Annotated in this window: 46 protein-coding genes and 3 pseudogenes (2 of these 49 only partly in view); 17 read left to right on the top strand and 32 right to left on the bottom strand. The window is 67.6% G+C overall.

Translation table 11 applies throughout. The features are described 5' to 3' along the window. The 5 genes from ACW173_RS14835 to ACW173_RS14815 all read right to left on the bottom strand — a co-directional run. A protein-coding gene (locus tag ACW173_RS14835) for an NADH:flavin oxidoreductase (protein ID WP_492080764.1) crosses the window boundary here: on the bottom strand, positions 1-455 show its 5' portion. 637 nt of this gene lie to the left of the window's left edge; the window shows 455 of its 1,092 coding nt (coding positions 1-455); it begins with the start codon at positions 453-455; its stop codon lies off the left edge, out of view. 79 nt (positions 456-534) lie between these two features. After that, positions 535-1,746: an acyl-CoA dehydrogenase family protein gene (locus tag ACW173_RS14830; RefSeq protein ID WP_492080763.1), complete on the bottom strand. Its 1,212-nt coding sequence runs from the start codon at positions 1,744-1,746 to the stop codon at positions 535-537. Positions 1,747-1,752: 6 nt separating this feature from the next. Continuing rightward, complete coding sequence (locus ACW173_RS14825) at positions 1,753-2,043, bottom strand: putative quinol monooxygenase (RefSeq protein WP_492080762.1); 291 nt, start codon at positions 2,041-2,043, stop codon at positions 1,753-1,755. A gap of 111 nt (positions 2,044-2,154) precedes the next feature. Beyond that, positions 2,155-2,427 carry a hypothetical protein gene (locus ACW173_RS14820; protein WP_492080761.1) on the bottom strand — a complete coding sequence of 91 codons (273 nt, stop codon included), beginning with the start codon at positions 2,425-2,427 and terminating at the stop codon, positions 2,155-2,157. A 138-nt stretch (positions 2,428-2,565) separates the two neighbouring features. Further along, positions 2,566-3,261 (bottom strand): TerB family tellurite resistance protein, encoded by a 696-nt coding sequence (locus ACW173_RS14815; RefSeq protein ID WP_492080760.1) that lies wholly within the window; start codon positions 3,259-3,261, stop codon positions 2,566-2,568. A gap of 268 nt (positions 3,262-3,529) precedes the next feature. Between ACW173_RS14815 and ACW173_RS14810 the strand changes: the two genes are divergently transcribed. Beyond that, positions 3,530-4,366, top strand: coding sequence for a hypothetical protein (locus ACW173_RS14810; protein WP_492080759.1), 837 nt, complete (start codon positions 3,530-3,532; stop codon positions 4,364-4,366). Between the two features lie 3 nt (positions 4,367-4,369). On the opposite strand, the gene ACW173_RS14805 is transcribed toward ACW173_RS14810, so the two are convergent. The 11 genes from ACW173_RS14805 to ACW173_RS14755 form a co-directional block, all read right to left on the bottom strand. Next, positions 4,370-5,827 carry a GH1 family beta-glucosidase gene (locus ACW173_RS14805; protein WP_492080758.1) on the bottom strand — a complete coding sequence of 486 codons (1,458 nt, stop codon included), beginning with the start codon at positions 5,825-5,827 and terminating at the stop codon, positions 4,370-4,372. A 101-nt stretch (positions 5,828-5,928) separates the two neighbouring features. Further along, on the bottom strand, positions 5,929-8,088 hold the full coding sequence (locus ACW173_RS14800) for a putative bifunctional diguanylate cyclase/phosphodiesterase (protein ID WP_492080757.1): 2,160 nt from the start codon (positions 8,086-8,088) through the stop codon (positions 5,929-5,931). A 76-nt stretch (positions 8,089-8,164) separates the two neighbouring features. Beyond that, positions 8,165-9,265, bottom strand: a complete 1,101-nt coding sequence (locus ACW173_RS14795) for a M48 family metallopeptidase (protein WP_492080756.1) — start codon at positions 9,263-9,265, stop codon at positions 8,165-8,167. Positions 9,266-9,272: 7 nt separating this feature from the next. Next, entirely contained in the window at positions 9,273-10,361 is a 1,089-nt protein-coding gene (locus ACW173_RS14790; protein ID WP_492080755.1) for a YjgN family protein, read from the bottom strand. Between the two features lie 96 nt (positions 10,362-10,457). Beyond that, the gene (gene metH / locus ACW173_RS14785) at positions 10,458-13,127 is read right to left on the bottom strand and encodes a methionine synthase (protein ID WP_492080754.1); all 2,670 of its coding nucleotides are present in this window, start codon (positions 13,125-13,127) and stop codon (positions 10,458-10,460) included. A gap of 159 nt (positions 13,128-13,286) precedes the next feature. Continuing rightward, positions 13,287-14,363, bottom strand: coding sequence for a homocysteine S-methyltransferase family protein (locus tag ACW173_RS14780; RefSeq protein WP_492080753.1), 1,077 nt, complete (start codon positions 14,361-14,363; stop codon positions 13,287-13,289). Continuing rightward, positions 14,360-15,238, bottom strand: a complete 879-nt coding sequence (blaCAU, locus tag ACW173_RS14775; RefSeq protein WP_492080751.1) for a CAU/MBL1b family subclass B3 metallo-beta-lactamase — start codon at positions 15,236-15,238, stop codon at positions 14,360-14,362. Before blaCAU ends, ACW173_RS14780 begins: the two co-directional genes overlap by 4 nt. After that, positions 15,235-16,179, bottom strand: a complete 945-nt coding sequence (gene metF / locus ACW173_RS14770; protein WP_492080750.1) for a methylenetetrahydrofolate reductase [NAD(P)H] — start codon at positions 16,177-16,179, stop codon at positions 15,235-15,237. The genes blaCAU and metF overlap by 4 nt, the downstream gene beginning before the upstream one ends. Continuing rightward, positions 16,176-17,153, bottom strand: coding sequence for an ArsR/SmtB family transcription factor (locus tag ACW173_RS14765; RefSeq protein WP_492080749.1), 978 nt, complete (start codon positions 17,151-17,153; stop codon positions 16,176-16,178). The genes metF and ACW173_RS14765 overlap by 4 nt, the downstream gene beginning before the upstream one ends. Before the next feature lie 96 nt (positions 17,154-17,249). Next, on the bottom strand, positions 17,250-17,624 hold the full coding sequence (locus tag ACW173_RS14760) for a VOC family protein (RefSeq protein ID WP_492080748.1): 375 nt from the start codon (positions 17,622-17,624) through the stop codon (positions 17,250-17,252). Positions 17,625-17,656: 32 nt separating this feature from the next. Then, on the bottom strand, positions 17,657-18,529 hold the full coding sequence (locus ACW173_RS14755; RefSeq protein WP_492080747.1) for a LysR family transcriptional regulator: 873 nt from the start codon (positions 18,527-18,529) through the stop codon (positions 17,657-17,659). 72 nt (positions 18,530-18,601) lie between these two features. On the opposite strand from ACW173_RS14755, the gene ACW173_RS14750 reads away from it, so the two are divergent. Then, a complete protein-coding gene (locus tag ACW173_RS14750; protein WP_492080746.1) occupies positions 18,602-19,036 on the top strand; it encodes a nuclear transport factor 2 family protein in 435 nt (144 codons plus the stop codon). Here ACW173_RS14750 and ACW173_RS14745 read toward each other — a convergent pair. Then, on the bottom strand, positions 19,018-19,287 hold the full coding sequence (locus ACW173_RS14745; RefSeq protein WP_492080745.1) for a winged helix-turn-helix transcriptional regulator: 270 nt from the start codon (positions 19,285-19,287) through the stop codon (positions 19,018-19,020). The genes ACW173_RS14750 and ACW173_RS14745 overlap by 19 nt on opposite strands. Before the next feature lie 115 nt (positions 19,288-19,402). On the opposite strand from ACW173_RS14745, the pseudogene ACW173_RS14740 reads away from it, so the two are divergent. Continuing rightward, a pseudogene (locus ACW173_RS14740) lies at positions 19,403-19,690 on the top strand (carboxymuconolactone decarboxylase family protein); the annotation flags it as partial. Next, a pseudogene (locus tag ACW173_RS14735) lies at positions 19,686-19,945 on the top strand (carboxymuconolactone decarboxylase family protein); the annotation flags it as partial. The pseudogenes ACW173_RS14740 and ACW173_RS14735, both read left to right, overlap by 5 nt. Before the next feature lie 3 nt (positions 19,946-19,948). On the opposite strand, the gene ACW173_RS14730 reads toward ACW173_RS14735, so the two are convergent. After that, positions 19,949-20,908, bottom strand: coding sequence for a 2-hydroxyacid dehydrogenase (locus ACW173_RS14730; RefSeq protein WP_492080744.1), 960 nt, complete (start codon positions 20,906-20,908; stop codon positions 19,949-19,951). A gap of 243 nt (positions 20,909-21,151) precedes the next feature. Between ACW173_RS14730 and ACW173_RS14725 the strand changes: the two genes are divergently transcribed. Further along, on the top strand, positions 21,152-21,571 hold the full coding sequence (locus ACW173_RS14725; RefSeq protein WP_492080743.1) for a hypothetical protein: 420 nt from the start codon (positions 21,152-21,154) through the stop codon (positions 21,569-21,571). Between the two features lie 37 nt (positions 21,572-21,608). On the opposite strand, the gene ACW173_RS14720 is transcribed toward ACW173_RS14725, so the two are convergent. Both ACW173_RS14720 and ettA read right to left on the bottom strand, forming a co-directional pair. Next, on the bottom strand, positions 21,609-25,223 hold the full coding sequence (locus ACW173_RS14720; RefSeq protein WP_492080741.1) for a hypothetical protein: 3,615 nt from the start codon (positions 25,221-25,223) through the stop codon (positions 21,609-21,611). A 152-nt stretch (positions 25,224-25,375) separates the two neighbouring features. Continuing rightward, positions 25,376-27,043, bottom strand: a complete 1,668-nt coding sequence (gene ettA, locus ACW173_RS14715; protein WP_492080740.1) for an energy-dependent translational throttle protein EttA — start codon at positions 27,041-27,043, stop codon at positions 25,376-25,378. A gap of 241 nt (positions 27,044-27,284) precedes the next feature. Here ettA and ACW173_RS14710 point away from each other — a divergent pair, with 241 nt between their 5' ends. After that, positions 27,285-29,591 (top strand): TonB-dependent receptor, encoded by a 2,307-nt coding sequence (locus ACW173_RS14710; RefSeq protein ID WP_492080739.1) that lies wholly within the window; start codon positions 27,285-27,287, stop codon positions 29,589-29,591. Between the two features lie 66 nt (positions 29,592-29,657). Here ACW173_RS14710 and ACW173_RS14705 read toward each other — a convergent pair whose 3' ends face one another. The 3 genes from ACW173_RS14705 to ACW173_RS14695 are packed head-to-tail and all read right to left on the bottom strand — an operon-like array spanning position 29,658 to position 33,114. Next, the gene (locus tag ACW173_RS14705) at positions 29,658-29,810 is read right to left on the bottom strand and encodes a hypothetical protein (protein ID WP_492080738.1); all 153 of its coding nucleotides are present in this window, start codon (positions 29,808-29,810) and stop codon (positions 29,658-29,660) included. A gap of 53 nt (positions 29,811-29,863) precedes the next feature. Continuing rightward, positions 29,864-30,973 carry a PepSY-associated TM helix domain-containing protein gene (locus ACW173_RS14700; RefSeq protein WP_492080736.1) on the bottom strand — a complete coding sequence of 370 codons (1,110 nt, stop codon included), beginning with the start codon at positions 30,971-30,973 and terminating at the stop codon, positions 29,864-29,866. Continuing rightward, the gene (locus ACW173_RS14695) at positions 30,973-33,114 is read right to left on the bottom strand and encodes a TonB-dependent receptor (protein WP_492080735.1); all 2,142 of its coding nucleotides are present in this window, start codon (positions 33,112-33,114) and stop codon (positions 30,973-30,975) included. The genes ACW173_RS14700 and ACW173_RS14695 overlap by 1 nt, the downstream gene beginning before the upstream one ends. 353 nt (positions 33,115-33,467) lie before the next feature. Here ACW173_RS14695 and ACW173_RS14690 point away from each other — a divergent pair, with 353 nt between their 5' ends. From ACW173_RS14690 to ACW173_RS14660, 7 genes are all read left to right on the top strand, one after another. Continuing rightward, complete coding sequence (locus ACW173_RS14690; RefSeq protein ID WP_492080734.1) at positions 33,468-34,694, top strand: SGNH/GDSL hydrolase family protein; 1,227 nt, start codon at positions 33,468-33,470, stop codon at positions 34,692-34,694. Between the two features lie 3 nt (positions 34,695-34,697). Continuing rightward, on the top strand, positions 34,698-35,600 hold the full coding sequence (locus tag ACW173_RS14685) for a polysaccharide deacetylase family protein (protein ID WP_492080733.1): 903 nt from the start codon (positions 34,698-34,700) through the stop codon (positions 35,598-35,600). Positions 35,601-35,667: 67 nt separating this feature from the next. Beyond that, on the top strand, positions 35,668-37,887 hold the full coding sequence (locus ACW173_RS14680; RefSeq protein WP_492080732.1) for a S9 family peptidase: 2,220 nt from the start codon (positions 35,668-35,670) through the stop codon (positions 37,885-37,887). Positions 37,888-38,021: 134 nt separating this feature from the next. Further along, on the top strand, positions 38,022-38,231 hold the full coding sequence (locus ACW173_RS14675) for a hypothetical protein (protein WP_492080731.1): 210 nt from the start codon (positions 38,022-38,024) through the stop codon (positions 38,229-38,231). Between the two features lie 53 nt (positions 38,232-38,284). Beyond that, complete coding sequence (locus ACW173_RS14670) at positions 38,285-39,073, top strand: thioesterase family protein (protein WP_492080730.1); 789 nt, start codon at positions 38,285-38,287, stop codon at positions 39,071-39,073. Between the two features lie 12 nt (positions 39,074-39,085). Continuing rightward, complete coding sequence (locus tag ACW173_RS14665) at positions 39,086-40,675, top strand: amidase (RefSeq protein ID WP_492085999.1); 1,590 nt, start codon at positions 39,086-39,088, stop codon at positions 40,673-40,675. Positions 40,676-40,775: 100 nt separating this feature from the next. Beyond that, the gene (locus ACW173_RS14660; protein ID WP_492080729.1) at positions 40,776-42,584 is read left to right on the top strand and encodes a vWA domain-containing protein; all 1,809 of its coding nucleotides are present in this window, start codon (positions 40,776-40,778) and stop codon (positions 42,582-42,584) included. A 13-nt stretch (positions 42,585-42,597) separates the two neighbouring features. On the opposite strand, the gene ACW173_RS14655 is transcribed toward ACW173_RS14660, so the two are convergent. From ACW173_RS14655 to ACW173_RS14630, 6 genes and pseudogenes are all read right to left on the bottom strand, one after another. Beyond that, positions 42,598-42,774 (bottom strand): hypothetical protein, encoded by a 177-nt coding sequence (locus tag ACW173_RS14655; protein WP_492080728.1) that lies wholly within the window; start codon positions 42,772-42,774, stop codon positions 42,598-42,600. Beyond that, positions 42,768-43,274: a hypothetical protein gene (locus ACW173_RS14650; RefSeq protein ID WP_492080727.1), complete on the bottom strand. Its 507-nt coding sequence runs from the start codon at positions 43,272-43,274 to the stop codon at positions 42,768-42,770. Before ACW173_RS14650 ends, ACW173_RS14655 begins: the two co-directional genes overlap by 7 nt. Next, positions 43,271-44,782: a hypothetical protein gene (locus tag ACW173_RS14645; protein ID WP_492080726.1), complete on the bottom strand. Its 1,512-nt coding sequence runs from the start codon at positions 44,780-44,782 to the stop codon at positions 43,271-43,273. The genes ACW173_RS14650 and ACW173_RS14645 overlap by 4 nt, the downstream gene beginning before the upstream one ends. Further along, positions 44,724-46,284: pseudogene (locus ACW173_RS14640) on the bottom strand (tetratricopeptide repeat protein); the annotation flags it as partial. The pseudogene ACW173_RS14640 and the gene ACW173_RS14645, both read right to left, overlap by 59 nt. Before the next feature lie 263 nt (positions 46,285-46,547). Beyond that, positions 46,548-47,771 carry an acyl-CoA dehydrogenase family protein gene (locus ACW173_RS14635; RefSeq protein ID WP_492080725.1) on the bottom strand — a complete coding sequence of 408 codons (1,224 nt, stop codon included), beginning with the start codon at positions 47,769-47,771 and terminating at the stop codon, positions 46,548-46,550. A gap of 15 nt (positions 47,772-47,786) precedes the next feature. Then, positions 47,787-48,902 (bottom strand): acyl-CoA dehydrogenase family protein, encoded by a 1,116-nt coding sequence (locus ACW173_RS14630; protein WP_492080724.1) that lies wholly within the window; start codon positions 48,900-48,902, stop codon positions 47,787-47,789. Between the two features lie 144 nt (positions 48,903-49,046). Between ACW173_RS14630 and ACW173_RS14625 the strand changes: the two genes are divergently transcribed. Beyond that, the gene (locus tag ACW173_RS14625) at positions 49,047-49,601 is read left to right on the top strand and encodes a hypothetical protein (RefSeq protein WP_492080723.1); all 555 of its coding nucleotides are present in this window, start codon (positions 49,047-49,049) and stop codon (positions 49,599-49,601) included. Here ACW173_RS14625 and ACW173_RS14620 read toward each other — a convergent pair whose 3' ends face one another. Both ACW173_RS14620 and ACW173_RS14615 read right to left on the bottom strand, forming a co-directional pair. After that, a complete protein-coding gene (locus ACW173_RS14620; protein WP_492080722.1) occupies positions 49,602-50,252 on the bottom strand; it encodes an OmpW/AlkL family protein in 651 nt (216 codons plus the stop codon). It abuts the gene before it with no gap. A 104-nt stretch (positions 50,253-50,356) separates the two neighbouring features. Further along, the gene (locus tag ACW173_RS14615) at positions 50,357-51,229 is read right to left on the bottom strand and encodes a CPBP family intramembrane glutamic endopeptidase (RefSeq protein WP_492080721.1); all 873 of its coding nucleotides are present in this window, start codon (positions 51,227-51,229) and stop codon (positions 50,357-50,359) included. A gap of 104 nt (positions 51,230-51,333) precedes the next feature. Here ACW173_RS14615 and pepN point away from each other — a divergent pair, with 104 nt between their 5' ends. The 3 genes from pepN (at position 51,334) to ACW173_RS14600 (ending at position 57,436) form a co-directional block, all read left to right on the top strand. Beyond that, positions 51,334-53,925, top strand: coding sequence for an aminopeptidase N (pepN, locus tag ACW173_RS14610; RefSeq protein WP_492080720.1), 2,592 nt, complete (start codon positions 51,334-51,336; stop codon positions 53,923-53,925). Positions 53,926-54,150: 225 nt separating this feature from the next. Continuing rightward, positions 54,151-56,682: a cell cycle histidine kinase PleC gene (gene pleC / locus ACW173_RS14605; protein ID WP_492080719.1), complete on the top strand. Its 2,532-nt coding sequence runs from the start codon at positions 54,151-54,153 to the stop codon at positions 56,680-56,682. A gap of 406 nt (positions 56,683-57,088) precedes the next feature. Continuing rightward, positions 57,089-57,436: a UrcA family protein gene (locus tag ACW173_RS14600; RefSeq protein ID WP_492080718.1), complete on the top strand. Its 348-nt coding sequence runs from the start codon at positions 57,089-57,091 to the stop codon at positions 57,434-57,436. 5 nt (positions 57,437-57,441) lie between these two features. Here ACW173_RS14600 and ACW173_RS14595 read toward each other — a convergent pair whose 3' ends face one another. Continuing rightward, on the bottom strand, positions 57,442-57,671 hold the 3' portion of the coding sequence (locus ACW173_RS14595) for an NUDIX domain-containing protein (RefSeq protein WP_492080717.1). 217 nt of this gene lie beyond the right edge of the window; only the last 230 of its 447 coding nucleotides appear in the window; its start codon lies beyond the right edge, outside the window — the gene reads right to left on this strand; it ends in the stop codon at positions 57,442-57,444.

Here is a 57,671-nt window from a genome sequence, read left to right as displayed (position 1 = left end):
GCGGCCGTGCCGAAGGCGGCGATGGTGTCGGCGACCTCGGCGTCGGTCATCGGCTCGGTGAACGGGTTGCCGCCCGCCTTGGACAGGCCCGACGGGCTGTCGACCTTGCCTAGCTGGGCCGGCCCCTTGGCGGCGCCCACGTGCCACAGCTGCGGGGCGATCAGGCCGCCGGCCGCATGGACCTCGTCGACCACCTTCTTCCAAGCGGCCAGTTCGGCCTCGCCATGGAAGCGCGGCACGTTGGCGTCGTTCAGCGAGGCGGGACGGGCCACGCCCGTGCCCTCGGTGACGATCAGGCCCACCTGCCCCTCCGCGCGCCGGCGGTAGTAGGCGGCGACGTCGTCGGTGGCCACGCCGCCCGGTGAGAACGACCGCGTCATCGGCGCCATCACCGTCCGGTTGGGCAGCTTCAGCGACTTGAATTCGAACGGCTTGAACAGGGCGTCGAGCGACATGGGATGTTCCGGAACAGGATGTGTTGCGCGCGATCCAAACATTTGTTCGAAGGCGGCGCCACTCAGAAAAACTGGGGCGCTAAAGCCCCAGCACCATCTTGGCCATGATGTTGCGCTGGATCTCGTTGGAGCCCGCGTAGATCGAGGCCTTGCGGTAGTTGAAATAGGCTGGAGCCGCCGGAGCCGCGTAGTCCGGTCCCGCCCGGCCCTCGTTGCTCTGGCTCCAGGGATCTTCGACGAACGGCGCGGCGTAGGTCCCGACCGCCTCCAGGGTCAACTCGGTGATGGCCTGCTGGTGCTCCGAGCCGACGCATTTCAGCATCGACGAGGCCGGCCCGATCGCCTTGCCGGCGGCGCGACCGGAGAAGATCCGCAGCTCGGTGGCGTTCAGGGCCGCGACCTGGATCTCCAGATTGGCGATCTTCTCGCGGAAGTCCCGGTCGTCGATCAGCCGCCCGCCATCGTCGGCCCGTTCCAAGGCGGCGATGCGCTTGACCTTCTTCAGCGCGTTCATCAGGCCCGGCGCATAAGCGTTGCCGCGCTCGAATTCGAGCAGGTACTTGGCGTAGGTCCAGCCCTTGTTCTCCTCGCCGATGCGGTTGGCGACGGGCACGCGGACATTGTCGAAGAAGACCTGGTTGATCTCCTGCTCGCCGTCGGGCGGGCCATCGAGCGTGGGCAGCGACTTGATCTGAATGCCCGGCGTATCCATCCGCAGCAGCAGGAACGAGATGCCCTCCTGCGGCTTGCCCTCGGAAGAGGTGCGGACCAGGCAGAACATCCAGTCGGCCCACTGGGCGTGGGTGGTCCAGATCTTCGAGCCGTTCAGGACGTAGTCGTCGCCGTCACGCTCGGCCTTCATCTGCAGCGAGGCAAGGTCCGAGCCCGACCCTGGCTCCGAATAACCCTGGCACCACCAGATGTCGGACTTCAGGATCGGCGGCAGGTGCTGGGCCTTCTGAGCGTCGGAGCCGAACGCCATGATCACCGGCGCGACCATCTTCAGCCCCATCGGCGAAGAGGTCGGCACGCCGGCCAGGCTCATCTCCATGTTGAAGATGTAGCGCTGCGAGGTGGTGAAACCCGCCCCGCCCAGCTCGACCGGCCAGTCGGGCGCGGCCCAGCCCCGGTCGGCCAGCTTCTTCTGCCAGGCCACCTGGCCGGCCTTGTTCAGATAACCGTTCTTGGACCGGGCCAGCATGGCCTTGGTTTCGTCGTCGTAGGCGGTCGCGATCCAGTCGCGGACCTCCCGCTGGAACGCCAGGTCCTCGGGCGAAAAGGCCAGATCCATCGGCCCCTACTCCACCGCGTCGAGATACTCGATGTCCGGACGACCGGCCATGAACGGCCCCATCGCGGCGCCGGCGGCCTTGAAATAGTCCGTGCCGCCGTGGAGCTTCAGGGCGTCCTCGGACGCGTAGAGTTCCAGCACCTTGTAGATGCCCGCCTCGGTCTTGGACTTGGTCAGCTGATAGACGAGGCAGCCCGGCTCGTTGGCCTTGACCTTGTTCTGCAGGTCCAGGAACACCGTCTCGAAATCCGCCGACTTGTCCGGCTGGACCTTCAAGGTCGCGACGACACCGATCATGCTTGCCTCCCAACGTTTGTTTGAAAGCAGGATGGGGTGGTTGGAGGCGCGGGGCAAGCCCTCAACGCCCGTCGTTCGCGCCCATGCGGCGGGAATCACGGAGGGTGGTTGTTAAGGCCGCTCGTTCCAGCCGTACGCCACCCACGAGTGGCCGCCGACGTTGCGGGCTTCGATCAGGCCGTCCTCGGCCTTGGGCTTGGCCTTGCGGCCGCGCAGGGCGAAGGCGGCCAGGCCGAACAGGGCGCTGCCGATGAAACCCACGACCACCACGGTCGCCGCGAAGATCACCGCCAGGACCGCCCCGGCCACCACCGCGACCGACGTCGCCAGGGCGCCGGCGATCCAGGCCAGGTTCCTCAGGGGCGAAGCAGCGGCGGTGCTCATCGGTATCCTTTCGTACGCACGCTCATGGTCAACGAAGTTGGTTCACAAGCGCTGAATATCAACTGAACACCCGCCGAGGCCGGATGAAAAGCCTTTTCCCGTCCTTAGGGAGGCTAAGCCCCGAGACAGATCGTCTCGTCAACCCGCGGCGACCAGCCCCAGTTCCCGGCGCTCACGCATCACGGTCGAGAAGGCGGCGTTGATCGCGGCCGCCTTGGTCTCGGCCAGCGCGATGAAGTCGGCCGGCAGGCCCCGGGCGCGGGCCCGATCGGGGTGAGCGTTGGAGAGCGCGATCTTCCACGCCTTGCGCACGGTGGCGTCGTCGGCGTCGGGTAGCACTTCCAGGATCGCGTAAGGATCATCGGCGCCGACGCCCAGGTGAGTCGCGCGCAGGCGGCGGAACGACAGCGGCGACATACCGAACAGGTTCGAGACCCGCTCCAGATAGTCGAGCTCATCCTGGGTCACCACGCCATCGGACTTGGCGATGTGGAACAGGCCGTCGACCACGTCTTCCAGCAGCTGCGGGCAACTGGAATAACGCTTGGCCAGCCGCTTGGCGTAGCTCTCGAAGCCGTGGGTGGTCTGGCGAGCCAGGTCGTACAGCCGGTGGATGTTCGGTTCCGACGCCGGGTCGGGCTGGAACACCTCGGTGAAGGCCTGGAATTCCGTGCCGTCGGCGCGACCGTCGACCTTGGCCAGCTTGGCCCCCAGCGCGGTCACCGCGGTCGAGAACGCCGGGTCCTCGCCCGGCAGGCCGCCCGGACATTCCGTGCAGTCGGCCAGGTCCAGACGACGGGCGGCGATGCTCGCGATATTGCGCCAGAAGCTCATGAGCGCCTCAAATCCAGCGACAGACGAAAGAAAATACGCGCGACGGAGCGATGCGGATCACACCGTCACCGCGCTTCTAGCACAATGAGAATGATCGTTCACATGACTTTCCCGCAATGCGGCGAAACGCCTGAGCCCTTAAGGTGGAGCTATTCGCGGACTCGACCGTTATGGCCCCGCTTGATCCCGATTGGCCACGCTACGGTCCCAATCGGGTCAGAAATGCTCTAGTGACTCGCTAAGTTATCCTGAAAGGACCTCCGCCCGCATGGCGAACGCCCTCTTCCTCGCTCTCGCGCTCCTTGCCCAGGACGGCCCAATGGGTGGTCAAGGGCCGGCCACCCAAGGTCCCAATTCTCCGCCGGCCGACGAGTACGGCTATGTCGCCTGGTGCTACGGCGCCCTTGGCGGTTACGCCAATCTATACGACCGCGTGATGCCCGAGGTGACGCGGATCGAGAAGGCGTTCCCAGGTCCCGACGGCGTGGCCGCTTCGCTGAAGACCTATCCGGAACTGCGCGCCCAGGCCCAGAAGGACCTCAAGACCTTCTCCTCGGCGATCACAGCGGCCGAGAAGGCCAGCCCGCGTCCGATCTCGGAATATGGCGGCTCGCAGGTGAAGCGCGGCGCGGCCATCTGGCAGGGCGCCGACACCGTAGACAAGGCGCGCCTGGCCCAGATGTGGATGAGCTGGAGCCCGCCCGGCGACTGCGAGAAGCGCGCCAAGACCCTGGAGATGAAGTCCAGCATCCTGGGCAAGGCCCTGAACTACAACGCGGCCACGGCGCGGACGCCAACGCCCGCGCCGGAAACTCCCGCGACTCAGCCGGTCGCCGAGGCCGCCCCGCCGCCGCCCGCGCCGGAACCGGTCGCCCAGGCGCCGGTCGCCAAGGCCAAGCCGTCTCCGGCCCCCGCCAAGGCTGCTCCGGTGAAGACGGCGAAGACCGAGACCAAGCCCGCTCCCGCCAAGCCGGCGGCCAAGGCGTTGCCGCCGATCGGCGGCAACGAGGTTATCGTCGACCCGGTCAACCCCGTCCCCTGCGCCGGCAGCCTGGTCCCCGCCAAGCGCGGCGGCCGCGACGTGCTGATCTGCAAGGCGGACTAAGGCCTAGGCGGCCGGTAGCGCTCCGCTGCTGGCCAGCGCCTTGAACCACGCATACGACGCCTTCGGCGTGCGGACCCCGGTCACGCGGTCCATCGCCACCAGGCCGAACTTCGAGGTGTAGCCCAGGTCCCACTCGAAATTGTCGATCAGGGTCCACTCGAAATAGCCGCGCACGTCGCAGCCGGCCTCGCGCGCGGCCAGCACCGCCTCGAGGTGGCGGCGCAGATAGGCGATGCGGAAGTCGTCCTTTAGGATCCCCGGCCCGTTCCCGAATGGGTCCGAGCAGCCGTTCTCCGTCACCATCATCCTGGGCGCGCCATACTCGCGGCGAACGCGGTCCAGCACCTCAAGCAGGCCCGACGGGTCGATGTGGCGGCCGAAGGCGTCCAGCTCCGCGCCCTTGGGCGGATTGGCCGGCGCGATCTTGCTGGGCGAATTGAGGTCCAGCCGCACATAGGCCGGCGCGTAGTAATTCACCCCCAGGAAATCGAGCGGCTGCTGGATGGTCTTCAGGTCGCCCTCCTGCACGACGCCCTTCAGGAAGTCGTCCATCTCCTTGGGGTAGGTCCCGCGAAACAGGGGATCCAGCCAGGCCTTGTTCCACAGCGCATCCAGGCCGTCCGAGGCAAGGCGGTTCCAGACCGCCAGCGGTCCACCCGCTGGCCGACAAGGCTGCAGCGCCATGGTCGTGCCGACGTTCAGGCCACTCGCCCCCGCCCGCAGCGCCTGGATGGCCAGGCCCTGGCCGAGGTTCATGTGGTGGACGACCTTACCCAGCAGGTTGATGTCCTTCAGCCCCGGCGCGTGCTCGCCCAGCACGTGGCCGAAGACGGCGTGCACGGCCGCCTCGTTGAGGATGATGTAGTGCTTCAGCCGGTCGCCCAGCGTGTCGACCACCGCATGGGCGTAGTCGGCGAAGCGTAGCGCCGTATCGCGCGCCGCCCAGCCGCCCTTGGCCTGCAAGCCCTGTGGCAGGTCCCAATGAAACAGGGTCGCATAGGGCGTGATCCCCTTGGCCAGCAGGGCGTCGACCAGCTTCGAATAGTGATCCAGCCCGGCCGGGTTCACCACCCCTTCGCCGCTGGGCAGGATCCGCGACCAGCTGATCGAGAAGCGATAGGCCCCGAGCCCGGCTCCGGCGATCAGGTCGACATCGTCCTGGAAGCGGCGATAGCTGTCGGTGGCCACGGTCGCGTCCGAGCCGTCCTTCACATGGCCCGGGATCTTCTCGAACACGTCCCAGACGCTGGGGCCGCGCCCGTCGGCTGCCTGCGAGCCCTCGGTCTGGAAGGCGGCGGTGGCCACGCCCCACACGAAGTCCTTGGGAAACCGCCGGCTCCTGGGCTTCAGGTCGGTCTCGACCGCCCCTTCGCAACCCGAAAGCCCAATGGCCGCTCCGCCCAAAGCCCCTCCAAGTGCGAGCGCACCCAAAGCCCGGCGGCTGACGCCTGACCGTTCCATCGTCCCCTCCCGTCTTATCGTTGGGAGGAGGATGCTTCATTCAAAGAACATCGTCATCCCGCGACTTGTTCGCGGGACATAAAGCGTGGGATGACGACTGATTAACGCACCATCTCCCGGGCGCCGGCGATGGCGTCGGCCGGCATGGGGCGACCCAGCAAGAAGCCTTGGAACTCGGTGACGCCCAGCTTGATCAAGGCCTCGAACTGTCCCTCGGTCTCGACGCCCTCGGCCGTGGTCTTCAGGCCCAGCGACTTGGCCAGGCTGACGATCGCCGAGGCCACGGCCAGGCTCTCGCTGTTGCCCGGCAGGCTGGAGACGAACGAGCGGTCGATCTTCAGCTTGTCGATCGGATGGCGGCGCAGATAGGCCAACGAGGCATAGCCGGTGCCGAAGTCGTCCAGGGCCAGACGGAAGCCCAGTCGCTTCATGCGGCGCAAGGCCTCGTGGACGCCGTCGCTGTCCTTCAACAGAGCCGTCTCGGTGATCTCCAGCATGAAGACGTCGGCGCGGGCGCCGGTCTCGGCCAGGGTGGCGACCATCTCGTCGACGAAACCAGGGCTCGACAGTTGGATGGCGGAGACGTTGACCGACACCTCCAGGCCCGACCAACGCAGGCTGTCGTAGCAGGCGCGGCGGAACACGGCGGCGCCGATCTGGCCGATCAGGCCACAGGCCTCGGCCAGCGGAATGAAGATGGCGGGTGAGATGTCGCCGCGCTCGGAGTGGTTCCAGCGGGCCAGGGCCTCGACCCCGACCATGACGCCGCGCGCGTCGGTCAGGGGCTGATAGGCCACGGTCAGGGCTTCGCTCTCGATCGCCGCGCGCAAGTCGCGCTCCAGGCCCTTCCGCAGGCGTAGGGCCGAGTCCATCTCGGGCTCGAAGAAGCAGAAGCGGCCGCGGCCGGCTTCCTTGGCGCGGTACAGGGCGACGTCGGCCTGGCGCAACAATTCGGCCTGGCCCTGATCGCCATCCGAAACCACCGCCACGCCCACCGAGCACGACAACTCGGCGCGGCCGATCGACAGGTCGATCTCGCCCGACAGGCCCTCGACCACGCGCTGAGCCAGGGTGGCCACGCCGGAGGGATTGGTGTCGGGCTGGATGATCGCGAACTCGTCGCCGCCCAGGCGGCATATGGTGTCGGTCTCGCGGCAGATCTGCTTCAGACGGCGGGCGACCTCGCGGATCAACTGGTCGCCAGCGTCGTGGCCGTAGTTATCGTTGACCTCCTTGAACCGGTCCAGGTCGATACACAGTACGCCCAGGTAGCCGGGCTTGCGGCGGAGCAGGGCGTGGGCATGGACCAGGCGGTCGGTGAACAGGGTGCGGTTGGCGAGGCCCGTCAGCGGATCGTGCAGCGACAGGTGCTTGGCCTCGGCCTCGCTCAGCAGCAGCTTCTTGGCCGCGCGGCGGGTGATGCGAAACAGCAGGATCGAACCGATCACCGCGGCCAGGATGGCGGTGGCCAGCATGGGCGTCGCCGACTTCAAGAGTTCCGCGCCCGGCTGGCGGGGGGTCCAACGCAGGACGATGCGGCGTCCGTCAGCCGACTTGCCCAGCATCGCCTGGCCATCGATGGTGTGGACCTGGTCCGGCTTGATGATCTCGATATGGGCGTCGTGCAGCAAGAAGCGGTCCGAAAAGGTCTTGATCACACTGGCCGCCACCGGGATGCCGGTCACCACCAGCGGCGCTTCGGGGCCACGCGTCTTGGCCTTCAGGTCCGGGCGGACCAGCGAGACGGTGATCAGCACCGGCTCCTCTCCGATCAGCTCCACGCGGCTTCTGTGCACGGCGCGCAACTCGGCGACCTTCTTGGGATCGGTCTCGATCTTGCGGATCGCGGCGACCAGCGGCGCGGTGGCCTCGGCATAGCGGGCATAGGTCTCGGGCGCGACGTCCTTGCCGTTGACGTGGCCGTAGAGCGGCCGATCCTGCGCGTCCAGCACGTAGACGACCTTGTAACCCAGGGCCCCGCCCAGTGACGCGCCGATGTTCTGGCTGGCCCAGGCCTGGTCGAACTGATTGTCCAGCTTGATGACCGCCTCGTCCCAGATGACGTAGGGATTGAGGGCGGTCTGCACTTCCTTGCCGCGCTGGCGCAGGCCATTGCCCACCAGGGTTTGCTCGTACTGGCGCTCGCGGACATCGGCGTGGCGAGTGGCGACCGTCAGGGCCACACCGGCGAGCAGGATCATGCCCACCGCCATGCCGGCGATCAGGCCAAAGATCTTCAGCTCGATGTTCCTACGGTCCATCCCACTCCCCTCGGGAAGCGGCATCGTCTCTTCGAACGGTTGCGGAAATCCTTATCCGACCAGTCCCGTGGGCAATTTATCGCACGACGTTACGCGATTTGGGTTTTGGCGCGTCAGCGACTCGGCACACGCGATCCAGGACGGCCCAATCGCGGTCCGACATCGCCGGTTGACCGGGCTGGATCGCCCGCCTGGCCTTCTCGGCGCGACCGGCGGTCTCGGGGTGGGTCTGGAACCACTCGGCGGCCCGGCGGAGGCGCGGGTCGTCCCCGCGATTGGCCAGGCGGCCAAAGAAATCGGCCATTCCGCGCGTCGAAATTCTCCGCGCGTGGAGGATCTCGATGGCCCGGTCGTCGGCCTCGGCCTCCAGCGTGCGGCTGAAGCGGTGGTCCGCGAAGCCGCCTGCCAGGACGACCAGCTGCTGCCCCGCCCCGCTGCCGCCGCCGACCACGGCGTCCAGCAGCAGACCCGCGCCCATCGAGCGCCAGGCGGCCTGCATGACATGACGGCGCTCGACGTGGGCGATCTCGTGCGCGAGCACGGCGGCGAGCTCGTCGGGTCCCCTCGCCTGCTCGATCAGCGGGCCGGTGACCAGGATCGTGCCGCCCGGCAGCGCGAAGGCGTTGACGAACGGCGCCCGCACGGCCCGCACGCGGATCGGGAACGGTGAATTGGCCGCCTTGCCCAGTCGCTCGCCCAGATCGCTCAGCAGCCTGGCCGACTCCGTGTCCGCCTTGCAGGGCCGGAACGGCACCGTCAGTTGCTTTTCCATGTTCGCGCCGAAGCGGGCTTCAAGTTCCGGCGGGGTGTGTTGAGCCAGGGGCCGCGCGGCCAGCGGGATGCCGACGAACACCGCCGCCGCCACAGTCAGACCCGCGCCGGCCAGGCCGCCGACCAGAATCCACTCCCGGCCCCGCCCGCGTCGGCGAATGTCGGCATGGGAGCGGCCGGCCAGAGCACGCCAGGCCCGCGCCTCGACGATCAGCCGGGCGTCGTCGTCGCCGTGCGAGAGGCTGTAGCGACCATCCGACCGCAAGGTCTCGCGCACCGCGTCCAGAGGCCAGTTCAGGCCGACCGACGCATCCTCGACCGCCCGCGCGACGACGCGGCTGTCGTCCAGCACGATCGTGACCCGCCAGGGCCGCGCCGTGCGGCCGTCGTGCAGCTGCCCCTCCACGTCCGCCTCAGAAGGGCGAGACGTCGAAGGCGTCGGCCAGGCCCTCGCCCGTCTTGGGTCCGCGCGGCGCCTGGTGGGCGTCCGACAGCGGGGCCAGGCCGGCGCTGGACAGGCGCTGGATCAGGAACCTGGCCGACCGCGCCATGGCGACCGGCTGCAGGAAACCCAGGCTGAACAGGACGATCAGCAGATTGGTCAGGGTCAGGCCCAGCAGCGCCCCGGCCTTGATGTCCAAGGCCAGGCACGCGCCGCCGACGTGGATCGAGGCCGCGATCTCGCGCAGCACGGCGGCGTGATAGGCGGCCGAGGCGATTACCAGAACCAGGGCGTAGACGAAGGCCATGCCGTAGATCTGCAGGATGAAGGTGACGCTGGGCGCGCCTCCGGCCGCCTGAATCCGCGTCGAGAACATCGCGATGGCCGCGCCGATCATGGCGAAATAGCCGACCATGCCGACGACCCAGGCGATGGCGAAGGGACCATAAAGGTTCTGGCTGTTGGCGCGCTTCCAGGTGAAGCGCTGGTCGCCATAGGACATCTGGCCCCAGATGCGCTCGGACAGCCGCATGGTCATGGCCGGGCTGAACCAGCCCAGGGTGACGCCGCTCAGCAGGGCGTAGCCCAGATAGGTCCAGCCGTACTGGCCGGCCTTGCCCCTCAGGTGAAAGCGCACGCCGCGCCAGGTCGTGCGGCTGGCCATGTAGCGATAGGTCATGAAGATCGCCATGCCGATCAGCACGATGGCGGCGATGTAGACCGGGATCAGCAGCAGGGTGAACAGCGGGCTGACGAACTGGATGGCCAGGATCAGCGCCAGGTAAGGCACGCCCAGGAACAGCGTCGCCAGCAGGAAGCCCAGGAACAGCTCCTTGCCCCTGCCGGTATATTCGAACGGCTCGCCAATGAGGGTGACGTGCGACCACACCCGGCGGCGCACCTCGGTCTTGCCCCAGAAGCGGTAGAGCGTCAGCGTGACGATGTTGAGCAGGCCGTTCTTCAGGCTGAGGCCGATGAAGGCCTTGGGCTCGATCGTCTGGCCGAAGGTCAGTGTCTCGCCCGAAACCGGCGTCGACACGGGCGTGGCTGCACCGTCCATGAAACTCCTCGAAAAGCGCCCCGTCCGCGCGGGATGCGGACGGAGGCGAGCCTCGTGGGATTTCGTGACAAGGTCAACCTTAGATGGCGACCAGCCTCACGCCGCCGCGTCGCGCGCCTTGGCCGTTGGATCGTAGTTGAGGATCGGCGACAGCCAACGCTCTGCCTTGGCCAAGTCCCAACCCTTGCGGCGGGCATAGTCCTCGACCTGGTCGGCGTCGATCTTGCCGACGCCGAAATAGTGCGCGCGCGGGTGGCTGAAATAGAGGCCCGAGACCGCCGCGCCAGGTGTCATGGCGTAGCTCTCGGTCAGCTTCAGGCCGGTGGCGGCTTCCGCGTCCAGCAACTGGAACAGCGTGCCCTTTTCGGTGTGGTCGGGCTGGGCCGGATAGCCGGGCGCCGGGCGGATGCCCTGGTATTTCTCGGCGATCATCACGTCGGTGTCGGCCGCCTCTTCGGGCGCGTAGCCCCACAGCTCGACCCGGGCCTTGTAGTGCAGCCACTCGGCGAAGGCCTCGGCCAGGCGGTCGGCCAGGGCCGAGGCCATGATGGCGCTGTAGTCGTCGCCGGCGTCCTTGAATGTCTTGACGATCTCGTCCTCGCCGTGACCGGCGGTGACGGCGAAGCCGCCGACATAGTCGCCGCCCTGGCCGACCGGCGCGACGAAGTCCGACAGCGCGACGTTCTGCTTGCCCTCGCCCTTGTCCATCTGCTGGCGCAGGGTGAACAGGCGCGACAGCTCGGTCGTGCGGGTTTCATCCGCGTACAGAACGATGTCGTCGCCGTCGGCCTGGGCCGGCCAGAAGCCGATCACGCCCTTGGCCCCGAACCATTTCTCGGCCACGACCTTGTCGAGCATCTCGCGAGCTTCGCGATAGAGATCTGTCGCGGCCTGGCCGACCACGTCGTCCTCCAGGATCTGCGGGAAGCGGCCGATCAGCTCCCAACTGGCGAAGAACGGCGACCAGTCGATGAACGGGACCAGCTCGTCCAGGCTGGGCTCGAAGGTGCGCGCGCCGATGAAGGCCGGCTTGGGCGGGACATAGCCGTCCCAGTCGATGGCGAACTTCTTCTTGCGGGCGTCATTGATGCTGGTGCGCGCCTTGGCCGTCTGGCCGCGCGCGTACTGTTCGCGGATCCGGACATATTCGGCTCGCGTCTCGGCTTGGAGACGATCGCGCTCGGTCGGTGACAGGAGCCCCGAGACCACGCCCACCGCCCGGCTGGCGTCCAGCACATAGGTGGTCGAGCCCTTGTGATAGGCCGGCTCGATCTTGACCGCCGTGTGAGTGCGGCTGGTGGTGGCGCCGCCGATCAGCAGCGGGATGGTGAAGCCCTGGCGCTCCATCTCGGCGGCCACGAACACCATCTCGTCCAGAGACGGAGTGATCAGGCCCGACAGGCCGATCATGTCGACGTTGTGCTTCCTGGCCTCGTCGAGGATGCGATCGGCCGGGACCATGACGCCCAGGTCGATGACCTCGTAGTTGTTACACTGCAGCACGACGCCGACGATGTTCTTGCCGATGTCGTGGACGTCGCCCTTGACCGTGGCCATCAGGATGCGGCCGGCCTGTTCTCGAGGCTTGCCGGCCTTCTCGGCCTCCATGAACGGCTCCAGCCAGGCCACGGCCTGCTTCATCACGCGGGCCGATTTCACGACCTGCGGCAGGAACATCTTGCCCGAGCCGAACAGGTCGCCGACCACGTTCATGCCGTCCATCAGGTGGCCTTCGATGACATGCAGCGGCCGCTCGACCGACAGGCGCGCCTCTTCGGTGTCCTCGTTGATATATTCGGTGATGCCGTGGACCAGGGCGTGGGTGATGCGTTCGTTCACCGTGCCCTTGCGCCATTCCAGGTTAGCGGTCTGGACTTGGCCCTTCTCGCCCTTGTAGCGCGGCGCCATGTCGACCAGGCGCTCGGTATTGGAGACATTGGTGCGCTGCGGGCGGTTGAGGATCACGTCCTCGACCGCCTCGCGCAGCTCCGGGTCCAGGGCGTCATAGACCGGCAGGTCACCGGCGTTGACGATGCCCATGTCCATGCCGGCGTTGATGGCGTGGTACAAGAACACCGAGTGGATCGCCCGGCGCACCGGCTCGTTGCCGCGGAAGCTGAACGACACGTTCGACACCCCGCCCGAGATCCGGGCGTAGGGGCAGCGCTTCTTGATCTCCCGCGTGCCCTCGATGAAGTCGACGGCGTAGTTGTCGTGCTCCTCGATCCCGGTCGCCACGGCGAAGATGTTGGGGTCGAAGATGATGTCTTCCGGCGGGAAGCCCACCTTGTCGACCAGGATGCGATAGGCCTTCTCGCAGATCTCGATCTTGCGGGCGGCGGTGTCGGCCTGGCCGACCTCGTCGAAGGCCATCACCACCACGGCGGCGCCGTAGCGCAGGCACAGCCTGGCCTGCTCGATGAACTTCTCCTCGCCTTCCTTCATCGAGATCGAATTGACGATCGCCTTGCCCTGGACGCACTTGAGGCCCGCCTCGATCACTTCCCACTTGGAGCTGTCGATCATCACCGGCACGCGGGCGATGTCCGGCTCGGCGGCCATCAGGTTCAGGTAGGTGGTCATCGCCTGCTTGGAGTCGAGCAGGCCCTCGTCCATGTTGACGTCGATGACCTGGGCCCCGGCTTCGACCTGCTGGCGCGCGACCGACAGGGCGGCCGGATAGTCGCCCTCGACGATCAGCTTCTTGAACTTGGCCGAGCCGGTGACGTTGGTGCGCTCACCGATGTTGACGAAGACGGGTCTCATAATCAGGTCTCGCGCCCCTCCCCTTGATGGGGAGGGGTTGGGGTGGGGTGACGCGGCGGTCGATCCCGACTGCGGCGCTCAATTCTGAAACGCTGTCACCCCCATCCCTGCCCTTCCCCCATCAAAGGGGGAAGGAAAAGAACGGAGGCCGCGAAGGTCTTACGCCAACTCGAACGGCTCGAGGCCCGCCAGGCGCATGGCCTTGGGACGCTCGGGGATCTGACGAGGAGTGACGCCGCGCACTTCATCGGCGACGTGGCGGATGTGGTCCGGCGTGGTGCCGCAGCAGCCGCCCAGGATGTTGACGAGGCCGTCCTTGGCCCATTCGTGCAGGGCGTGGCCGGTCTCGTGCGGCTCCTCGTCGTACTGGCCCATGGCGTTGGGCAGGCCGGCGTTGGGATAGGCCGCGACCAGGGTGTCGGCGATGCGGGCCATCTCGGCGATGTGCGGGCGCATCAGATCCGCGCCCAGGGCGCAGTTGAAGCCCACCGCGAACGGCTTGCAGTGCTTGACGCTGTTCCAGAACGCCTCGGCCGTCTGGCCCGACAGGGTGCGGCCCGAGCGGTCGGTGATGGTGCCGCTGATCCAGATCGGCAGCTCCTCGTGGCCCTCGTCGCGCAGGTCGAGGATGGCCTTGATGGCGGCCTTGCAGTTGAGGGTGTCGGTGATCGTCTCGATCAGGAAGAGGTCGACGCCGCCCTTGTACAGCGCGTCCACCTGCTGGCGGTACGCCGCGTACACCTGGTCGAAGGTCACCTTGCGCGCGCCCGGATCGTTCACGTCCGACGACATCGACAGCATGACGTTCAGCGGCCCGATCGAGCCGGCGATGAACTTCGGCGCTGCGGGGTTCTCGGCGTTCCAGCGGTCGGCCACAGAGCGGCCAATCCTGGCGCCCTCGAAATTGATGTCCCAGACGTCCTGCTCGCCCAGGTGATAGTCGGCCTGGGCGATGGTGGTGCCCGAGAAGGTGTTGGTCTCGGAGATGTCGGCGCCGGCGGCGAAATAGGCGTCGTGCAGCTCGGCGACGAGATCCGGCCGGGTCAGGCACAGGATGTCGTTGTTGCCCTTCATCTGGCCGTTGTAGTCGGCGAAACGATCGGCGCGGTAGTCGGCCTCGGACAGGCCCTTCTTCTGGAACATCACGCCCCAGGAGCCGTCGAGGATCAGGATCTTCTGCTTGGCGGCGGCCTTGAGGGCGGCCACCCGATTGGCGCGGATGGAAAGGTCGGTCATCGCTTGGCTCCCGGATTGGCGGCCTGCTGGCGCGCCAGTTCCTGGTTGAACCGGGTCTCGTAGCCATCGACGAAACGGCCAAGTTCGGTGGGATCGACAAAGGCGTTCGGGTCGCCGCGCAACAGCTTCTGACGCTTGGCCAGCAGGTCGCCCTGCTCCTCGTGGCTGGGCAGCATGACGTCGGTCGGTATGGCCCGCATGGCCGCGAAGCTGGCGCGATAGTCGGCGACGATCGAACGGTGGGTCTTGTTGCCGACCAGGTGATTGCCGGCCACCGACAGCGAGCACGGGAAGGTCACGTTCAGCGGCCGGCCCTTCTCGGTCACCTGGGTGGTCCAGGTGGTGCAGCCGATCGTGTGGCCCGGCGTGAGGTGGGCGACCAGGGTGGTCTCGCCGACCTTCAGCCTCGTCCCGTCGCCGAAGCGCTTGTCGACCTTGACCGCCGGGAAGGGCGTCAGGCCATTGTCATTGTCGCCGAAGTGCTGGCCCTTCTCCAGGGCCGGCTCGTCCGGGCGCGAAGCCCAGACCTTGGCGGTCGGGATGTCGGCCTTCAGTTGGGCCAGGCCGCCAGCGTGGTCGAAGTGGGCGTGACTGTTGATCAGCACCTTCACGTCGGCCAGCTGGAAGCCCAGCTGCTGGATGCCGCGCTCGATCAGCTTGCCGCCTTCGGCCGACGGACCGCCGTCCAGCAGGATGTGGCCCTCCGACGAGGTGATCAGCCAGGCCGACAGGCCTTCGGAGCCGACGTAGTAGATGTTGCCGACCACGCGATATGGCTTGATCGGCTTGACCCAGTTGCTGTTGTCGTCGGCCTGCGCGGCCGGGGCCGTCATCGCCGCCAGGGCGAAGGCCAGGGAGATCAGAACACGCTTCATGCCGCGGCCTCCGCTGGAGCCGGGACCGTCTCGCGCACGCCCAGCACACGGCAGATGGCGTAGACCAGATCGGCCCGGTTCAGGGTGTAGAAGTGAAAGTCCTCGAAGCCCTGTTCCTGCAACTTGGCGCACATCTCGGTGGCGACCGAGCAGGCGATCAGGCGGCGGGTCTCGGCGTCGTCGTCCAGGCCTTCGAACAGGTTGGCCAGCCAGCCCGGGATCGCCGTGCCGCAGGCGGCCGACATCTTCTTCAGGCCGTTGAAGTTGGTGACCGGCATGATGCCTGGCACGATCGGGATGGTGATCCCAGCGGCGCGGACCTTGTCCACGTAGCGCAGGAAGGCGTCCAGGTCGAAGAAGAACTGGCTGATGCCCAGCGTCGCGCCGGCGTCGACCTTCTGCTTCAGAACGTCGATGTCGTGCTCTAGCGACGGGCTCTCCGGATGCTTCTCCGGATAGACGCCGACCAGCACCTCGAACGGCGCCACGCCCCGGATAGCCTTGGTCAGCTCGGTGGCGTTGGCGTAGCCGTCGGCGCGCGGCGCATAGACCCCGCCGATGCCGCCCTCGCCCGGAGGCGGATCACCGCGCAGCGAGACGATGTGGCGAACCCCCGTCTCCCAGTACTCGCGGATCACCTCGTCCACCTCCTCGCGGCTGGCGCCGACGCAGGTCAGGTGGGCGGCGGGCTTGAGGCTGGTCTCGTCCAGGATGCGCTTGACCGTCCGGTGCGTGCGTTCACGCGTCGAGCCACCGGCCCCATAGGTCACCGAGACGAAGGCCGGATCCAGCGGCGCCAGGCGGGTGATCGCCTGCCACAGGCTCTCCTCCATCGCCGGGGTCTTGGGCGGGAAGAACTCGAACGAGACGCGCGGACGATAGGTGCGCTCGCCGGCGCGGGCGACGGGACCGATCACGCGGCGGGTGGGCGGAAGGGTCATGCGGCATTCCTTGCGGCAGCGGCCAGACCTGGACGGCGAGCCGTCCAGATCTTCACGGTCAGGCCCTCGGCCGTGGCCGGCGGCAGGGCGATATTGCTTTCCAGCTGCAGGCCGGCGGCCTGCAGCCAGGTGACGATCTCGACGTCATCGAAACCCAGGCGGCGGTGCTGGTGGACCTCGCGCAGGAATTCGTGGTCGTGCGGGGCGAAGTCGGCGATCAGCAACAAGCCGCCGGGCGTCACTAGCCGCGCGGCCTCGGCCACGGCGTTGGCGGGATCCGACAGGTAGTGCAGCACCTGATGCACGGTCACCAGGTCGGCGCAGCCGCCCGGCAGGCCGGTGCGGAAGATGTCGCCGTGGCGCAGCTCGCACTGGACCAGCCCCGCCTTGGTCACCTCGTCGCGGGCGATGTTCAGCATCTGCTGGGACAGGTCCAGGCCCAGGGCGTTGCTGGCGCGCTTGCCCAGCAGGGTCAGCATGCGGCCCGCGCCCGCGCCCAGGTCGACCAGCTCGTCGAACGGCCCCTCCCCGGTCGCGCGCAGGATCGCGGCCTCGACCTCGGCCTCGTCGACATACAGCGAGCGGATCTCGTTCCAACGGGCGGCGTTGCGGGCGAAGTAGGCCTGGGCGTCGGTCGAGCGCTCGGCGCGGACGGCGGCCAGCTTGTCGGCGTCCAGGCGCACGACGGTATCGGTGTCGTCGATCAGGTCCAGAGCCTGTTCGACCAGGAAGCGCCCCGCCGACTTGGCGGCCAGGCGGTAGAACACCCAGGCGCCATCCGGGAACCGCTCGACCAGGCCCGCCTCGGCCAGCAGCTTCAGATGCCGCGACACGCGCGGCTGGCTCTGGTCGAGGATGCGGCACAGCTCCAGCACCGACAGCTCCTCGGCCGCCAGCAGGGCCAGAAGTCGCAGTCGCGTGGACTCGCCGGCGGCGCGCAGCACCTCGACGACCTGTTCGGCGGATAGCTTCATAGGGACATAAAGATATCTTTATGTCCGATTTGGCAAGAGGATTTGCAGGCGCGCCCGCGAAAGTGTGAGCGGTTTCGCGACGAGGCGCGCGAAAGATTATGCCCCAGCTTCGGCTTTCGCGGGCTGCCAGAGCTCAATCTTGACCCCCGCGGGATCCAGAAGCCAGGCGAAACGGCCCATGCCGCCCTCGTCCTGCTGGCCTAGCGGCTCGACGCCCTCGGCGGCGGCCTTGGCCAGCATGCCATCAATATCATCGACGATGAAATTGATCATGAACGGCGCGACCGACGGCGCGAAGTACTGGGTGTCCGCGGCGAACGGCGACCAGTTTGCCGTGCTCTTAGGCTGCTTGAAGATCGCCCCGCCCCACGAATGGATGTCGAAGCCCAGCACTCGCGCGTACCAGTCGCGCACGGCCCGCGGATCCTCGGCCTTGAAGAAGATTCCACCCAGACCCAATACCTTGGCCATCGCCTGCTCCCTTGTTCCCGCCGCACTCTACCTCAGCGAACAACGGCTTCCACCTGTTCCCGCAGCCAGGCGGAGGCGGCGTCCGCGTCGAGCTGTGGCGGGTGCATGATCCACTGCTGGTCGTGTTCCTGCGGCGCCGGCAGGTCGACGCCGCGCACGCCCAGCGGCGCGCCCAGGGCCGCGACCATCCGCGATGGCAGCACCGCCACGTGACCGCCGCGCGCCACCAGTTGCAAGGCCAACAGGTAGTGCGGCACGACGACGGCGATGCGACGCACGCGCCCCTCTCCGGCCAGCCACCGGTCCACCGGATCCTGCGCCGCCCCCGCCGCGATCACCGCCACATGATTTAGGGCCAGCAGGTCGCCGGACGGCGGCTCGCCCGCGAAGGCCAGGATGTCGTGATCCTGATAGAGCGGCCGCATCCGATAGTCCGGAAAGGCGTCGATCTCGGTGGTGACCACCAGGTCCAGGTCGCGCGGCTGCTCGGCCTGGCGCCGCCACGGCAGCAGGTCCAGTCGGCAGCCCGGCGCGTCTCTGGCCAGGCGCGCCAGCAGCTCGGGCAGGATCACCGCCGCCACGACGTCCGGGATCACCACCCGGAACACCCGGTCGGCCGTCGCCGGATCGAAACCGGCAGGGGCGTAGAGGTCCTCGGCCATTCGCAGCAGAGCCGCCAGCGGCGCGCGCAAGGCCTCGGCGCGCGGCGTTGGCCGCATGCGGGCGCCCACCCGCACCAGCAGCGGATCGTCGAACGCCTCGCGCAGCCGGCCCAGTGTCCGGCTCACCGCCGGCTGCGACAGGCCCAGCCGCTCACCGGCCACGGTCAGGTTCTCGGTGTCGAGGATGGCGTCGGCGGCGACCAGCAGGTCGAGCTTGCCGCGCAAATCATGCGCATCACGCATCATATATATCCAAACTATGCAGTTCACGCATAGCGTAGCTGACCTCATCCTGGGGCTCAAAGGAGATCCGCCATGAGCGCTCAAGAGAACAAGGAAACCATTCGCCGCATCTACGCCGCCCTTGAGGCGGGCGACAGGAGCGTGTTCGGCGACAGCGTCCACCCGGACTACGTCTGGCGCTTCCCGGGCCATTCGGATTGGTCGCGCCACTTCGAGGGCCAGGAGACGATCCGTCGCGACCTGCTGGCGCCGCTGTTCAACCTGTTCGCCGACACCTACACCGCTCGCGCCATCAACCTGATCGCCGAGGGCGACCAGATCGTCGCCGAGGTGCGCGGTAGCGTGCTGACCAAGGCCGGTCAGCGCTACGACAACGAGTACTGCTTCATCTTCCGCTTCCGCGACGGGAAGATCGCCGAGGTCGTCGAATACTGCGACACCGACCTGGAAGTGCGGGTGCTCGGGTCGTACGACGACGCCCTGGCGGCCTATCGCGCCAGGGCCTGAGCCCAGGCCTCGGACCAGGCCATCAGCGGCCAGAGGGCCGCGATCAGCTCGGCTCCGCGCGGGCTCAAACGATAGCCGCCCTCCGCCTCTACGATGTCGGCGGCGCGCAGTTCGGACAGGCGGGTGTTCAGCGTGCCGGGCGGCAGCTCGGCCGCGGCCTGCAAGGCGCGGAAGGTCAGCACCCGCCCCTCGCGCAGTTCCCAGACGATCCGCAGCGCCCCGCGCCGGCCCAGCAAGTCCAGCGCCGCCATGATCGGCTTGCCAGTCTCCGAGCCCCGCACGACGCGCCCGGGAAGTGGCGCTTCATTTTTTGTAGCGTCGTCGGAATTTTCCATGTTACAAATTTTGTAGCATGGAGGACCGCTGATGTCGCCGAGGATCGCCCCCGCTCACGCGCCCTATCCACCAGGCGTCGCCCGGACGCTGGAGCAGTTGAAGACGCCCGGCGACCAGCCGCTGTCGCTGTTCCGCACCCTGGCCCGCGACGAGCGGCTGTTCGCGCGCTTCACCGGCGGCGGCCTGCTCGATCCGGGACACCTGCCCCTGCGCGAGCGGGAGATCGTCATCCATCGGACCTGCGCCCTCAACGGCTGCGGCTACGAGTGGGGCGTGCACGCGGCGATCTTCGCGGGCCCCGCCGGCCTCGACACCGAACAGCTGGCCGCCACCGTCGCGCCAGGGATCGCGCCCTGCTGGACCCCGCGCGAGGCCCTGTTGATCGCCTTCTGCGACGCGGTCCACACAAGCACCGACATCGACGACGCCTTGTGGGCGCGGTTGGCGCGGGCCTTCAGCGAAGAAGCCCGGATCGAGCTGATGATGCTGGCCGGCTTCTATCGAACGGTCAGCCTGTTGGCGAACGGCCTGCGACTGGAGCCGGAAGGCTTCGCGACGGCGTTTCCGAGATAGCCCTCAGGCCGCGACGGGCGTGGCCAGGGGCTCGCCGTGGAAGTAGCGGCGCAGGTTCTCCAGGGTCAGACTGACCATGGCCGGGATGCTGTCCAGCGTCGCGCCGGCCGTGTGCGGCGTCAGCACCGTGTGCGGCACGCCCACCCAGCGCGCGGGCGAGGTCGGCTCCTGCGCGTAGACGTCAAGGGCCGCCATACCGAGCGTTCCGGCCTTCAGCGCCTCGATCAGGGCGTCCTCGTCGACCAACGCGCCGCGCGCGACATTGACAATCAGGCCCTGCGGACCGACCGCCTCGATAACGGCCTTGTTGATCAGGTGGTGGTTCGACGCGTCCGAGCGCGAACAGACCACCAGTATGTCGCTGTCGCGGGCCAGGGCCAGCAGGCTGTCGGCGCGCGGAAGGTCCGTGTCCTTGGGACGCGGCCCCCACCAGGCCACCTTCATCTCGAAGGCCCGAAGGCGCGTGGCCACAGCCTCGCCGATATAGCCCAGGCCGACGATGCCGACCTTTCGGCCGCGCAGACCGTGGCGCGGCGCCATGCGTTCGGCGTGGGTCCAATGGCCCGAGCGCAGGCGATGGTCGCCCTCGACAATGCCGCGCCAGGCGGCCAGGACGAGGCCCACCGCATGGTCGGCGACGTCCGCGGCGTTCAGGCCGGTCGAGTGGGTCACGGCGACGCCATGCGCCTTGCACCACGGCACGTCGACGCCGTCATAGCCGACACTGACACAGGCGATCAGGCCCAGCTGGTTCATCTCCGACAGCATGTCGCGCGACAGCGCGAACTCGCCAGCGTGGACGATGGCCCGCACCCGCCGCCCGGGTCCCTCGAGGAAGGCCATGGGATCCGGATAGTCCCACAGCCGGTGCACCTGATAGGCGCTCTCCAGCAGCGGCTGCAGCGGCATCAGCATTTCGTGCGACAGCAGGATGTGGGGCTTGTCGGCGGGCGTTTGCGGCATGCGTGTCTCCTTGGCGGGACAATCGTCTTTGTGGACCAGGCTACTCCTCCGGGAGCGCTTATCCAGAGCTAAGCAGGAGATGGGTGGATCGCCAGCCCCTGCCCGACGATTGGAAACATCCCGCCAAGAACCCGGCCAAAGCGTGACGGTTCCCGCCAGGCACGGTCTAGCTGTGAACAACCTTGGCTCCAGCGGGTTTTGCTAGCGGCGCCAAAATGGCGCTTCCAGGCCTGGAGAAACCCTATGTTGACCAAGACGCTTGCCGCCGCCGCGGCGCTTTCGCTGCTGGTCGCCGGCGGCGAGGCCTTCGCCGCCCAGAAAAAGGCGTCGGCCGCCATGGCCGGCCCCAAGCAGCCGATCCCCTACTCGCAGCTCGACGCCTATGCGAAAGCGTCGCCGAAGATGCGCGCGAGCAAGGATTGGTGGGCCGGCTCGGCTTCGACGGGTATGTCGACCGACACCGCCGCGACCGCCCCGGCGACAGCCAGCGATCCGGCGACGACCGCAGCGCCGGACACCGCGGTGAACCCCGCGCCCGACGCGGCGCCGCCCAGCATGCCCGTGACGCCGCCGTTCAACGCCACGCCGCAGACCGGCGACCCGACCCTGCCGAACCAGCCGGTTCCGGGCGGCCCGGTCGCGCCGCCGGTGACGCCAAAGTAGGTTTGTCGATCCGGGACGGCCTGGCCGTCCCGGTTTCTCAGGCGCCGCCGAAGATGAAGTCGGCCTTGTAATAGCCCTTGGCCGGATCGAGGATGTCGATGGCGAACGGCGCCGAGCCGTCCGCCAGGTCGGTCAGCCAGGCGTCGTTGGAGCGCACCATGACGCCCAGGTCGGCCTTCTGCGCCTCGGCCAGCAGCCAGCCGACCATGGCGGCCTTCGTCCCGATGCCGTTAGCGCCGTCGCCGCCATAGGTCGCGAAGTAATCGGCACGGGTATCGATCATGGCGTGGATCTTCGCGTCGGTAGGCGCGGCGCCGAAGATGGTCTTGTAGGCCTCGCGCGTGGCGTCGACGAACGACAGCGCGCCGTACTTGGCCAGGAATGCGTCCTTGCCCTCGCCCAGCTTGCCCAGATTGACCGCGAAGTTGATGTAGCGGTTCTCAAGATTGAACGACTGGTAGTAGGCGCTGTTGAGGTTGTTGGCGTTGGGGCCGGTCGGCGAGACGAGGTAATCGACGCCGGCCTGTCCCGGAATTTTACCCGTGAAGAACTCGTAGGCCAGGGTCGCGACCGAGGTCGTGGCGCCAGCCTTCGTCACCAGTTCTGATACCGCCTCGGTCGCGGTCAGAGCGCCACTGCTCAGCCGATTGGAGAGATCCGTCGCCGTCGCCGACGTTCCTTCCTGGCGCAGGATGTTGCCGACCACGAACGTCATGCCGTCGCCCAGGGCCACGGTCTTGTCGTAGTACTGGATGAATTCGACGTTTTTCACCAAGTCGACGCCGTCGTAGATCGAGCCCGACCCCAGTTGACTGGGCGCCACATAGGGTCGCTTGTCCGCCATCTGCCAGCCGTTCGGAGTCCAGGTCACCGCGTAGTCGGAGCTGAAGCCCCGCATGATCACCGTATCGACGCCCCCGCCGCCGTCGATGACGTCGTCGCCGTTCCAGCCGGTGAACTTGTTGTCATCAACATTGCCGGTCAGTTTGTCGGCGAACTGCCAACCGTCCAGATTCTCGACGTTCTTGATAGTCAGAGTGAAGCCCGCGCCGATCTGCTGCTCGGTGGTGACGCTCAGGTTGATGCTGACGCCGAAACCAACGTAGGTCACCCAAACCGTGTCGAGGCCCTCGCCGCCGTCGATATAGTCGTTGCCCATTTCGCGGTCCGTTGTCTCGGACTGGTGGCTGATCCTGTCGTCGCCGGCCTCGCCGTAGATGAAATCGTCGCCGGAGCCGCCGACCATGTTGTCGTTACCGGCGCCGCCGTAGAGGATGTCATTGCCAGCGTCCCCGCCGATGCCGTCATCTCCGCCGCGCCCGTACAGCGTGTCATTGCCGTCGTAGCCGCTGAGGCTGTTCGAGCCGCCGTCGCCATACAGTATGTCGTCGTACGCGCTCCCCAGCAGCGACTCGATCGACACGAATGTGTCCCTGCCCTCGCCGATGTTCTGCGGGCTGGAGACCGCCAGGTCGATGCGCACCCCCTGGGACGACTGGAGGAATTGGGCCCAGTCACGGCCGTCGCCGCCGTCGAAAGTGTCGTTGCCCCCACTGCTCCAGAGGAAGTCGTCGCCACCGGCGCCGCGAAGGATGTCGTTGCCCGACGTGCCGTACAAATTGTCGTCGGCGGCGGTGCCCAGGACTACGTTCGGCGCAGGCTCGACGATCACGACCAGCTTGTCGGTGAACTTCAGCTGCTCGACGTCCTTGAGGGTGTCCGTTCCTTCGGGCGAGCCCGTGCGCAGGTCCTTGACCGTCCAGGAACTGTCGGCGCCCTGGGTCCAGCTGAAATCGGTCGACGCGCCATTGAACTGGACCGTGTCGGTTCCCGCGCCACCGTCGATGATGTCGTTGGCGCTGGTTGCGAACAGGGTGTCGTTACCGTTGGACCCGTTGATGATATTCGTCACCGGCGGGACGGGGAGCTGGATCACCGTGTCGCTGAACTTCAGCCGTTCGATGTTCTTCAGAATGTCGACGCCGTCGACGCCCCCGCTCACGTCGCGGACGGTCCAGGACCCGTCGGACCCTTGCGCCCAGGTGTAGTCGGAGGAAACGCCCAGATACTCCGCCGTGTCGGCTCCAGCGCCGCCGTCGAGGGTGTCATTTCCGCCTCCGCCGCGCAGGGTGTTGGCGTTTGTGTCACCCGTCAGAGTGTCGCCGAAAGTCGAGCCGATGACGGCTTCGACATTCAGCAATTGGTCGCCGCCCGCGCCGGTCTGGCTGACGAGGGACACCGTGACGGCCGAGCCGTATCCGGAATAATCCACCGTGTCGAACCCGGCGCCGCCGTCGAAGATATCCCCGGCCCGGCCGCTGACGAAACGGTCGTCGCCCAGGCCGCCGTTCACGGAAACCGAGCTCTCGAACGAGGTGATGACATCCGCGCCAGCGCCGGCGTCAACGGTCAGCAGCTCGGCCTGCGTCGCCAGCGAAAGGGTGTCGGCGAATTCGCTGCCACGCAGATAGACCAGTTTCTCAATGCTATTGATCGTGCCACCGGCGTAGGTGGACGTCTGGCCGCTCGCGATACCGGCGGTGCTGAATACCTGTCCAACCGTCGCGCCGCCCAGCGACAGGCGCAGGGCATCGACGCCCGAGCCGCCATCGACGTCGTCGCCATAGCCGGCGTACAGCATGTCGTTGCCGCCAAAGCCCGCCAGCACGTCGTGTTCACGACCCATGTCGTCCTGGATGGTGGTGCTATTGGGATCGCGGTTTGCCGAAAACAGGTTATCGACGCCCGCATCGCCGCTGATCTTGTCGGCGCCGTCGCCGCCCGCGATCGACGAGCCGGACGCCGAGGCGGTGATGTCGTCGTCGCCCGCCTCGCCATAGACCCAGCCGCCATAGTAGCTGCCTTGGATGACGATCAAATCGTTGCCGGCGCCGCCGAACGTCAGGCCATGGGAATAGATCTTGTCGTTGCCGTCGCCGCCATAGGCTTCGCCGAACGTATTCGTGTTCGTATAGAGCGTGTCGTCGCCGGCCCCGCCGTCGACCCGCTGCAAGTATTGGCTGTTGCGACCGTCGACGATGTCATTGCCGTCGCCGCCGTACAGAACGCCCGTGTAGTAGCCGGCGACCAGCTTATCGTTTCCGCCCATGCCGAACACGGCGGTGAAATCGCTATAGCCGTTGCTGCTGCCGCCGACGTTGATGTCGTCGTCGTAGTTGCTGCCCTCGACCCAGCTGACGTTCTCGATATCCGTGATCGTGCCGCCACCGATCACCTGTGTCTTCAGCCGGAAGTCGGCGACGACGCCCGACGTCGCCCCCATGAAGCTAATGTACAGGTAGTCGCCGTAAGAACCGTTGTCCCCGCCATCCACGTTGTCGCCATAGCCGGCGAAGAGGCGATCACTGCCAAGACCGCCGTTCAGCGTGTCGCGCTCCGTTCCGGTGTCCAGCACCGGCGGGGTCCAGGGGTTGTTGTAGTACGGTATGTTGAACGGCGGAGATTCCTCGCCGCTGTACAGCCTGTCCTCGCCATCGCCCCCATTTAGCGTGTCCATGCCGGCGCCGCCGACCAGGAGGTCGCTGCCGCCGCCGCCGCTCAAAGCGTCGTTGCCGCCATTACCGACCAGGGTGTCGGTTTCACTCCCTCCGGTGAACAGATCATCGCCGGAAGTCCCGTTGAAGTTCGGCATCGCTAGCCCCATCACCAAGGGCTACACGCGCACGCCCCTTTTTCGGGGCTAGCATCCCATCCTGGGGGAGCGCAACTCTAGATTAAGCGTGAAAACGCCCGCAAACCTGAGGTTCACGGGCGCTTGGCCGCAACGGGTTCGATCGCCCGCCCTTACCGCGCGAACTTCTGGAACTTGATGCGCTTGGGGATGAGGCTGTCGGCGCCCAGGCGGCGCTTCTTGTCTTCCTCGTACATCTCGAAGTTGCCCTCGAACCATTCGACGTGGCTGTCGCCCTCGAAGGCCAGGATGTGGGTCGCCAGGCGGTCCAGGAACCAGCGATCGTGGCTGATCACCACGGCGCAGCCGGCGAACTCTTCCAGCGCCTCTTCCAGGGCCTGCAGGGTTTCGATGTCCAGGTCGTTGGTCGGTTCGTCGAGCAGCAGCAGGTTGCCGCCGGTGGCCAGGGTCTTGGCCAGGTGGACGCGGTTGCGTTCACCGCCTGACAGCAGGCCGACCTTCTTCTGCTGGTCGCCGCCCTTGAAGTTGAAGCTGCCAACGTAGGCGCGAGAGTTGATCTCGCGCTTGCCGACGATCATCACGTCGGTGCCGCCGCTGATCTCTTCCCAGATGGTCTTGTTCGGGTCGAGGGCGTCACGCGACTGGTCGACGAACGACAGCTTGACGGTCTCGCCGACCTTGACCGTGCCCTGGTCGGGCTGCTCGCGGCCGGTGATCAGCTTGAACAGGGTCGACTTGCCGGCGCCGTTCGGGCCGATGACGCCGACGATGCCGTTCGGCGGCAGGCGGAACGTCAGGTCCTTGAACAGGACCTTGTCGCCGTATTCCTTTTCCAGGCCGGTGACTTCCAGCACCAGGTTGCCCAGGCGCGGGCCGGGCGGGATCTGGATGTGGGCTTGGGTCTGCGCGGCGCGAGCGTTCTCCTGCGCGGCGACCATCTCGTCGTACGACGCCAGGCGGGCCTTGGACTTGGACTGACGGGCCTTGGGCGAGCTGCGGACCCACTCCAGTTCGCGGGTGAGCGCGCGCTGGCGGGCTTCCGATTCCGACTGCTCCTGGACGACGCGCTTCTGCTTCTGCTCCAGCCAGCCAGAGTAGTTGCCCTCGTAGGGCACGCCCTTGCCGCGGTCGAGTTCCAGGGTCCATTTGGTGACCTGATCCAGGAAGTAACGATCGTGGGTCACCAGGATGACGCAGCCCGGGAACTCTTCCAGGTGATGCTGCAGCCAGGCCACGGACTCGGCGTCCAGGTGGTTGGTCGGTTCGTCGAGCAGCAGCATGTCCGGCTTGCTGAGCAGCAGGCGGGCCAGGGCGATGCGGCGCTTTTCACCGCCCGACAGGCTTTCGATATTGGCGTCGTTGGGCGGGCAGCGCAGGGCGTCGATGGCCATCTCGACCTTGGAGTCGATGTCCCACAGGTCGCGGGCGTCGATGATCTCCTGGAGCTTGGTCATCTCCTCCATCAGCTCGTCGGTGTATTCCTCACCGAGCTGGGCCGCGAGGGCGTTGTACCTGTCGAAGATCTGCTTGTCTTCGCAGTCGGCGATGACATTGCCCCAGACGTCCAGGGTCGGGTCCAGCACCGGCTCCTGCGGAAGGTAGCCGCGCTTGACGCCGTCGGCGGCCTTGGCCTCGCCCGAGAATTCCTTGTCCAGGCCGGCCATGACCTTCAGCAGGGTCGACTTACCCGAGCCGTTGACGCCGACCACGCCGATCTTGGCGTCGGAATAGAAAGACAGCCAGATGTTCTCGAAGACCTTCTTGCCGCCGGGATAGGCCTTGGTCAGGCCCTGCATCTGGAAAATGTATTGCTGCGCCATGAGGGCTCGCGTGCTCGCTGGACGAGGGTTTCGGGGATTGGCCGCTGAAATAGCGGTCCGGGCCGCTTCGCGCAATCGTGGCGGCCCGCGAAGGGCCTTTCCAGAGGGACCGCTACCGTCATGGTTTAGTCGCGCGACTGTCGGACAGTCGACACCAATCCGTCGCCGCCCCGTCGTCGACCACTGTTAGCCGAGCTTCCCAGGTCGACGCCTCCCCGCGTCGGCAAGGGGAATAAGGCTTATGAAGAACCACCTGATGCTGGGCGCCGCCGTCAGCGCCCTCCTGTTCGCCGGCCACGCCTTCGCCGCCGAGACCGTGGCCGACGCCACCGGCGCTCCGGCCGCCGCGCCCGCCGAGACTTCGGAAGTCGACGCCGTCATCGTCATCGGCCAAGGCCAGAGCCGCCAGGTCCAGACCCTGAAGGACGACGCCATCTCCCTGGAAGCCGCTGGCACCAGCGCCCTGAAAGCCGTCGACAAGCTGCCGGGCGTCACCTTCCAGTCGGCCGACGCCTTCGGCGCTTACGAGTGGTCGACCCGCATCTCGATCCGCGGCTTCAACCAGAACCAGCTGGGCTTCACCCTGGACGGCGTGCCGCTGGGCGACATGACCTATGGCAACCACAACGGCCTGCACATCAGCCGCGCCACCGCCACCGAGAACATCGGCCGCATCGAGCTGGCCCAGGGCGCGGGCGCTCTCGGCGTCGCCTCGACCTCGAACCTGGGCGGCACGCTGCGGTTCTTCTCGCGCGACCCGCAAAGCACGATGGGCGGCGAGATCGACCTGACCGGCGGTTCGGACAGCATGCACCGCGTGTTCGGCCGCTTCGAAACCGGCGCGATCGAGCAGCTGGGCGGCCTGCGCGCCTATCTGTCGGTCGCCGACCAGAAGGCCGACAAGTGGAAGGGCGGCGGCGAGCAGAAGCAGCGCCAGTACGACCTGAAGGCCGTTATGCCGCTGGGCGACCGTGGCGAGCTGAGCGGCTTCTACCACCGCTCGGAACGCCGTGAGCAGGACTACCAGGACCTGTCGTTCGAGATGATCAGCCGCCTGGGCCGCAACTGGGACAACACCCTGCCGAACTGGGCGCTCGCGATCGCCGCTGGCCGCGCCTACAACACCGGCACGGCCCTGCCCGCGCCGTTCAAGACGGTCGACGACGCCTACTACGCCGGCGCCGGCGTGCGCGACGACGACCTGTTCGGCGCGGCCCTGAACCTGGACGTGACCGACAACGTCAAGCTGGACGTCACGGCCTATGAGCACAAGAACAAGGGCCAGGGCCTGTGGTACACGCCCTACACGCCCACCCCCGGCTTCGGCGCGGCCGGCTCGGACGCCGCTCCGCTGTCGATCCGCACGACCGAGTACGACATCGATCGCGGCGGCGTCACTGGCGGCCTGACGATCGACCTGGGCGCCCACCGCGTCACGGGCGGCGCCTGGCACGAGATCAACCACTTCAACCAGGCCCGTCGCTTCTACGGCGAAACGGCCTCAAAGCCCTCGCGCGATCCGCTGGACTTCCAAGAGAATCCGTTCTTCACCCAGTGGCAGTACCGTTTCACGACCAAGACCACGACGGCCAACATCGCGGACGAGTGGACGATCACCGACGCCTTCAAGGTCAATTTCGGCTTCAAGTCGATCAAGGTGACCAACGAGGTCACCACCGTGGTCGGCAACCCGCTGGCGGGCGCGATCGAGAGCAAGGACAACTTCCTGCCGCAGGCCGGCTTCGTCTTCAAAGCCACGCCTGACTTCGAGATCTTCGGCGGCTACACCGAGAACATGGGCGCCTACGTCTCGGCGGCCACCTCGGGTCCGTTCAGCTCGCTGAACCAGGACAACGTCAACTACGTCGCCGACAAGCTGGAGCCGGAAAGCTCCAAGACCTTCGAGCTGGGCGCCCGCTATCGCACCCAGCGCTTCCAGGGCGTGGCCGCCGTCTATCACGTGGCTTTCGACAACCGCATCCTGGCCGTCCAGCAGGGCTCGTCGATCCAGGGCAACGCCCCGGTGCTGTCGAACGTCGGCTCGGTCGAGACCAAGGGCGTCGAGCTGGCGGGCACCTACCGCGTCACCGACGCCTGGAGCCTGTACGGCGCCTACACCTACAACGACTCCAAGTACGACAACGACGTCGTCTCGCTGGACGGCAAGCTGCAGGCCCGCACCAAGGGCAAGACCGTCGTCAACACGCCCAAGAACATCTTCAAGGGCGAGCTGGCCTTCGACCAGGCCGGCTTCTTCGGCAAGCTGGGCGTCGCCTACACCGACAAGCGTTACTACACCTACGAGAACGTCGGCGGTCAGGTCCCCTCGACCACCGTCGCGGACCTGACGGTGGGCTACCGCTTCGCCGAGGACAGCTGGGGCAAGGGCTTCGAGATCCAGGCCAACGTCACCAACCTGACCGACAAGGACTACATCTCGACCATCGGTTCGGGCGGCTTCGTCAACAGCGACCCCACCGGCACGGCCCAAACGGTGCTGCCGGCGCCGCCGCGTCAGTTCTACCTGTCGCTGAAGAAGAGCTTCTAAGCGTCTTCAGGATCGAAACGACGAAGGCCGGGAGGACAACCTCCCGGCCTTTTTCGTGCTTGGCGCTCAGGCTTCCGGCTTCTTGCCGCCGAACTTGATGATGCCGAAGCACAGGGCGAAGCCGACGATGAGGCCGATCGCCATGTTGTCGATCAGCGCGCCCAGGATGATGCCGGCGATGATCCCCATGGGGCCGCCCAGGATCGCGGTCTTGTTCATCAGACGCCCCTCGTGATTCAACCCTCGCATGAACCTCGACGTGGCGGCTCAGGTCAAGCGACGGCAGGCTTCGCGGCGGGCTTGGCGTTGGGCTTCTCGCGCTTGGGCACGCCCGTCGGATTGCCCCAGAAGGTCACCACCGCCAGCGTGCCCAGCAGGGTCAGCGCCAGGCCAGAGAGCGTCATCACCAAGCGATAGGCCAGGCCGCCGACCTTGGCCGCGTGCAGCGGGAAGTCGAGATTGGCGATGCGCGAGCCCAGCGGCATCGTCTGGGCGTCGCGGCTGGCGACCATCGCGCCGGTGGCCGGATCGAACCAGGCCATGCTGCGGCCGTTGGGCAGCCACTCGACCCGCTGGCGCAGGCGAATGCCGATCAGCCCGCCCTTCTTGGCCGGCAAGCCGATGGTTCGCACCTCGGCGCCGGGGAAGCGGGCCTGGGCCTGGCCGATGACCATGGCCCAGTCGAGATCCTTGGCCAGCTGGCCGCCCTTGATCTTGGGCGCCGCCGAGGCCTCCTCCATCACCGCCGGCGGCGAAAACGGCGCGCGCAGGGCTTGCGAGAACCACTTCAGATTCATCGCCGCGCCCGTGGTCAGCGACAGGATCAACAGCGGCGCGACCAGCACGCCCAGGTCGCGGTGATGGTGGACGATGGCCGCCCGCTTCATCATCCGCGGCCAGAGTCGGAGGTGGAACATCCGCCGCGTCGGCCACCACAGGATCAGGCCGGTAATCACGAACGCAAGGCCCGCCAGGCCGGCGATCCCGCCGACGATCTCGCCCGTGTCGCCGTTGAACAGGTGGTGATGGAAGTCGAAAATCCAGACCTCGGGCCGGGCCCAGTTGGAGGTCCAGCTCTGAACGATATCGCCGTCCTGGTCGGCGAAGGCCGCCTGCTGCTCTTTCTTGTAGGCCAGCTTGTGCAGGCCCAGCCGCTTCGTCGCCAGCACGATCGAGCGCGGACGGTCCTCCGCGCCGAACACCCTGGTCGCCATCGCCGCCAGAGTCGCGGTGTCCTGCCGCTGGGTGTCGGCGGCGTGGGGCACGGTGGCGCGCAGGAAGGCGTCCTCGTGCACCAGCAGCGCGCCGGTGAAACCCAAGAGCGCCAGCAGCAATCCGATCAGACCGCCGGTCCAGCGGTGCAGCAGGCGCAAGGTCTTCATCAGAAGCGGGTTTCCCAGCCAAGCGTCGCCGTCCGGCCGCGGCCGGCGTAGAACTTGTCCTTGGCCGGCAAGGTCGTGTCGGAATAGTAGGTCAGGTACTGCTTGTCGAAGAGGTTCTGGACGCCCAGCGACACCGCCCCGACCGGCAGGGCGTAGCGCACGAAGGCGTCGGCGACCGTGTAGCCCTCGAAGTCGTCCTTCACCAAGGCGGTTCGCATGTTCCGCGACAGGTACTTCTGCATCTGCACGCGCAGCGCCCACTTGCCCGTCTGGTAGTCGGCGGCCAGGTTCAGGCGGTCGGGCGAGATGTTGGCGCCGTCCAGGTCGGTGTCGGTCTTGCCGTCGCTGTTGGTGTCGGTCTGGCCGCGCAGACGCGCGTAGCCGGCCGAGACGTCCAGGCCCGGGACCGGCGTCCTGGCCTTCATATTGGCCTCGAGACCCTCGATGGCCACGCCCTGGCGCTGGACGTCGAAGATGCCGCCGGCGTTCTTGACCAGCAGCTGGCCCAGCTTCGACTTGGACCAGAAGTAGGCGACGCTGGCGTCGAACGGACCACGCTTGTACTCGGCGCCCAGTTCGCGGTTGTTCGACACGATCGGCTCGACGGCGAGGTAGGTGTCGACATCGACATTGGCGACATTGATGCCGCGCAGGATGCGGCCCACGTCCGGCACGGTGTAGCCCTCGGCGTAGCTGGCGTAGAGGCGGATGCCCTCGGCCGGTTCGAACACGGCGCCGCCATTGGCCAGGGTGGCCTTGAAGTCGGGATTGCCGCCGCCGACCTTGCGCGAGCCGTAGAAGGCCAGGGTCTCGAAGTCATCGACCTTCAGCTCGACGTTCTCGAAACGCACGCCGCCGGCCAGACGCAGCTTGCCGTCGAACAGCGCGTAGTTGCCCTGGACGAACGGGGCCAGGCTCTGGAACTTGGTCGGCGGCACCCAGGCGCGGCCGGTGGCGGCCAAAAGCTGCTCGGTGCGGTCATTCATGGCGTCCAGGCCGGCCGTGGCGGTCAGCCCCTGGATCCCCGGCACGGCGCGCTCATAGCTGATCCGCGCGCCCAGCTTGCGCGAGCGGTTCGAGGACTGGTCGAACAGGGTGTTCAGCGGCGCGATCCGCACATCCTGGAAGGTGGCGTTCCTGTCGCCGCCGAAGGTGTCGCGCGAACGGTTGAAGAAGACCTGGGCGTTCAGCACGCCACCACGAAGGTCGTCATTGACCAACGAGGCCGACACCGTCTCGACCCGGTTCGCGGCCGGCATGCCGGGAACGACGCCGCGATAGGCCGTGGTCGGCAGGCGCGCGGCCCGGTTCCCATCGGTGGGCGCGACAGCCGTGCCGGTGACGGTCACGTAGTCGCCGTCGCCCTTCAGCTCGAAGCGATTGGCGACGATGTCCACGCGGGTGCTGTCGGAGACCTGCCAGCCAAGGCGCCCGAACACCGACAGGGTCTTGGAGTCCTGGACGTCGCCTTGCGTGTTGTCCATGCCGATGCGGCGGCCCTTGGCGTCGTAGAAGGCGCCGCGCGCGTCATAGGCGACGCCGACCGTGGCGTCGAAAGCCCCTTCGCGCCAGCCGACCAGGCCGGCGACCTTGCCGCCAACCGCGTCACCGAGCTTCTGGGCCAGGGTGGTCTGGACCAAGGCCCGGCCCGAGACGCCGTCTTCCTTGGGCGGACCGACCGTCACCTGGTTGACCACGCCGCCGGTGGCGCCGATGCCCTGCAGGGCGTTGGAGCCGTAGATCAACTCGACACGATCGATGAAGAATGGGTCGATCGTGTAGCCGTCGCGCGAGCCGTCGCGGATCGGGGTCGACTGCGGGATGCCATTGATCGCGTACAGCGGCGAGCGGCCGCGCAGGCTCTCCCCCGCCCCCGACAGTTTCTGACGGGTCGGCGAGAACGAGGGCGACAGGGTCGAGATCGCGTCGACGATCGAGCCGCTGACGGCGACCTGTTGGCTAAGCGTCTCGTTGTCGACGATGTCCACGGTCAGCGGCAGGGCGCTGGCCGGCAGGATGGTCCGCGCGGCGGTGATCACCACCTGGTCGACATCGCCCGAAGCGGACTGAGCGTGCGCGACGCTCGCGCAGGCCAGGGCCAGCAGGGAGGCGGCGGCGAGACGGCGGGCTTGAGGCGACATGAACACAGATCCGGACAGCGAAGGTCCGCGGCGGGTATAACTTTTGCGACTAATTTGCAATATCGAAAGGTCGACAGCGCTTCGGTTCGCCCTTCGCGCGCCCGAACGCGCAAAAGAAAAGCCCGGTCAAACGACCGGGCCGAAAGTTTATAGGGAGGAAACGCCCAGGAAGGGCAGAGGCGCTCGGCGCCTCACGGGATCTTGTTAGCGCTACCACATGTGTAGATGCAAGCGATTCCTGACAGGCGCGGCGAGCTGCCGCACTCATGCTCTTCAAGCGCTTTACGGCGGGCCAGCGAGGCCATATCGATGTTACCGCTACCGACAGCAAGTCGGAGCGGGAGAAAACGCTGATGAGAATGTTTTCGCGGCCTGCGTTCCTTGCCGCTGGTCTGGCCTTCGCCCTGGCTCTACCGGTCCATGCCGAGACCCCGCGCTGGGTCGGCAGCTGGGCCAGCGCCCAAATGGCGCCGGACGCCAAGAACGGCCTCGCCGCCGAAGACTACCCCAACGCCACCCTGCGCCAGGTCGTGCGCCTGTCGATCGGCGGCGATAAGGTGCGAGTGCGGCTGTCGAACGCCTTCGGGACCCAGCCCCTGACGATCAAGGCCGCGCGGGTCGCCGTCTCCGCCGCCCTGAACTCGGCCCGCATCGATCCAGCCACCGACCGCGCCCTGACCTTCTCGGGTCGGACCGAAGTGACCCTTCCCGCCGGCGCGGACTATTGGTCCGATCCGGTGGCCCTGAAGGTCGCGCCGCTGACCAGCCTGGCCATCAGTCTGCGCTATGCCGCCGCGCCCAGCGTCCAGACCGGCCATCCAGGCTCGCGGGCGACCTCATACGTCCTGGCCGGCGACCACACCGCCGACGCCGACCTGCCGGGCGCCAAAACCGCCGACCGCTGGTTCCAGATCTCCAGCGTCGATGTGACCTCCGAGAAGAAGTCGGGCGCGATCGTGGCGTTCGGCGACAGCATCACCGACGGCTATGGCGTCCAGCCCAACACCAACCTGCGCTGGACCGACGGCTTCGTCGAACGGCTGAAGGGCAAGAACCTGGGGGTGCTGAACCTGGGCATCGGCGGCAACCGCGTGCTGCTGGACGGCCTGGGCCCCAACGCGCTGGCGCGGTTCGAGCGAGACGTCCTCTCACAGGCCGGCGTCACCCACGTGATCCTGCTGGAGGGCGTCAACGACCTGGGCGTCCTGACCCGCGACGCGCCCGCCACGCCCGAAGCCCACAAGGCCCTGGTCGAGCAGGTCATCGCCGCCTATCGCCAGATGATCGCCCGTGCCCACGACCGGGGGATCAAGGTGATCGGCGCGACCATCCTGCCCTACTCCGGCTCGGCCTATTACCACCCTGGCCCCGAGAGCGAGGCCGACCGCCAGGCGATCAACGCCTTCATCCGCGCGCCCGGAAACTTCGACGGCGTCATCGATTGGGACAAGGCCCTGCGCGACCCTGCCCGCCCGACGTTCCTGCTGCCGGCCTATGACAATGACGGCCTTCACCCCAACATGGCCGGCTACAAGGCCATGGCGGACGCGATTCCGCTGAGCCTGTTCGAAAGCAAGTAACCCATGCGTCTCGCACTCGCCGCCGCCTTCGCCCTGGTCGCAACTGCCGCCCAGGCCGCCGAAAAGCCCGTCATCGCCTTCACCTGGGACGACCTGCCCGCCCACGCGGCCCTGCCGCCGGGCGTGACCCGCACCCAGATCGCGACCGATCTGCTGAAGGCCTCGGCCGACGCCAAGGCTCCGGCGTTCGGCTTCATCAACGGTGTCCAGACCGAGCGCGAGCCCGGCTCCGATGCGGCGCTGAAGCTGTGGCGCGAGGCCGGCCAGCCGCTGGGCAACCACGGCTGGTCGCATCAGAACCTGGCCAGCCTGACGCCCGAGCAGTTCGCGGACGAGGCCGCCAAGAACGAACCGATGCTCAAGGACCTGATGGCCGGCCAGGACTGGCGCTGGCTGCGCTTTCCGTTCCTGTCGGAAGGCGACACACCCGAAAAACGCCTGGCGGTGCGCGCCTGGCTGGCGACCAACCACTACAAGATCGCCAGCGTCACCATGAGCTTCGGCGACTGGGCCTTCAGCGATCCCTATGCCCGCTGCGTCGCCAAGAACGACCAGGCCGCGATCGCGAAGCTGGAGACGATCTATCTGGACGGCGCGGCCGCCGTCGCCGACCGCTCGCGGGCCATGGCCAAGACGTTGTATGGCAAGGACATCCCCTACGTCCTCTTAATGCACGGCGGCGCCTTCGAGGCCCGCATGGCCACGCGCTTGTTCAAGCTCTACCAGGACAAGGGCTTTGGTTTCACGACGCTGGAGAAGGCCGAGAGCCACCCGTTCTACAGGACGGACGTGGACCCCGGCCTGCCGCCCGAGCCGACCGCCCTGGAGGACGCTCTGAAGGCCAGGGGCCTGCCGGTCCCGGCGCTGCCGATCGACCTGGCGGCGGTGCAAGGCATGTGTCGCTGAGCCCGTTGCAGCGCTGAAACACATTCCCTGCTGACAACGGCGACGCTCCCGCATAGCGTCCCGCGCCATGATCAAGCCCTCGCTCACGGCGCTCGCGGCCGTCCTCGCCCTCTCGACTCCTGTGATGGCGGAAAAACTCACCCCGGAACGGGTTTTCGCCGATCCCAGCCTGTCGGGTCCCACCGCCAAGGGCGTGGCCCTGTCGCCGGACGGCAAGCGGGTGACCTATCTGAAGGGCAAGCCGGAAACGGCCAACGTCCAGGACCTGTGGGCCGCCGACGTCAAGGGCGGCGAGCCCTATCGCCTTATCGACAGCGCGGCCCTCTCCTCGGGCGCCAAGGAGCTGTCGGAAGCCGAAAAGGCCCGCCGTGAACGGGCCCGCGTCTCGGCGCGCGGCATCGTCGAATACAGCTGGGACAAGCAGGGGCGATTCATCCTCGTTCCGCTCGACGGCGACCTCTATCTGGACAGCGTCGCCGACGGCAAGGTCACGCGCCTGACCGAAACGCCGGGCGACGAGGTCGACGCCAAGGTTTCGCCCAAGGGCGGCTTCGTCTCTTACGTCCGCGACCAGAACCTCTACATCAAGCCGGTCACCGGCGGCGGGGCCGAGACGGCCCTGACCACCGAGGGCAAGGACACCCTGTCGTTCGGCACGGCCGAGTTCGTGGTGCAGGAAGAGCTGGATCGCTTCACCGGCTACTGGTGGAGCCCGGACGAGAGCCGCATCGTCTATACCCGCGTCGACGAGAGCACCGTCGACGTCGTGCCGCGCGCCGACATCGGCCCGGGCGGCGCCACCGTGGTGAGCCAGCGTTATCCGCGCGCCGGCCGTCCCAACGCCGTGGTCGAACTGTTCGTCCGCGACCTGGCCTCGGGTCAGATCCGCAAGCTGGACCTGGGCGCGAACAAGGACATCTACCTGGCCCGCGTCGACTGGTCCGCCGACGGCAAGACCGTCTACGCCCAGCGCCTGTCGCGCGACCAGAAGACCCTGGACCTGATCGCCTTCGACGCCGCCACCGGCGCCGCCAAGACGATCCTGACCGAAACCGACCCGCACTACATCGAGGTCTGGAAAGACTTCACGCCCCTCAAGGACGGCACGTTCCTGTGGGCGTCGGAGAAGGACGGTAACAAGCACCTCTATCACCACGCCGCCGACGGCAAGCTGATCGCCCAGCTGACCAAGGGCGACTGGCCGGTGAGCGCCGTCGAAGGCGTCGACGAGGCCCGCAAGGTGGCGATCTTCACCGCCTCGATGGACACCCCGCTGGAGCGTCGCCTGTATGAGGTGTCGTATGCCAAGCCGGGCAAGCCCAAGGCCCTGACCCCGGCCGGTGGCTGGTGGACCGCCAAGGTGGCCGCCAGCGGCGGCGCCTTCGCCGGCACGTACGAAGATCCCAAGACCCCGCCGCGGACGGCTCTGTATTCGGCCGACGGCAAGCGCGTGCGCTGGATCGAGGAGAACAGGCTGGCCGAGGGTCACCCCTACTGGCCCTACGCCTCGACCCTGCCGGTTCCGGAATACGGCTCGCTGAAGGCCACCGACGGCGAGACCCTCTATTACGAGATTCTCAAGCCGCAGAACTTCGACGCCAGCAAGAAGTATCCGGCCATCGTCGCGGTCTATGGCGGCCCGCACGCCCAGCAGGTCAAGCGGACCTGGCAGAGCGTGTCCGAGCGCACCTATCTGGAAGCGGGCTACGTCATCTTCCGCCTGGACAACCGCGGCAGCGGCAACCGCTCAGCCAAGTTCCAGCGCGCCCTGGATCGCCACCTGGGCACGGTCGAGGTCGAGGATCAGCTGCTGGGCGCCAAGTTCCTGGCCGGCCTGCCCTATGTCGACGCCGACAAGCTGGGCGTGATGGGCTGGTCGTACGGCGGCTTCATGACCCTGATGCTGCTGACGGCCGACAACACCCCGTTCAAGGCCGGCGCGGCCGGCGCCCCGCCGACCGAGTGGAGCCTGTACGACACGGCCTATACCGAGCGCTACATGGGCAAGCCGGACGAGAACAAGGCCGGCTACGCCTATTCGGACATCAACAACCGGATCGGCAAGCTGAAGCCCGACACCCTGCTGCTGCTGCACGGCATGGCCGACGACAACGTCATCTTCGAGAACAGCACCCGCTTGATGTCGGCCCTGCAAGCCAAGGCCATCCCGTTCGAGATGGCCCTGTATCCGGGCGAGCGTCACAGCGCGCCGCGCAGCAAGACCAAGGGCCTGCACATCCTGCGGACCCACCTGGGCTTCTTCGGTCGCAAGCTGAAGGGCGAATAGACCCGCTGTCGTCCGCGCTCATCCGGGCGCGGACGACGCCGCGACATCCTGTCCCGCCCTTTGACCTTATGTCGCAGGGTGTTCGGGTCGGACACAGCCTATGGTTATCGGCGCTGGTTCAGGAATACAGGCCGATGACCAAGACCACCGAAGCCGCCGTCGAATGGCTGATCGAGACCGTCAAGGAAGCCCTCGAGGAAGGGCGCGCCACCGAGACCGAGCTCGAAGAGTGGCTACTGGCCGCTATCCTGCTGGAAGAAATGGCCATTGAGGAACAGCGCGACGAGCGGGACGCCCGCACGTTCGGCGCCTGGTTCGCTCAGGCCAACGGGACGCTGCACTAACGGTTCTCACGCCCGCTTGACTTCCGTAGCGAAAGAAAACGAACCTTCGCTATATGACCAGCTACACCGATCTCGTCGCCGCCATCGCCGCCACCGACACCGGCTTCTCGGCCCATGTCTCCGACGATTGGAAGCAAGGCCGCACCACCTATGGCGGTCTCAGCGCGGCGCTGTGCGTCGAGGCGGCCCAGCGGGCGTTTCCGGACGCCCCGCCCCTGCGCTCGGCCCAGTTCGCGTTCGTCGGCCCAGCCGCCGGCGAGCTGTCGATCGGGGTCAAGGCGCTGCGCCAAGGCAAGTCGACCCTGTTCGCCAGCGTCGACCTGCTCGGCGAGCAAGGCGTGGCCACCCACGGGACCCTGACCTTCGGCGCCGCCCGCGAGTCGCACCTCTCGCACGAGGACGTCCCCTGCCCGGCCGTCGCGCCGCCGGACCAGTGCGAGCCTTTCCACAAGGGCGACACCAGCCAGGCGCCCAGCTTCATCCGCCAGTTCGATTTCCGCGTCGCCGGCGGCGGGCGTCCGGGCACGGGCGAGCCTCCGGAATACCTGCTGTGGATCCGCCACCGCGACGCGGCCGCGACCTCGCTGTCGGCCCTGATCGCCCTGGGCGACGCCCCGCCCCCGCCGGCCATGACCCTGTTCAAGAAGTTCGGCCCGATCTCGACCATGACCTGGGCGCTCGACATCGTGGGCCTGCCGGATGAAGACGACGACGGCTGGCGCCTGCTGCGCAGCAAATCCGAGACCATCGGCGACGGTTATTCCACCCAGGAGATGCACCTGTGGGACAGCCGTGGCCGTCCGCTGATCCTGGCGCGGCAGAACGTGGCGATCTTCGTCTAGCCGCGCACGAACCTGCCCGACGGCCCTTGGCGGACGCGGATTTTTGACCTCATGCTCCCCGTCCGGTCCGCGCCCAGGAGTCGCGAGGCCAAGTTCGGGGAAACGCTGATGACCAAGATCGCCTGCCTGGCTGGCGCCGCCGCTATCGCTCTGCTCGCGGGAAGCGCTTCGGCCCAGACATCCGAAGACGCGACCAAGGGTTATCTGGCGGTCATCAAGGACAAGAACCCCGTCCTCAACGCGGTCATCGTCACCAACCCGCACGCCCTGGCCAACGCCCGCGCGCTGGACGCCGAGCGCAAGGCCGGCAAGGTCCGCTCCCCGCTGCACGGCGCGCCGATCCTGCTGAAGGACAATATCGAGAGCGCCGACGGCACGGCCACCACCGCCGGCTCGCTGGCGCTGAAGGATAATGTCACCGGCCGCGACGCCCCCATCGTCAAGCGCCTGACCGACGCGGGCCTGGTGATCTTGGGCAAGGCCAACCTTTCGGAATGGGCCAATATCCGCTCGTCCAAGTCGATCAGCGGCTGGAGCGCGGTGGGCGGCGCGGTGCGTAACCCCTATGTCCTGGACCGCAGCGCCTGCGGCTCGTCCAGCGGCTCGGGCGCGGCGGTGGCGGCGGGCCTCGCGCCGCTCGCCATCGGCACCGAGACCGACGGCTCGATCACCTGCCCGGCGGCGATCAACGGCCTGGTCGGGATCAAGCCGACCGTTGGCCTGGTTTCGCGCACCCACATCGTGCCGATCAGCCACAGCCAGGACACCGCCGGCCCGATGACCACCACGGTCGAGGACGCGGCCAAGGTGCTGACCATCATCGCCGGCAGCGACCCCGCCGACCCGGCCACCAAGGAGGCCGACGCCCGCAAGACCGACTACGCCGCCGGCCTCTCCAAGGACGCGCTGAAGGGCGTCAAGCTGGCCGTGGCGCGGTTCTATACTGGCTACTCGCCCAAGACCGACGCGGTGTTCGAGAACGCCCTGAAGGAACTGCAAGCCCAGGGCGCGATCCTGGTCGACGTGAAAGAGTTCGACGAAGGCCCGATCGGCAAGGCCGAAGGCACGGTGCTCTACACCGAGCTGAAGGCCGACATGGCCGCCTATCTCGGCTCCACCGATCCGAAGAAGGTGGCCAGCCGCACGCTGGCCGACCTGATCGCCTTCAACAAGGCGACCCCCAAGGAGTTCGAATGGTTCGGCCAGGAGAGCTTCGAGCGGGCCGAAAAGACCAAGGGCCTGACCGATCCGGAATATCTGAAGGCCCTGGCCGACTCCAAGCGGATGGCCGGCCCCGAGGGCATCGACAAGATCCTCAAGGACACCGGCGCGGTGGCCATCGTCGCCCCGACCACCGGCCCGGCCTGGACGATCGATCCGCTGAACGGCGACAACTACGGCGGCTCATCGACCACCCTGCCCGCCGTCGCCGGCTATCCGCACCTGACCGTGCCGATGGGCGCCGTCACCGGCCTGCCGGTGGGGCTGTCGTTCATCGGCCCGGCCTGGAGCGAGAAGCTGCTGCTGAACCTGGGCTACGCCTACGAGCAGGCCACGCACCATCGCAAGCCGCCGACGTTCTTGAAAACGATCGCGCCGTAGACCGGAGGTGAAATCACCCCTAGGTTGATCTTGCTTGGTGCCCGACTTTCGTCATATTACGATTGTAATTATTTGAGCGTCATAAGCAGGGAGATCGGCCATGGTTCGTCGAGGGCTTCGTGTCGCGGGCGTCGGCCTGCTCTCTCTGGCCATGGTCGGCGCGTCGCCGGCCTTTGCCCTGCCGCCAGGAGACGGCGTCGTGACGCCCGAGGCCTGCGCGGCCTTGGGCTTCGGGGCGGTTCAGACGGGCGTCGACACGCGCGTCCCAACCTATGCGCCAAGCCGCGCGCTGCTGCAGTCCGAGTTGAAGGGGCGGCACGCGCCGCCGCCAGGACCGCCCCCGCCTCCGCCGCCACCGCCGCCTCCCCCACCACCGGCGCCGGCGTACATGACGCCTCCGCCTCCGCCGCCGCTGCCGATCCCGCCGGTGCAATCGCGCATAGCCCCGCCGATCATCAGCGGCTCGCCGCACGTGCCCACGACGATGGACACCGAGCACTACCCGAACGCGGCCGCCAATCCGGTCAAGCGCGTGGCCGACGACCCGGTCTCGACCTTCTCGATCGACGTCGACACGGCCGCCTACGCCAACACCCGCCGGTTCCTCAACGATGGCTCCGCCCCGCCGCGTGACGCCATTCGGGTCGAGGAGCTGGTGAACTACTTCGATTATGGCTACGCCCGCCCGGCCAGCGCGCAGACGCCGTTCCGCGCCACGGTCGCGGTCGCCCCGTCGCCGTGGTCGGCGCAGCGCCAGATTCTGCACATCGGACTGCAGGGCTATGAGACGCCGCGCACCACCGCGCCGCCGCTGAACCTGGTGTTCCTGGTCGACACCTCGGGCTCGATGATGGGACCCGACCGCCTGCCCCTGGCCCAGAAGGCGCTGAACGTGCTGATCGACCAGTTGCGCCCGCAAGACCGCGTCGCGATGGTCGCCTATGCCGGCTCGGCCGGCGCGGTGCTGAGTCCGACCGACGGCCGCTCCAAGCTGAAGATGCGCTGCGCCCTGGGCGCGCTGCGGGCGGGCGGCTCGACGGCGGGCGGCCAGGGGCTGGAGCTGGCCTACACCCTGGCCAAGCAGAACTTCGCCAAGGGCGCGGTCAACCGGGTGATCCTGGTCACCGACGGCGACTTCAATGTCGGCATCGCGGACCCGTCGCGCCTAAAGGACTTCGTCGCCGACCAACGCAAGAGCGGCGTCTACCTGTCGGTCTACGGCTTTGGCCGGGGCAACTACAATGACGCGATGATGCAGGCCCTGGCCCAGAACGGCAACGGCGCGGCCGCCTATGTCGACACCCTGAACGAGGCTCGCAAGCTGCTGCGTGACGACTTCCAGGCCAGCCTGTTCCCCATCGCCGATGACGTGAAGATCCAGGTCGAGTTCAATCCGGCGCGGGTCAGCGAGTACCGCCTGATCGGCTACGAGACGCGCCTCTTGAACCGCGAGGACTTCAACAACGATCAGGTCGACGCTGGCGAGGTCGGCTCGGGCGCGTCGGTGACGGCGCTGTACGAGATCACTCCGGTGGGCGCGCGGCCATCGTCGGATCCCCTGCGCTACGGCGACAAGAAGCCGGCCCCGGTCGCCGGCGCGGGCAGCGAACTGGCCTTCCTGAAGGTGCGCTACAAGCCGCCGGGCGGAACGACCTCGAAGCTGATCGAGCGGCCGATCGGCAAGGCGGACACGTATGCCAATCTATCGGCGGCGCCGGAGGCCACTCGGTTCGCGGTGGCGGTGGCGGCCTACGGCCAGAAGCTGCGCGGCGATCCTTGGCTGGACGAGAGCTTCGACTGGCCCGCGATCACCGCCCTTGCGCAAGGCGCGCGCGGCGAGGACCCCGACGGCCTGCGGGCGGAGTTCGTGCAGCTGACCAAGGCGGCGCGGGACGTGAAGGCGCGGTGAGCGGCGCGCCTTCCTACGGAATCCTGGGCCGGATCGTGTCGATCGGCGGCGGGGGCGGCGTCACCTTGTGCGGGTTCGGCGCCGAGGGTGGCGGTGGACCGATGGGGCCGGGATACGACGGATAGTAGGGTCGCGCACAGGCCGCCAGGGCGACGGCGGCCAGGCTCAGGACGAGAACCGGCTTCAGCATCGGCGGTCGCCGGGCCCCTGCTGACCCGACAGGCCCAGGCCCGAACGGAAGCAGCGGTTTTCGTAGCGCGGATCCCAGACCTCGGTGCGGCCGTCTGAGCGCGTGAACTGCCACCGCTCGCCGCGATCGTCGCGGCCCGAGATGCTGACCTGGCCCGGACGGTCCGAGGTCACGCCGTACGACTCGCGGGTGATGCCGTCGACCGCGCAGGACGAGACCAGGCCTGGACGGCTGAGGTCGCCCGTCAGGCCAGCGGCCGAACCGGTCTGGGCGTTGTAGGTGGCGATGTCGGCGCCGCCGCCACGGCCGCCGCCGACGAACACCTGGGTGCCCGTCGTGCTGTCATAGGTCATGATGTCGGGGGCCTGGCCCGTGATCGGCGCGCCGCAGATGTCGCGGCGCTTGGGACCGCCCTGCCCCGGCTGGGCCGAGGCCTGGGCCGCGACCAGGGTCGAGGCGGCGACCAGCGTGGTCGCCAGGATGCGAACCAGCTTGCTCATCGGGGAGCTCCTTGAGCCGAGGGCGGAACCCTCTCATAGGTGGGCGGCGCGCCCGCGGGACCGGGGACGGTGCGATAGACGTCGGGCTGCCGCGGACCGCCGGCCAGGCCGGCGGCGGCGGAGTCGTCAGCCAGCTCCGGCGGCGGGTTGGACGCGGCCATCGGCGCCTGGGTCCTGATCGCGTCGGCCGGCCAGTAGGTGTCGTAGTCCAGGCGGGCGCGGTCGCGTTGCGTGCGATACAGCTCCGGCGCCTCGAACCACGGACGGCAGGTCAGCTCGCCATCGAAGAAGCCGCTGACCAGGGCCTTGCAGCCTTCCGGACGGGCGTAGATGCGGTTGTCCACGGCGCGGATCTGGCCGCCGGCGTCGGCATAGACGCCCGAGCGCATGACGCCCACGATCTTGTTGTGGCTGGCATAGGCCACGCCCGAGGCGACGTAGAGGCCGACATCGACCGCTTCCAGCTCGCCGTCGTTGAGGCGCAGGTTGGCGTTCTCGACCGTCACGGCCCAGTCGCTGTCGCGGACCACCGGACGCAGCAGGGTCGTCTCGTCGCCGCCGCCGATATAGACGCCGCGCGAGAAGCCATCGACGTACAGGCCGTCGATGGTCACCAGCTGCTGGCGGTTCATGCCGCTGATCACGAAGCCGGCCGAGTTGCGGGTGCGCGACGAGCCGGTCCAGTCGCCCAGGCGGACGATGCGGATGTCGCGCAGGCGGCTGTCGCCGGCGGTCTCAAAGGCGCCGCCGATCGCCGTGGCGGCGATCTCGACGTTCGAGGCCATGATCGTGCCGGTGGCCTTGACCACCGCCGAGCGGGTGCGGCCGATGAAGACGGCGTTCGAGAGCTCGATGCGGCTGTCGCCGATATCGAAGGCCGAGGCGTCGCCGTCGTAGCGGACCGACACGTCCTTCAGGGCGATCTCGGTGGCGCGGCCGACGATGCACGAGGCCGAGCCGCCGCGGCGGGACTCGATGCCCAGGCCTTCCAGCACCACGAACTGCACGCCCGGCGCGATCTTGATGCACGGCTGGTCGGCCGGGGCCACCAGGATCGGACGGCCAGGACCCGGCGTGTAGTTGCGCACCACGATCGTCACCGACTGGGTGATGTTCAGCGAGTCGACGCACGCGCCGCCCTCGCTGGAGGTCAGGGTGATGGTGTCCCCGTCATAGAGGCGCGCCAGGGTGTCGGAGACCTGGCCCGGATAGGCGTAGTCGCAGTTGATCTCGCGCGGGACGTAACGTCCGCCGGGACCATAGCCGCCGCCGTTGCCGATCACGCAACGGCCGCGCGAGCGATAGTAGCCGCGCGGACAGGGCTTGGGCTTGGCGTAGCGGACCTTGCAGCCATGCGAGAGATTGGGCTGGATCAGGAGGCCGAAGCACGGCCGGATCTGCTGGTCGATCTTGGCGTCGGGCGAGGCGAAGGCGACCTCGGGCGCGGTGGCCGCCACGCCCAGGATCAGGGCGGCCCAAAGCGCCATCAGGCGGCTGAGGCGCAGCATCAGTAGTCCCTTTCGCTATACGGGCGACCACGATCGGCCGCGGGCCGGGGCGGACGCGAGACCTGGGCCAGCAGCTGTTGCAGGCGATAGGCCGACGGTTTGAAGCCCGAAAGGGCGCCGTCGAGCTGGTAGACCACCGCCTTGGCGCGGTCCTGGTCGGCCACGCCCTGCAGGCCCAGGGAGAAGAAGGTCGACATGGCGTACTTGGCCTCGGCCGAACCCTGACGCTCGGCTTCCGAGTACCAGTGATAGGCGCGGGCGTAGTCGCGCGGCACGCCGACGCCTTCGGAGTACATCACCGCCAGCACCAGCTGGGCCTTGGACGAGCCGTTGACCGCCGCGTACTGGATGGCCCGAACCTTCTCGATCGCCGCCAGGCGACCGGTGGCGGGACGGCCCAGCATGCTCTGCAGCGTCTGGGCGTCGTTCACGGTCAGCAGCTTCTCGTCCAGCATCGGCGAGGAAATGACCCGCAGATAGGTCAGGGCCTCGGCCACGTGGACGAAGGGCAGTTCGTTGATGCGGCTGAGCGCGGCCTCGCGGGCCTCGCCCGACAGGTCCGACTCGTCGGAGTGCGGCACGCCCGAGTCTGGCGATTCCGGCGGATAGAACTCGTAGGTCGGGATCCAGCGCTTGGCCTTGGTCTCGACGAAAGAGCCATAGGAGGCCCGTTGCGGCGAGCTGCGCTCGAAGTCCTTGAGCATGACATAGGCCGACACGTCGCCGGTCTGAACCGCCAGGTAATTGTAGAGATAGGCGTCGACGTCGTTGCGGCGGAACAGGTCCAGGGCCGCCGGCGCGCCGGGCGTGCTGGGCTTGCCGTAGGCCTCGATGGCCTGGAGGTTGTCCGACGGCTCGCCATACGGGCCGAAATAACCGTCGTGGATGCGCGCCAGGGTGCGGAAGCCGTCCGCGCCTTGCGCCGACAGGACGTAGATCACGCGGTTGCGGACCTTCTCGCGCTCCTCGGTCGACATGCGCGACAGCAGGCGGTCGAGCGCGCCGTAGGCGCTGCGGCGCTCGAAGGCGCGGCAGTCGTCGAAGCGCGAGACGGCGCGTGATTCCTTGCCCCGACGTTCATAGGCGGCGATCGGCGCGTAGCCGCCCGAGTTGGACAAGGCCATGGCGTACCAGACGGCCGCCTCGACCGGATCCTCGAGGTTCTTGTCGACCGCGCGCTGGCCCTCATACCGGCGAGCCAGCTCCAACTGGGCGAAGAAATCGCCGCGGAAACCGCCCTGGCGCAGGGCGCGTATTTCTTGCTGCTGCTGATTGAACTGGCCAGAGACGCCCTGGGCCGCCTGCGGACGCGGACAAGCGCTTGCGCGCTTGTGGAACCAGAAGCTGGGGCCTGTGTCGCAGCCAACGAGGGGAATCACTACCGCCGCCACGATCGCGCCCACCGGGGCGCGACGCAGCCAGGCCGAACGACCGGCGTAAGCCCGCCCGGCCGCTTCGCGTAGCATCGCAAGGCGCGCAAAAGCGTCGCCGGCCTGCCGCATGAATCCCCCTTCAGCCCAGCCCGTTAACCATAAAACAACGATCTCTCATGTGCCCGGGATCGAACACTGTCAAGGTCAGCTCAACCCATCCGGGGATGAAGTCTTTGTCACGACAGTGAAGGTTCGCTCGACAGGCGAATTTCCGGGATTTCCCGTCATTTCGCCGCCAACGGAACATCTCAAGAGAAGCGTCGAGAAGCCGACAACGGACTTAAACCGCTGTCGGCTGTTTCATAGCGAAGCTAGACGAAGATTCGACGAAGTCACCGGCCGGTCGGCATGTCCTTGAACGGCACGTCCTTGTCGACCCGCACGTCGCCTGGCAATCCGAGCACGCGTTCGGCGATGATACTCTTGAGGATTTCGTCCGTGCCGCCGGCGATGCGCAGCCCCGGCGCCCACATCAGGCTCTGCTGGAACGCCGCCTCGGCCGGCGCTTGGTCGGGATCGACGAGGATCCCATACTGGTCCTCCATCTCGACGGCCGTGTTGGCCAACTCCTGCAGCTGGTTGGCCGAGATGATCTTGCCGATCGAGCTTTCCGGTCCCGGCGTCTGGCCGCGCGACAGGGCGGTCATGGTGCGGAAGCGGGTGAACTTCAGCCCCTCGGACTGCACGTACCAGTCGGCCAGTTTCTCGCGGAACGCCTGATCCTTCAGCGCCGGCCCCGTGACTCCCGACAGCTGGCGGGCCAGCTTCATGATCTCGCGATAGTTCGGGCCGGCCGAGCCGCCGACCGCCAGGCGCTCGTTCATCAGGGTGACCAGGGCCACCTTCCAGCCCTCGCCGACGTCGCCCAGGCGCTGGCTGTCCTTGACCCGCAAGTCGGTGAAATAGACCTCGTTGAACTCGCGACCGCCCGACATCTGGTGGATCGGCCGGCACTCGACGGCGGCGTCGCGCATGTCGATCCAGAACATGGTCAGGCCCTTGTGCTTGGGCACGTCGGGGTCCGTCCGCGTCAGCAGGATGCCGTAGTCGCAATAGTGGGCGCCGGTGGTCCAGACCTTCTGGCCGTTGATCACCCACTCGTCGCCATCCTTCACCGCGCGGGTGCGCAGCGCCGCGACGTCCGAGCCGCCGGCCGGTTCGGAGAACAGCTGGCACCAGATCTCCTCGCCCTTCACGGCGGGCGAGACGAAGCGTTTCTTGGTGTCGCCATCCGAGAACGCCATGACCGTGGGCACGCACATGCCCAGGCCGATCGTGAAGTAGCCATAGCCTAGCCCGGCCTTGCCCTCTTCCTGGCCGAAGATCACCGACTGGATCGGCGTGCCGCCGCCTCCGCCAATGGCCGCGGGCCAGGTGATGCAGGCATAGCCGGCGGCGGCCTTGGTCGCCTGCCAGTCCTTGGCGGCCGCCATGTGCTCGGGCGTGTTCGGTTTCAGCTCGCCGAACTTGGCGCGGTGCGCGGCGGCGTTCTCGGCCAGCCAGGCGCGGGCCTTTTCGCGGTAGGCGGCTTCTTCGGGGGAGTCGTTGAAATCCATGGTCCTCGCGCTCCCTTAAGCCGCGTTCTTCTGTTCGAGCTGGCTGACCAGCCGCTCCTTCCAGACCTTGGGCGCGCCGGCGACCAGGCTGAGCTGCCGCGAACGGCGATAGTAGAGGTGGCAGTCGACATCCCAGGTGAAGCCCATGCCGCCATGGACCTGGATGCTTTCCTTGCTGGCGAACCAAAAGGCTTCCGACGCCGCGATCCGCGCCGCCGAGGCCGCGATCGGCAGCTCCGGCGCGTCATCGTTCAGGGCCCAGGCGCCGTAATAGGCGTTGGAGCGAGCGACCTCGTTCTTGACGTACATGTCGGCCAACTTGTGCTTGATCGCCTGGTAGCCGGCGATGACCCGACCAAACGCATAGCGCCCCAGGGCGTACTCCTTGGCCATCTCCAGGCAGCGATCAGCGCCGCCCAGTTGCTCGAAGGCCAGCAGCACGGCCGCGCGATCCAGGATCGCCTGGACGACCTCGAAGCCCGCGCCGGCCTCCCCCACCCGCTCGGCGATCGCGCCGTCGAAGGTCAGCTTGGCCACGCCTCGCGTGGGATCCAGGCTCTTCAGCGTCTCGCGCTTGACGCCGGCCTGCTTGAGGTCGACCAGGAACAGGCCCGGACGGCCGCCCTCGCTGGCCAGCACAAGCGCCGTGTCGGCGACGTCGCCGTCGGTGACCGGGATCTTGGTCCCAGAGAGCTTGCCGCCCTCGACCCGGCTTTGCAGCGTGTTGGGGCCGACCACGCCCGGACCTTCCGAGGTCGCCAGGCAGCCGATCAGTTCGCCAGCGGCGATGCGCGGCAGGATCGCGGCTTTCTGGCCATCGGTCCCATGGGCCAGGATCCCCTCGGCCAGGAAATAGACGGTGGAGGCGAACGGGATCGGCGCGACGGCGCGGCCCAGCTCCTCGGCGATGGCGCACAGCTCGATGCGACCCAGGCCCAGGCCGCCGTGCTCCTCGGGGATCGAGGCGCCCAGCCAGCCCTGCTCGGCCACGCCCCTCCAGAGCTTCTCGTCGAACGAGCGGTCGGCACTGTCCAGCACGCCCCGCACGACGGCGACGTCGCAGTGGGCGGCGAGGAACTTGCGCGCCTCGTCCTTCAGGAACTTCTGGTCGTCGGAATAGTCGAAATCCACTGGAGCCTCCCTGGACCACGCTCTTTGGCGGGTCTTGGCGCTCACACTGGACGACGTTCACGCGAAGGGAAAGATTGACCCGGCGTCAAGAATTTCAGGTTCTTATGGCGACCTTCTACGCATCATGGGACGTTACCCCACGGCATGGCCAAGACCGTCTTCCAGAAGAACCAGAGGGTGTGGGTCGAGAGCGTCGGCTGCTGGGCGACGGTCGACAAGATCGTGCCCATCTGGGCCAAGGGCTTCGACGAGCCGGTGCGGGTCACCTACGACGTCGGCCTGGGCCGCGAGTTCCTGGCTCACGAGCTGAAGGCGGAGGACAAGGTCGATCCGCAGGAAGGCGGCCTAGCCTCCAACTGGCGCATCCTCCGGGCTCGCAACAAGTGGCAGCAGGAGGGCGACTGCGCCCACCACCCTTATCCGGGCACCTATCCCGTGGTGGTCACCGACGCCCAGGACTGGGGCGGCTGGCGCACGCCGGGCGCGGAGTACGACCGCGACCCGCACAAGATGGAATACCAGGCCCGCCTGATCGCCAGCGCCCCGCGTCTGCACGCCATCGCCCGCGAACTGCTGACCCTGGTCGCCGACAATCCCGAGGACGCGCCCCCGGCCCTGACCGGCTTGGCCCAGAAGATCGTGGCGGTCGAGCGCTACCTGCAGGAAGCGCCCGCCGCCGGACCGGCCTCGACCGAGTAGCTAGAACCGCCGGCCGAAGCCGACCGACACGACCAGCGGGTCCAATTTGACCTTGGACTTCAATGCGCCGCCGTTGATCTTGGCGTCGGTGTCGAACCACACCTTCTTGACGTCCAGGTTCAGGCTGTAGACGGCGTTGATCGGGATGTCCGCGCCGGCTTGCAGGGCGTAGCCGAAGCCGTTGTCCAGATCGACGGTGAAGCCGTTCTTGTCCTTGCCGCTGTAGAACAGCATGTAGTTCAGCCCCGCTCCGACATAGGGGCTGAAGCGCGCGCCCGGCAGCGGGTGGTATTGCAGCGACACGACCGGCGGCAGGACCCAGGCCTTGTGGACCGCGACGTCAGTCCCCGCGCCGACGGCCTTGACCGTGTGCTGCGTCGTGCCGGCGATCACCTCGACGGCCAGCTTGTCGGTCAGGAAATAGCTGAGCCCGATCGTCGGCTTGATGTCGTCCTTGACGTCGGCCTTCAGGCCCGTCGCCGCGCCGGCGGCCGTCAGGATCGGATCGCCCGCGTCCGGCGCGACGTCCGTGACGCGGACATTCAGGACGATGTCGCCCTTGGCCTTGGGCGTCACGGGCTCGGCCGCCAAGACGGGCGTCGCGCCCAGGCCGGCCGCCACGGTCAGAGCCAGGAAGAGTTTGGTGGTCATCGGTATCCCCTTTCGACCTCGTTGTGTCGGAAGGGGGTTTGCGCCCGTGTTCAGTCGGGTTCGTTGACCCGGCTCAAGAAAAGACCACAAAAGGATTGCGGTTATTACGTAGCCGGGTCCGGCTTGGCCTTGAAGTTACCCTTCTTCCAGGCCCACCACAGCACCACGATCGCCATGCTCGTCCCAACCACGATACAGGGCAGCGAGGCTTCGGGGCCGAAGGCGCCGCCACTCAGGAACTCCGGTGCGCCAGGCTTCGGCCCTGAGATGAGCAAGCTGGGCGTCCGCGGCGTTCCCGAGACCGGCGCGCCCCACAGCCAGCCTTGGGTGAAGTTCCATGCGGCATGGACGCCGATCGACACCCAGAGGCGTCCCGTCAGCATGTAAAACGCCGCCAACATCAGCCCAGCCTCCACCGCGATAGCGACGGCGGCGATGGGCGTGGCGTTGGGATTGCCCATATGCACCGCCCCGAACAACGCGGCCTGCAGCACCAGTGACGGCCAGGCCCCGAAGGCGCGCATCATCAGCCGCGCGATGATCGCCCGGAAAAGAAGTTCCTCGATGAAGCCCGACTCGATGGCGATCGTCGCCATGCGCCAGGGAGCACCGGCGTGCGGACCGCTGACCTCGTAGACGCCGATCAGGCAGAGCAAGCCGACAACCACGGCCATCATCGCCGTCCCGACGGCGCCGCCGGCGAGCAACTCCAGAGGCGCGGCGCTCAACTTCAACTCCGGCGGCCATTGCCCTTCGCACAGCCACACGATCGCCGCGTAGAGCCCGAAGAGGACGACGCAGACGGCCAGGACCCTCAGGGTGTCGAACGGAACTTCGTTCGGCAGGCCCTGGATAAGCGCGTAGCCGAAGCCGAACACGAAGGAGAGCAACAGCATCCAGCCGATGGCGCGCAGCCAGCGCAGCGGCCCCGGGTGCAAGAACCGCCCATGCCCGACTTCCAGTCCGCTCTCCGTCACCACACGCGCTTCCCCAGGCTGATCCGAGCCGCAACCAGCCAATAATTCGACCTTGACCGCAAGGTCCTCTCGCGGAGGCCGGCCGGCGGGACTAAGTAGAACGGATGCGCACAGACACGCCCCAGCCGATCCGCCTGGCGGACTATCGCCCGTTCCCGTTCGCCATCGAGACCACCCGGTTGATCTTCGAGCTGCACCCGTCCGCGACGCGGGTGAAGGCCGAACTCGCGGTCAGCCGGACCGGCGACAGGAACGAGCCGCTGGTCCTGGACGGCGAGCGGCTGAAGCTGATGTCGGTGGCCATCGACGGTCAGGCCCTGAGCGCCAACCAGTACACGGTCGATCCCGAACGCCTGATCCTCCACGAGGTCCCCGACCGGTTCGTCCTGACCACCGAGGTCGAGATCGATCCCTCGGCCAACAAGGCCCTGATGGGCCTCTACATGTCGGGCGGCCGCTTCTGCACCCAGTGCGAGGCAGAGGGCTTCCGCACCATCACCTACTTCCCCGACCGGCCGGACGTGCTGTCGCGCTACAGCGTGCGCATCGAGGCCGGCCGCAAGTTCCCGCACCTGCTCAGCAACGGCAATCTGGTGGGCAGCGGGCCTCTGCCGGACGACCGCTTCTTCGCCGAGTGGGAGGACCCCTTCCCCAAGCCCTGCTACCTGTTCGCCCTGGTGGCCGGCGATCTGGACGTGCTGACCGACAAGTTCGTCACCATGACCGGCCGCGAGGTCGCGCTGAAGGTGTTCGTCGACCCCGGCCAGGCCGCGCGCGCCGCCTACGCCCTGGACAGCCTGAAGCGGGCCATGAAGTGGGACGAGGAGGCGTTCGGCCGTGAGTACGATCTCGACCTGTTCATGATCGTGGCCGTGCGCGACTTCAACTTCGGGGCCATGGAGAACAAGGGGCTGAACATCTTCAACAGCTCCCTGCTGCTGGCCGACCCGCAGACCGCCACCGACATGGACTATGAGCGCATCGAGGCGGTCGTGGCCCACGAATACTTCCACAACTGGACCGGCAACCGCATCACCTGCCGCGACTGGTTCCAGCTGTGCCTGAAGGAAGGCTTCACGGTCTTCCGCGACCAGAGCTTCAGCGCCGACATGCGCGGCGCGGCCGTGCAGCGGATCAAGGACGTCCGGGCCCTGCGCGCGAGGCAGTTCGCCGAGGACGCCGGTCCGCTGGCCCACCCGGTGCGGCCCTCCAGCTATCTGAAGATCGACAACTTCTACACCGCGACGATCTACGAGAAGGGCTCGGAGATCATTCGTATGCTGAAGACCATCCTGGGCGCCGAGGCGTTCCGGAAGGGCAGCGACCTCTACTTCGAACGCCACGACGGTCAGGCGACCACGGTCGAGGCCTTCATCGCCTGCTTCGCCGAGGCCTCGGGCCGCGACCTGTCGACCTTCTTCGGCTGGTACGAGCAGGCCGGCACGCCGGCGGTGACGATCGACACCGCCTATGACGAAGCCGCCAAGGCCCTGACCCTGACTCTCACCCAGCGCACCGCCCCTACCCCGGGCCAGCCGACCAAGACGCCGTTGCCGATCCCGATCGCCATCGGCCTGCTCTCGGCCGACGGGGCGGTGCTGCGCGACACCGAGATCGTGCTGCTGGACAAGGAGACGATGAGCGTCCGTTGGGAGGGCGTGGAGAGCACGCCCGTCCTGTCGGCCCCGCGCGGCTTCTCGGCCCCGGTGAACCTGTCGACCGACGCGCGGCCGTCCGACCGCTACGTGCTGTTCGGCGCCGATCCGGACCTGTTCAACCGTTGGGAAGCCGGCCAGACCCTGGCCCGCGACCTGATCCTGGCCCGCGCCGCCGGAACGCCCGACGAGGTCGGCGAGGAGCGCTACGCCGAGGCGCTGGGCCAGGCCCTGGTCGACGACGCGGCCGAGCCGGCGTTCAAGGCGCTGCTGCTGGCCCTGCCGTCCGAGCCGGACCTGGCCGTGATGACCGAGCCCGCCGACCCGGCCGCCCTGCACGAGGCCCGCGAGCACCTGCGGACCCGGATCGCCGTCCACCTGGGCGACCTGCTGCGTCGCCTGCACGGCGAGATGCAGAGCGAAGGCGAGTTCTCCGACAGCGCCCAGGCCGCCGGCCGCCGCGCCCTGCGCAACGCCTGCGCCGACGCTTTGGCGGCCGACCCGCACGCCGACAACCTGATGCGCCTGGTCGGTCACTTCGACGCCGCGCGGAACATGACCGACATGATCGGCGGCCTCTATCCGCTGGTCGCCATCGGCGGCGTGGCCCGAGACAAGGCCTTGGCCAGCTTCCACTACGCGTGGAAAGGCGAGCCGCTGGTGCTGGACAAGTGGTTCTCGGTGCAGGGCCGCGACCCGAACGAGGACGCCCTGGAGCGGGTGATCGCCCTGACCCGGCACGCCGATTTCGAGCCCACCAATCCCAACCGCCTGCGGGCCCTGGTCTCGACCTTCGCCAACTTCAACCCGGCGCGGTTCCACGACCCCAGCGGCGCGGGCTATCGGTTCCTGGCCGACCAGGTCCTGGCCGTGGACGGCTTCAACCCGATGACCGCCGCGCGCCTGGTCGAGCCGCTGGGCAACTGGCGACGCTACAAGCCGGAGCTGGGCAAGCTGATGCGCGAGCAACTGGAGCGCGTCGCGGCCCATCCTGAGTTGTCGAAAAACGTGCTGGAGCTGGCGACCAAGGCGTTGGCCTAGAAGAGGATTTCACGAGTCGCGGCCTCTAGGGTTGCGACCAATGGGCCCACAAGCACGGAATCCGCCTTTCCGGCGGTGACGCGATCCCGGCGCGTACGGTAGATTCATCATCTTGGCGAAGTGACTCGCCGTGAGGCCTGTCTTCGACAGGCCTCGGCATCGATGGTGGAGCGCGCCCGCTGGCGCGCTCAGGGATGTTGGGAGCCGGGCGGTTTGGACAGGGGCATGGCTAGACACGGGGGGCCGGCGATTGCCGGACCAGCCGCGCCCGCGGCCGTGCGCGCCAAATCCGTCCAGGCCCCGTCCCAGGCCTTCGTGCGCGTGGCCATACTGGCCGCCCTGCTGCTGCTGGCCGTCTACACCGCCTTCGGCGTCAAGCGCCTGCAGGACGAGGCCTCCGCCCAGCCGGGCGGCGCGCCGCTGTCGGCCAAGGCCGGGCTGATCGCCGGCCGGGTCGACGCCAATCTCGCCGCCCAGCGCGCCGGCCTTTCGGCCGCCGCCGACCTGCTCAAGCGCGATCCCGGCGCGACCATGGACGCCGCCGAGACCGCCCTGCGCGCCGCCGGCGGCGAGGCCGCGGCCGTCGCCGTGGTCAGCCCCGCCGGCGTGGTCTCGATCGCCGGCCGCGACGACGGCGCCGACTGGAAATCCGCCGCCCAGGCCGCCGCCGCCTCGGGCCGCACCACCTGGATCGGTTCTGTCGGCGACACCGGCCGCCTGTATGTCGCCACCACCGCTGCGCTGGACAAGAGCCGCGCCTTCGTGATCGCCAGCGGCGACGCCACGCGGCTGCTCGAGGATCCGGAAAAGGGCGACAGCGGCGCCCTGGCCCTGCCCAGCGGCAAGCTGATCGCCGCTCGCGGCCGTGGCTCGCAAGGCGCGGCCACCCTGCGCGAAGCCTTCGCCCTTTCGCCCGAGGATCTGGGCGGCGGCCCCGTCGCCCTGCGTGGCCAAGCCATCGACGGCGCCGCCCTGGACCTTGCCGTCCGCCCGGTGGCCGAGGGCGCCCTGCTGGTGCTGGCCGCCTCGCCCACTCGCACCGTCGCCAACCTGGACCGCCAGGTGATGGAAGGCGTGTTCAACCTGATGGCCCCCCTGGCCGTCGGCATCGCCCTGGCCCTGCTGCTGATGGTCCAGAGCCGCAAGGCCGAGCGCGCCCACCGCGAATTCATCGACAGCGAGCAGCGCTTCCGCCTCGCCGTCGAGGCCGCCCGCTGCGGCATCTGGGAATGGGATCTCAACGCCGACCAGGTATTCCTGTCCGACGTCACGGGCGCGATGTTCGGCTGGGGCGGCGGCGGCGTCGTCTCGGGTCAGGACCTGCTGGAGCGCATCTCGATCGACCACCGCGAACGTGTCCGTCAGGCCCTCGCCAACGCGGCCATGTACGGCGCCTTCGACGTCTCGTTCCGCGTGCCCGCCGCCGAGCACGGCCAGCGCTCGCTCTGGATCGACGCCCGCGGCCAGGGTTTCGGCAAGCCGGGCGCCGACGGCTACGTCCGGATCATCGGCGTGGCTTTGGACGTCACCGAGGAGCGCATCGCCCAGGCCCGCGCTCAGGCCGCCGAGAACCGCCTGCGCGACGCCATCGAGAGCGTGTCGGAAGCCTTCGTCCTGTGGGACCGCCAGGGCCGGCTGCTGATGTGCAACCGCAACTACCGCAGCGTCTTCTCGCTGGAGCCCAAGCTGCTCAAGCCCGGCGCGGCCCGCGCCGAGGTCAACCGTTTCGCCGCCCTCGCCATCAAGCAGGACCACCCCGCCCCCGACGGCGCCAAGGGCGTGCGCGAGGCCGAGCTGATGGACGGCCGCTGGATCCAGATCAGCGAACGCCGCACGGCCGAAGGCGGCCTGGTCATGACCGCCGCCGACATCACGGCGATCAAGACCCAGGAAGAAGCCCGCCGCCTCAACGAGGAACAGCTTCAGAGCGCCATCACCGGCCTGGAGCGCAGCCAGGAACAGCTGGCCGAGCTGGCTCGCAAGTACGAGACCGAGAAGGTCAAGGCCGAGAGCGCCAACAAGGCCAAGAGCGAGTTCCTGGCCAACATGTCCCACGAGCTGCGGACGCCGCTGAACGCCATCAACGGCTTCTCCGAGATCATGATGAACGAGATGTTCGGCCAGCTCGGCGACAAGCGCTACAAGGGCTACAGCCAGGACATCCACTCGTCGGGCCAGCACCTGCTGGCGCTGATCAACGACATCCTCGACATGTCGAAGATCGAGGCCGGCAAGATGAACCTCAAGTTCGAGCCGATGCACCTGGAGGACGTGGCCGAGGACGCCGTCCGCCTGATCCGCAACCGCGCCGAAGCCGCCGGCCTGAAGCTGGCCATCGAGTTCCCGCATCTGCCCGAGATCGAGGCCGACTATCGCGCGGTGAAGCAGGTGCTGCTGAACCTGCTGTCGAACGCCATCAAGTTCACCCCGCGCGCCGGCAGCGTCATCATCCGCGCCGAGATCCGCCGCGACCCGTTCGCCGGCGACATGGTCAAGGTGTCGGTCACCGACACCGGCATCGGCATCGCCAAGGAAGACCTGGCGCGCCTGGCCAAGCCGTTCGAGCAGGTCGAGAGCCAGTTCTCCAAGACCACGCAAGGCACCGGCCTGGGCCTGGCCCTGACCAAGTCGCTGATCACCATGCACGACGGCGCGCTGGAGATGCACTCCCAGCCCGGCGAAGGCACCACGGTGAGCTTCACGCTCCCGGTCCGCCAGAGCGACCACAAGGCCACGCGAGATTTCGTGGCGGCCTAGCGGGCGACGTCATGGAGAGAGGGGATTGAGCGCGCTCAATCCTCGGAATTCGCGCGATCGAACCCCACGAAATCAACCACTTCTCACTTTTACGCGCCCCTGAATGATCCGCGTCGAAACCCGGCCCCATAATTTCCATCCCTCCCTCCGCCGCGAATGCGTCGGAGCGCTTCGACCTGTCTCGAGGAGAGAGCCATGTCCCGACATCGCAAGGACGCCAAGCTCGCGGCCGAACAAGGAAAGCCTCCGCCCCCTATTCTAAATTTTCTGAAATATTACTTGTAATTCATAGACTTAAATCGGCGTCATGAAGCACTCGTAACGCGTATTCGGCCAGCGCCAGGACTACACCCTCATTCAACGGATCGCCGCGGGCGGCCACTTTAAGATCAGAGGGACCCAAGTCATGAGCAAGATCGTCAACCGTATCGCCGTCGTCGCCGCCCTGGCCCTGGCCGCCACTCCGATCGTCGGCCTGACCGCCGCCCACGCCGGCGAGCGCGCCGAGCCGGTGGCCCGCATCGCCGTGGGCGACCTGCGCCTGTCGGACCCGACCGACGCCCGAGAGTTCAAGCGCCGCGCCGACCGGGCCGCCGCTCGCGTCTGCTCCGGCAAGGGTCTGCGCGGCCTGTCGGCCAAGGCCTGCCGCATGGACTTCGCCATCGACCTGAAGGACGCCATGACCGAGACGCAGGCCGCCGACCTGAAGATCGCCCAGCGCGCCGGCGCCAATATCGCTATCGCCGCGAACTAAAGGGCCTAGCCCCGACGCATCCAGGCCGCGACCGCCCAGGCATGGGCGTCGTGGCGGAGGGCCACCACCGCGTCACGCGGATCCAGCCACACCAGCTGGTGGTCGTCCTCGATCTTCAAGCCCGGTTTGTCGCCGGTGACCTTCACGACATAGATCCCGCCGTGGTTCAGGACGGGTTCGCCGTCGGACTTCAGAAAGTGCTGCGACACCGTCTCGATCAGGGATCCGGCCTCGA

This window comes from Caulobacter sp. ALps2 (assembly GCF_058681635.1).
The sequence above is the reverse complement of the archived record's forward strand: the minus strand, read 5'-3'. Positions and strand labels throughout refer to the sequence as shown.

Bases quoted from the DNA above. Each gene is read 5' to 3' on its own strand.
- ACW173_RS14650 (WP_492080727.1), bottom strand. From the start codon at position 43,274: ATGAGCAAGCTGGTTCGCATCCTGGCGACCACGCTGGTCGCCGCCTCG.
- ACW173_RS14695 (WP_492080735.1), bottom strand. From the start codon at position 33,114: ATGTCGCCTCAAGCCCGCCGTCTCGCCGCCGCCTCCCTGCTGGCCCTG.
- ACW173_RS14720 (WP_492080741.1), bottom strand. From the start codon at position 25,223: ATGCCGAACTTCAACGGGACTTCCGGCGATGATCTGTTCACCGGAGGG.
- ACW173_RS14730 (WP_492080744.1), bottom strand. From the start codon at position 20,908: ATGCCGCAAACGCCCGCCGACAAGCCCCACATCCTGCTGTCGCACGAA.
- ACW173_RS14690 (WP_492080734.1), top strand. From the start codon at position 33,468: ATGAGAATGTTTTCGCGGCCTGCGTTCCTTGCCGCTGGTCTGGCCTTC.
- ACW173_RS14710 (WP_492080739.1), top strand. From the start codon at position 27,285: ATGAAGAACCACCTGATGCTGGGCGCCGCCGTCAGCGCCCTCCTGTTC.
- ACW173_RS14625 (WP_492080723.1), top strand. From the start codon at position 49,047: ATGGCCAAGACCGTCTTCCAGAAGAACCAGAGGGTGTGGGTCGAGAGC.
- ACW173_RS14745 (WP_492080745.1), bottom strand. From the start codon at position 19,287: ATGGCGGCGCTGGACTTGCTGGGCCGGCGCGGGGCGCTGCGGATCGTC.
- ACW173_RS14820 (WP_492080761.1), bottom strand. From the start codon at position 2,427: ATGAGCACCGCCGCTGCTTCGCCCCTGAGGAACCTGGCCTGGATCGCC.
- ACW173_RS14755 (WP_492080747.1), bottom strand. From the start codon at position 18,529: ATGCGTGATGCGCATGATTTGCGCGGCAAGCTCGACCTGCTGGTCGCC.
- pepN (WP_492080720.1), top strand. From the start codon at position 51,334: ATGCGCACAGACACGCCCCAGCCGATCCGCCTGGCGGACTATCGCCCG.
- ACW173_RS14780 (WP_492080753.1), bottom strand. From the start codon at position 14,363: ATGACCGACCTTTCCATCCGCGCCAATCGGGTGGCCGCCCTCAAGGCC.
- ACW173_RS14600 (WP_492080718.1), top strand. From the start codon at position 57,089: ATGAGCAAGATCGTCAACCGTATCGCCGTCGTCGCCGCCCTGGCCCTG.
- ACW173_RS14800 (WP_492080757.1), bottom strand. From the start codon at position 8,088: ATGGACCGTAGGAACATCGAGCTGAAGATCTTTGGCCTGATCGCCGGC.
- ACW173_RS14685 (WP_492080733.1), top strand. From the start codon at position 34,698: ATGCGTCTCGCACTCGCCGCCGCCTTCGCCCTGGTCGCAACTGCCGCC.
- ACW173_RS14805 (WP_492080758.1), bottom strand. From the start codon at position 5,827: ATGGAACGGTCAGGCGTCAGCCGCCGGGCTTTGGGTGCGCTCGCACTT.
- metH (WP_492080754.1), bottom strand. From the start codon at position 13,127: ATGAGACCCGTCTTCGTCAACATCGGTGAGCGCACCAACGTCACCGGC.
- metF (WP_492080750.1), bottom strand. From the start codon at position 16,179: ATGACCCTTCCGCCCACCCGCCGCGTGATCGGTCCCGTCGCCCGCGCC.
- ACW173_RS14645 (WP_492080726.1), bottom strand. From the start codon at position 44,782: ATGCTGCGCCTCAGCCGCCTGATGGCGCTTTGGGCCGCCCTGATCCTG.
- ACW173_RS14705 (WP_492080738.1), bottom strand. From the start codon at position 29,810: ATGAACAAGACCGCGATCCTGGGCGGCCCCATGGGGATCATCGCCGGC.
- ettA (WP_492080740.1), bottom strand. From the start codon at position 27,043: ATGGCGCAGCAATACATTTTCCAGATGCAGGGCCTGACCAAGGCCTAT.
- ACW173_RS14670 (WP_492080730.1), top strand. From the start codon at position 38,285: ATGACCAGCTACACCGATCTCGTCGCCGCCATCGCCGCCACCGACACC.
- ACW173_RS14815 (WP_492080760.1), bottom strand. From the start codon at position 3,261: ATGAGCTTCTGGCGCAATATCGCGAGCATCGCCGCCCGTCGTCTGGAC.
- ACW173_RS14660 (WP_492080729.1), top strand. From the start codon at position 40,776: ATGGTTCGTCGAGGGCTTCGTGTCGCGGGCGTCGGCCTGCTCTCTCTG.
- ACW173_RS14760 (WP_492080748.1), bottom strand. From the start codon at position 17,624: ATGGCCAAGGTATTGGGTCTGGGTGGAATCTTCTTCAAGGCCGAGGAT.
- ACW173_RS14655 (WP_492080728.1), bottom strand. From the start codon at position 42,774: ATGCTGAAGCCGGTTCTCGTCCTGAGCCTGGCCGCCGTCGCCCTGGCG.
- ACW173_RS14825 (WP_492080762.1), bottom strand. From the start codon at position 2,043: ATGATCGGTGTCGTCGCGACCTTGAAGGTCCAGCCGGACAAGTCGGCG.
- ACW173_RS14830 (WP_492080763.1), bottom strand. From the start codon at position 1,746: ATGGATCTGGCCTTTTCGCCCGAGGACCTGGCGTTCCAGCGGGAGGTC.
- ACW173_RS14680 (WP_492080732.1), top strand. From the start codon at position 35,668: ATGATCAAGCCCTCGCTCACGGCGCTCGCGGCCGTCCTCGCCCTCTCG.
- ACW173_RS14620 (WP_492080722.1), bottom strand. From the start codon at position 50,252: ATGACCACCAAACTCTTCCTGGCTCTGACCGTGGCGGCCGGCCTGGGC.
- ACW173_RS14750 (WP_492080746.1), top strand. From the start codon at position 18,602: ATGAGCGCTCAAGAGAACAAGGAAACCATTCGCCGCATCTACGCCGCC.
- ACW173_RS14765 (WP_492080749.1), bottom strand. From the start codon at position 17,153: ATGAAGCTATCCGCCGAACAGGTCGTCGAGGTGCTGCGCGCCGCCGGC.
- pleC (WP_492080719.1), top strand. From the start codon at position 54,151: ATGGCTAGACACGGGGGGCCGGCGATTGCCGGACCAGCCGCGCCCGCG.
- ACW173_RS14635 (WP_492080725.1), bottom strand. From the start codon at position 47,771: ATGGATTTCAACGACTCCCCCGAAGAAGCCGCCTACCGCGAAAAGGCC.
- ACW173_RS14810 (WP_492080759.1), top strand. From the start codon at position 3,530: ATGGCGAACGCCCTCTTCCTCGCTCTCGCGCTCCTTGCCCAGGACGGC.
- ACW173_RS14675 (WP_492080731.1), top strand. From the start codon at position 38,022: ATGACCAAGACCACCGAAGCCGCCGTCGAATGGCTGATCGAGACCGTC.
- ACW173_RS14700 (WP_492080736.1), bottom strand. From the start codon at position 30,973: ATGAAGACCTTGCGCCTGCTGCACCGCTGGACCGGCGGTCTGATCGGA.
- ACW173_RS14790 (WP_492080755.1), bottom strand. From the start codon at position 10,361: ATGGACGGTGCAGCCACGCCCGTGTCGACGCCGGTTTCGGGCGAGACA.
- blaCAU (WP_492080751.1), bottom strand. From the start codon at position 15,238: ATGAAGCGTGTTCTGATCTCCCTGGCCTTCGCCCTGGCGGCGATGACG.
- ACW173_RS14725 (WP_492080743.1), top strand. From the start codon at position 21,152: ATGTTGACCAAGACGCTTGCCGCCGCCGCGGCGCTTTCGCTGCTGGTC.